This window comes from Cohnella sp. WQ 127256, from assembly GCF_024519285.1.
GTDB lineage: Bacteria > Bacillota > Bacilli > Paenibacillales > Paenibacillaceae > Cohnella.
Window position 1 is genome coordinate 1 of the sequence record NZ_JAMZCY010000001.1, and the last position, 57,671, is coordinate 57,671.

General features: G+C 44.5%; 43 protein-coding genes and 1 pseudogene (1 of these 44 running past the window's edge). 35 read left to right on the top strand and 9 right to left on the bottom strand.

Annotation, left to right across the window (positions count from 1 at the left end):
- From M1K58_RS00005 to M1K58_RS00015, 3 genes and pseudogenes are all read right to left on the bottom strand, one after another.
- Positions 1 to 188: pseudogene (locus M1K58_RS00005) on the bottom strand (DUF444 family protein); the annotation flags it as partial.
- 381 nt (positions 189 to 569) lie between these two features.
- Complete coding sequence (locus M1K58_RS00010; RefSeq protein ID WP_256756620.1) at positions 570 to 893, bottom strand: hypothetical protein; 324 nt, start codon at positions 891 to 893, stop codon at positions 570 to 572.
- A gap of 9 nt (positions 894 to 902) precedes the next feature.
- Positions 903 to 1,229: a copper amine oxidase N-terminal domain-containing protein gene (locus M1K58_RS00015; RefSeq protein ID WP_372339121.1), complete on the bottom strand. Its 327-nt coding sequence runs from the start codon at positions 1,227 to 1,229 to the stop codon at positions 903 to 905.
- 357 nt (positions 1,230 to 1,586) lie between these two features.
- Here M1K58_RS00015 and M1K58_RS00020 point away from each other — a divergent pair, with 357 nt between their 5' ends.
- The 11 genes from M1K58_RS00020 (at position 1,587) to M1K58_RS00070 (ending at position 19,445) form a co-directional block, all read left to right on the top strand.
- Positions 1,587 to 2,624, top strand: a complete 1,038-nt coding sequence (locus M1K58_RS00020) for a LacI family DNA-binding transcriptional regulator (RefSeq protein WP_256756622.1) — start codon at positions 1,587 to 1,589, stop codon at positions 2,622 to 2,624.
- 170 nt (positions 2,625 to 2,794) lie between these two features.
- Positions 2,795 to 3,607, top strand: coding sequence for a phytanoyl-CoA dioxygenase family protein (locus M1K58_RS00025; protein ID WP_256756623.1), 813 nt, complete (start codon positions 2,795 to 2,797; stop codon positions 3,605 to 3,607).
- A 122-nt stretch (positions 3,608 to 3,729) separates the two neighbouring features.
- Positions 3,730 to 5,070 carry an ABC transporter substrate-binding protein gene (locus M1K58_RS00030; RefSeq protein ID WP_256756624.1) on the top strand — a complete coding sequence of 447 codons (1,341 nt, stop codon included), beginning with the start codon at positions 3,730 to 3,732 and terminating at the stop codon, positions 5,068 to 5,070.
- Positions 5,071 to 5,140: 70 nt separating this feature from the next.
- Positions 5,141 to 6,010 carry a carbohydrate ABC transporter permease gene (locus tag M1K58_RS00035; RefSeq protein WP_256756625.1) on the top strand — a complete coding sequence of 290 codons (870 nt, stop codon included), beginning with the start codon at positions 5,141 to 5,143 and terminating at the stop codon, positions 6,008 to 6,010.
- 13 nt (positions 6,011 to 6,023) lie between these two features.
- On the top strand, positions 6,024 to 6,806 hold the full coding sequence (locus M1K58_RS00040; protein ID WP_256756626.1) for a carbohydrate ABC transporter permease: 783 nt from the start codon (positions 6,024 to 6,026) through the stop codon (positions 6,804 to 6,806).
- 40 nt (positions 6,807 to 6,846) lie between these two features.
- Positions 6,847 to 8,010 (top strand): glycoside hydrolase family 99-like domain-containing protein, encoded by a 1,164-nt coding sequence (locus tag M1K58_RS00045; protein ID WP_256756627.1) that lies wholly within the window; start codon positions 6,847 to 6,849, stop codon positions 8,008 to 8,010.
- A 27-nt stretch (positions 8,011 to 8,037) separates the two neighbouring features.
- The gene (locus M1K58_RS00050; RefSeq protein WP_256756628.1) at positions 8,038 to 8,358 is read left to right on the top strand and encodes an L-rhamnose mutarotase; all 321 of its coding nucleotides are present in this window, start codon (positions 8,038 to 8,040) and stop codon (positions 8,356 to 8,358) included.
- A gap of 16 nt (positions 8,359 to 8,374) precedes the next feature.
- Complete coding sequence (locus M1K58_RS00055; protein ID WP_256756629.1) at positions 8,375 to 10,504, top strand: alpha-L-rhamnosidase C-terminal domain-containing protein; 2,130 nt, start codon at positions 8,375 to 8,377, stop codon at positions 10,502 to 10,504.
- A 64-nt stretch (positions 10,505 to 10,568) separates the two neighbouring features.
- Positions 10,569 to 18,572, top strand: a complete 8,004-nt coding sequence (locus M1K58_RS00060; protein WP_256756630.1) for a discoidin domain-containing protein — start codon at positions 10,569 to 10,571, stop codon at positions 18,570 to 18,572.
- Positions 18,569 to 19,033, top strand: coding sequence for a hypothetical protein (locus tag M1K58_RS00065; RefSeq protein WP_256756631.1), 465 nt, complete (start codon positions 18,569 to 18,571; stop codon positions 19,031 to 19,033). Before M1K58_RS00060 ends, M1K58_RS00065 begins: the two co-directional genes overlap by 4 nt.
- Positions 19,002 to 19,445: a hypothetical protein gene (locus tag M1K58_RS00070; RefSeq protein WP_256756632.1), complete on the top strand. Its 444-nt coding sequence runs from the start codon at positions 19,002 to 19,004 to the stop codon at positions 19,443 to 19,445. The genes M1K58_RS00065 and M1K58_RS00070 overlap by 32 nt, the downstream gene beginning before the upstream one ends.
- Before the next feature lie 422 nt (positions 19,446 to 19,867).
- On the opposite strand, the gene M1K58_RS00075 is transcribed toward M1K58_RS00070, so the two are convergent.
- Together M1K58_RS00075 and yhbH are read right to left on the bottom strand one after the other, a co-directional pair.
- Entirely contained in the window at positions 19,868 to 20,038 is a 171-nt protein-coding gene (locus tag M1K58_RS00075) for a hypothetical protein (protein ID WP_256756633.1), read from the bottom strand.
- 84 nt (positions 20,039 to 20,122) lie between these two features.
- Positions 20,123 to 21,271, bottom strand: a complete 1,149-nt coding sequence (gene yhbH / locus M1K58_RS00080; RefSeq protein ID WP_256756634.1) for a sporulation protein YhbH — start codon at positions 21,269 to 21,271, stop codon at positions 20,123 to 20,125.
- Positions 21,272 to 21,410: 139 nt separating this feature from the next.
- Between yhbH and M1K58_RS00085 the strand changes: the two genes are divergently transcribed.
- From M1K58_RS00085 to M1K58_RS00140, 12 genes are all read left to right on the top strand, one after another.
- Positions 21,411 to 21,677, top strand: coding sequence for a hypothetical protein (locus M1K58_RS00085; RefSeq protein ID WP_256756635.1), 267 nt, complete (start codon positions 21,411 to 21,413; stop codon positions 21,675 to 21,677).
- 33 nt (positions 21,678 to 21,710) lie between these two features.
- Positions 21,711 to 22,877 carry an exonuclease SbcCD subunit D gene (locus M1K58_RS00090; RefSeq protein WP_256756636.1) on the top strand — a complete coding sequence of 389 codons (1,167 nt, stop codon included), beginning with the start codon at positions 21,711 to 21,713 and terminating at the stop codon, positions 22,875 to 22,877.
- The gene (locus M1K58_RS00095; RefSeq protein ID WP_256756637.1) at positions 22,874 to 25,966 is read left to right on the top strand and encodes an AAA family ATPase; all 3,093 of its coding nucleotides are present in this window, start codon (positions 22,874 to 22,876) and stop codon (positions 25,964 to 25,966) included. Before M1K58_RS00090 ends, M1K58_RS00095 begins: the two co-directional genes overlap by 4 nt.
- Positions 25,967 to 26,740: 774 nt before the next feature.
- On the top strand, positions 26,741 to 28,462 hold the full coding sequence (locus M1K58_RS00100) for a permease (protein WP_256756639.1): 1,722 nt from the start codon (positions 26,741 to 26,743) through the stop codon (positions 28,460 to 28,462).
- 167 nt (positions 28,463 to 28,629) lie between these two features.
- Complete coding sequence (locus M1K58_RS00105) at positions 28,630 to 30,252, top strand: response regulator (RefSeq protein ID WP_256756640.1); 1,623 nt, start codon at positions 28,630 to 28,632, stop codon at positions 30,250 to 30,252.
- Position 30,253: 1 nt separating this feature from the next.
- Positions 30,254 to 32,044, top strand: coding sequence for a cache domain-containing sensor histidine kinase (locus tag M1K58_RS00110; protein WP_256756641.1), 1,791 nt, complete (start codon positions 30,254 to 30,256; stop codon positions 32,042 to 32,044).
- Positions 32,045 to 32,057: 13 nt separating this feature from the next.
- Positions 32,058 to 33,041 (top strand): substrate-binding domain-containing protein, encoded by a 984-nt coding sequence (locus M1K58_RS00115; protein WP_256756642.1) that lies wholly within the window; start codon positions 32,058 to 32,060, stop codon positions 33,039 to 33,041.
- 27 nt (positions 33,042 to 33,068) lie between these two features.
- On the top strand, positions 33,069 to 34,346 hold the full coding sequence (locus M1K58_RS00120; protein ID WP_256756643.1) for an extracellular solute-binding protein: 1,278 nt from the start codon (positions 33,069 to 33,071) through the stop codon (positions 34,344 to 34,346).
- Positions 34,347 to 34,500: 154 nt separating this feature from the next.
- Positions 34,501 to 35,886 (top strand): ABC transporter substrate-binding protein, encoded by a 1,386-nt coding sequence (locus tag M1K58_RS00125; protein ID WP_256756644.1) that lies wholly within the window; start codon positions 34,501 to 34,503, stop codon positions 35,884 to 35,886.
- 89 nt (positions 35,887 to 35,975) lie between these two features.
- Positions 35,976 to 36,878 (top strand): carbohydrate ABC transporter permease, encoded by a 903-nt coding sequence (locus M1K58_RS00130; protein WP_256756645.1) that lies wholly within the window; start codon positions 35,976 to 35,978, stop codon positions 36,876 to 36,878.
- A gap of 13 nt (positions 36,879 to 36,891) precedes the next feature.
- Complete coding sequence (locus M1K58_RS00135; protein WP_256756646.1) at positions 36,892 to 37,737, top strand: carbohydrate ABC transporter permease; 846 nt, start codon at positions 36,892 to 36,894, stop codon at positions 37,735 to 37,737.
- Between the two features lie 46 nt (positions 37,738 to 37,783).
- The gene (locus M1K58_RS00140; RefSeq protein ID WP_256756647.1) at positions 37,784 to 39,016 is read left to right on the top strand and encodes an MFS transporter; all 1,233 of its coding nucleotides are present in this window, start codon (positions 37,784 to 37,786) and stop codon (positions 39,014 to 39,016) included.
- 32 nt (positions 39,017 to 39,048) lie between these two features.
- On the opposite strand, the gene M1K58_RS00145 is transcribed toward M1K58_RS00140, so the two are convergent.
- On the bottom strand, positions 39,049 to 39,498 hold the full coding sequence (locus tag M1K58_RS00145; RefSeq protein WP_256756648.1) for a hypothetical protein: 450 nt from the start codon (positions 39,496 to 39,498) through the stop codon (positions 39,049 to 39,051).
- 105 nt (positions 39,499 to 39,603) lie between these two features.
- On the opposite strand from M1K58_RS00145, the gene M1K58_RS00150 reads away from it, so the two are divergent.
- The 5 genes from M1K58_RS00150 to nrdF all read left to right on the top strand — a co-directional run bounded on the left by M1K58_RS00150 (position 39,604) and on the right by nrdF (position 45,686).
- Entirely contained in the window at positions 39,604 to 39,939 is a 336-nt protein-coding gene (locus tag M1K58_RS00150; protein WP_256758174.1) for a DUF423 domain-containing protein, read from the top strand.
- A 123-nt stretch (positions 39,940 to 40,062) separates the two neighbouring features.
- On the top strand, positions 40,063 to 41,961 hold the full coding sequence (locus M1K58_RS00155) for a putative bifunctional diguanylate cyclase/phosphodiesterase (RefSeq protein WP_256756649.1): 1,899 nt from the start codon (positions 40,063 to 40,065) through the stop codon (positions 41,959 to 41,961).
- A 282-nt stretch (positions 41,962 to 42,243) separates the two neighbouring features.
- Positions 42,244 to 42,603, top strand: coding sequence for a class Ib ribonucleoside-diphosphate reductase assembly flavoprotein NrdI (nrdI, locus tag M1K58_RS00160; protein WP_256756650.1), 360 nt, complete (start codon positions 42,244 to 42,246; stop codon positions 42,601 to 42,603).
- Complete coding sequence (gene nrdE / locus M1K58_RS00165; RefSeq protein ID WP_256756651.1) at positions 42,590 to 44,674, top strand: class 1b ribonucleoside-diphosphate reductase subunit alpha; 2,085 nt, start codon at positions 42,590 to 42,592, stop codon at positions 44,672 to 44,674. Before nrdI ends, nrdE begins: the two co-directional genes overlap by 14 nt.
- 46 nt (positions 44,675 to 44,720) lie before the next feature.
- Positions 44,721 to 45,686: a class 1b ribonucleoside-diphosphate reductase subunit beta gene (gene nrdF / locus M1K58_RS00170; RefSeq protein ID WP_256756652.1), complete on the top strand. Its 966-nt coding sequence runs from the start codon at positions 44,721 to 44,723 to the stop codon at positions 45,684 to 45,686.
- Positions 45,687 to 45,868: 182 nt separating this feature from the next.
- Here nrdF and M1K58_RS00175 read toward each other — a convergent pair whose 3' ends face one another.
- Positions 45,869 to 46,303: a hypothetical protein gene (locus tag M1K58_RS00175; protein WP_256756653.1), complete on the bottom strand. Its 435-nt coding sequence runs from the start codon at positions 46,301 to 46,303 to the stop codon at positions 45,869 to 45,871.
- Between the two features lie 178 nt (positions 46,304 to 46,481).
- Here M1K58_RS00175 and M1K58_RS00180 point away from each other — a divergent pair, with 178 nt between their 5' ends.
- Entirely contained in the window at positions 46,482 to 46,796 is a 315-nt protein-coding gene (locus M1K58_RS00180) for a YunC family protein (RefSeq protein WP_256756654.1), read from the top strand.
- A gap of 23 nt (positions 46,797 to 46,819) precedes the next feature.
- Here M1K58_RS00180 and mtnA read toward each other — a convergent pair whose 3' ends face one another.
- The gene (mtnA, locus tag M1K58_RS00185; RefSeq protein WP_372339122.1) at positions 46,820 to 47,893 is read right to left on the bottom strand and encodes an S-methyl-5-thioribose-1-phosphate isomerase; all 1,074 of its coding nucleotides are present in this window, start codon (positions 47,891 to 47,893) and stop codon (positions 46,820 to 46,822) included.
- 49 nt (positions 47,894 to 47,942) lie between these two features.
- Complete coding sequence (gene mtnK / locus M1K58_RS00190) at positions 47,943 to 49,145, bottom strand: S-methyl-5-thioribose kinase (protein WP_256756656.1); 1,203 nt, start codon at positions 49,143 to 49,145, stop codon at positions 47,943 to 47,945.
- 237 nt (positions 49,146 to 49,382) lie between these two features.
- Here mtnK and M1K58_RS00195 point away from each other — a divergent pair, with 237 nt between their 5' ends.
- The 6 genes from M1K58_RS00195 to M1K58_RS00220 form a co-directional block, all read left to right on the top strand.
- Entirely contained in the window at positions 49,383 to 51,233 is a 1,851-nt protein-coding gene (locus M1K58_RS00195; protein WP_256756657.1) for a cache domain-containing sensor histidine kinase, read from the top strand.
- On the top strand, positions 51,208 to 52,776 hold the full coding sequence (locus M1K58_RS00200) for a response regulator (protein WP_256756658.1): 1,569 nt from the start codon (positions 51,208 to 51,210) through the stop codon (positions 52,774 to 52,776). Before M1K58_RS00195 ends, M1K58_RS00200 begins: the two co-directional genes overlap by 26 nt.
- Before the next feature lie 122 nt (positions 52,777 to 52,898).
- Positions 52,899 to 54,320 carry an ABC transporter substrate-binding protein gene (locus M1K58_RS00205; protein ID WP_256756659.1) on the top strand — a complete coding sequence of 474 codons (1,422 nt, stop codon included), beginning with the start codon at positions 52,899 to 52,901 and terminating at the stop codon, positions 54,318 to 54,320.
- Positions 54,321 to 54,428: 108 nt separating this feature from the next.
- Positions 54,429 to 55,331 (top strand): carbohydrate ABC transporter permease, encoded by a 903-nt coding sequence (locus M1K58_RS00210; protein WP_256756660.1) that lies wholly within the window; start codon positions 54,429 to 54,431, stop codon positions 55,329 to 55,331.
- Positions 55,331 to 56,230 carry a carbohydrate ABC transporter permease gene (locus tag M1K58_RS00215; RefSeq protein ID WP_256756661.1) on the top strand — a complete coding sequence of 300 codons (900 nt, stop codon included), beginning with the start codon at positions 55,331 to 55,333 and terminating at the stop codon, positions 56,228 to 56,230. Before M1K58_RS00210 ends, M1K58_RS00215 begins: the two co-directional genes overlap by 1 nt.
- Before the next feature lie 129 nt (positions 56,231 to 56,359).
- A protein-coding gene (locus tag M1K58_RS00220) for a CBM35 domain-containing protein (RefSeq protein ID WP_256756662.1) crosses the window boundary here: on the top strand, positions 56,360 to 57,671 show its 5' portion. It continues 1,052 nt past the right edge of the window; 1,312 of the gene's 2,364 nt are visible here — the first part of the coding sequence; the start codon lies at positions 56,360 to 56,362; the stop codon falls past the right edge of the window.

Sequence of the window (57,671 nt, forward strand, 5' to 3'; positions counted from 1 at the left end):
GAGCAGATTGTACCTCCGCTTTCCCCTCGGGTAAAAAATTCCTCTTCCGTTACCTCTTTAGCTTCGGTATGATGGGCAATGAACACGATATCCACTTTCTCATACTGGTGTCTTAAGAAGCGATTCATCCAGAAGAAGAAGGAACGTGCACAATATTTTTCAAAGCTTCCCATCGAGCTGGGTGTGTCATAATTAACTATAAGAAAACACCAACTTAAAATCAAGTCGAGAACAATCTAAACGGAATTGGAAAGTCATTGTACCAGGGTTTTGTGTTTGTAACAGATTACATCCTAAGGTGGTTTGTTCCCGCATACGGGGCATGTGGAGTGCTGTGTGTTGCTGGTAAGGGAGTAATATAAGGAGCCACATTTACTAGCTCCAAATACACGAAGATCTCATGTTAAGCTAAGCAGGCTGAGATCTTCGTTTTTTTATCTAACATTTATATTGGTCGTCTTCGGTGCCGGCGTTGTTGCTGGCAATGGTATGCGGGCAAGTTGCTAGTTAAGCGTCTAAAGAGAACGACGCTGCTTTATCCGATTGCTTAGGAGGTGTGTTACATCCTGTTACATCCTTCTTCTTACGATCGGTACAGCCTTACGAGGCAGACTGATTGCTATTTCTTGGTTGCAAGAAGCAGACGAAAGCAGAGGAAGGAACCTCGAAACCAGCCACAGTCCGGCAGGTGGGGCAGATAATTGCTGAATAGCATCGCGCGCCTTGCTTTCGGGTATCAACAAACCGTCTCGACGCATCCATTCCTTGTGTGTGGGTTCAATGTTCGTTGAATTGTATTGTCTTTTGGTGTAGGTGAAGTCTGTGAATCTTCTTGCGATGATCTGTTGCTTTCGCAACCCGTAAGCACCAGCATCCCAACTAGAATGATGCACATCCACTCCTTACTCTTCTAATTGCTCCTTGGCATCGGTAATGACAATCTCCCCGTTATCGAAAAATACTTTCATGTTCAGGTTTTCGTTGACAAAACGAACCGGCACAAGCGTGATGGCGTTACGGATGATGGTCTGTGAATCCATTGACGTACGACGGCAGTTCACTATCGCTTCTTTTTGGTCGATGACAAGCTCGATCCGATTGTCATCTTTTACGATCGTTACGGATCTCTTCTTGCCATCCCATGTGACTTCGGCGCCCAGCGCTTCGCTGACGAATCGGATGGGGACCATCGTTTCGTTTTCTTGGAGCAGGCGGCGCGCCTTTTTGATTTAGGTGGTTTACTTAAAATCGAGAAGGTTTAAACCGGTCTCCGTCTTGAACTTGGCGGTTAACGATGAGACGCTCATCCAGCAAGTGCGAGTAAGATGCGCGAGGGATAGCTCGCGGTCGCAGTTTACTCCACGAAGTGGCGGATGGAAACGATCCAATCGTCTTTCATAAGATTTTACTGCCGGAGCCCGAAATTACGGTTTCCTCGTGGAATCGGCTTAAAGGTGATTATGTGCAAGGGACTATGCTTCCGGAAATTGCGTAGTGAGCTACCCAGCAGTATTTTGTTCTTGACATGTTTTGAAATAGGTAATATATTTCAAATATGAAATGAATCGTTTTCCGGAGGTGTAGAGGTGGTACAATTAAAAGATGTGGCCCGGTTTGCGGGGGTATCCAATGGTTCCGTATCCAAAGTGCTTAACGGAAGCCCAGGTGTATCTCCTAGAATGAAAAGATTAGTTGAAAAAGCGATTGACGAACTAAATTATAATCCTAATATGGTAGCCCGCAGCCTCCGTACTAAGATGACTAACCAGATCGCAGTTATGGTACCGTTTACAAATGACCCTTATTTCGTTGAATTTTTTCGCGGTGTATCCATTGAATTGCGCAACTTCGGTTTTGTACCGATTCTTTATTCTACAGAACCGCAATTTTCGGTTCAAGAAATCCGTGAATTGGTCATGCGCGGCATTGACGGGCTTATCGTCTCGACCTATGGCTGGGATGATGAAGTTCTTGAAGAACTATACCTAATCGCGAAGAAAGTGCCTGTCGTTTCTTTTAAGAGGTGTTTCCCGGGAACGGCTATTCATTCAGTTAATGTAGACGATAAGCACGGGATGTACCAAGCTGTTTCCCATTTAACATCGATTGGGCACCGGAGGATTGGATATATCACTGCAGGGATGAATTTGGAAACAGGTCAGCAGCGCCTGGCAGGGTATCAACTAGCATTAGAAGAGGCAGGTATTGAATATGATCCTAATCTCGTAGTACCCAGTGAAGACTTTCAAATCGCGGATGGATTTCACAGTGTACAGCATTTGTTGAAGCGATTTCCATTGCCGACGGCTATCGTCGGTGCCAACGATTCTTTGTCAATCGGTGTGTTGAAATATCTGGAAGGCCGCAACGTAAAAATACCGGAAGATATCGCGGTAATGGGTTATGATGATGTACCGTTGTCGACGATGGTCACGCCTAGCTTGTCTTCGGTAAGAGTCCCTGTATATGAAATGACGGCAAAAGCGGTTCGGATCATCGACGCCATCATAAAACAGGAGTGCAAGGATGTTGTGAATGAGAAATTCCCTACTTCTCTAGTGATTCGACATTCCACAGACTTCAGCGCCAAGGATGAATTTGAATTCAATCGGTTTTCTAAATAGTAAATCTTTTTTTTGAAAAAATGAATCGTTTTCCAAAAGACAACTTAATGTCATCTTGGTATTGAAGCTGCGTATGATGTGTTCTTGATCTTTGGGGAACGATGCATTACGAGGTAGAAGTGGAAATCGGTGATAACGTCTTTTGAACACGATAAAAGGAGCGGAATAGCGTGACGAAAATATCGGCGTATGAATTGGTTACTAAAGAGCAAATCGAATTTTATCGGGAATACGGCTTTGTGCAGATTGACAATGTTCTTACATCCGATGAGTTGTCAGAACTGCGCATTTATCTCGAGGAGGTAATGACGCAGACAAACGGACATGGTATTCATACCGACAAGGAAGGAGGATCCTATTACAAGGTACTAAATCAGAAGGTAGATGTTTGGCGAGATCATGCAGGAATGGCCAAATACAGTCTATCCGAGAACTTTGCGCAGATGGCGCAATTGCTAACCGGGGTACCTTCGATCCGACTATATCACGATCACGCGCTCTACAAAATGCCAGGAGATTCCAAAGAAACGCCGTGGCATCAGGATTTTCCGTTTTGGCCTATGAAGGAGTCCGGTGCACTTTCTATGTGGCTCGCTTTAGATGATGTGAATGAAAACAACGGCTGCATGGTATTCATGCCTAGATCGCACAAGCTCGGAAAGGTCGCCTCCATCGATTTTCTCGAACCGATAGACATATTCGAGCTCTCTAAGGGTACGCATATCGACGACGAAAAACCGGTTATCGTTCGAATGAAGGCAGGAAGCTGTACGTTCCATGATGGGTTGACTTTCCATTTTGCTCATGCTAACCGTACCTCCAACCCACGTCGAGTGCTTGCAGTTATTTACATGCCGGATGGTACAAAGTTTGACGGCAAATCCACGCATGTAACCGATTCTTACGGGCTTCAGATCGGCGATTCGATCTGCGGCCCGCGTAACCCGGTTCTGGCCAAACTAAGTGTTAAATCCGTTTTTTAGTCATTTAAATATGAATCGTTTTCGAGTCTATGGAAGAGGTGAGTAAAATGTAAATTTGGAATAGTGTTTATCATTTATTTTCAAGGGGATTCACTAAAAAAACTTAGAGAGGTAGTGTTGATATGAACATCAAAAAAATAGCTCTATTAGTTACGGTTACGATTCTATGGGCTTCCCTAATGGTTGCCTGTGGTAAAGGCAATACGACTGAATCATCACAGTCACCTTCAAACACTCCATCTACAACAGACATAAAAAAAGAACAGGTCACCCTTAATTTTGAAACTTGGGCAGACAAGACCATTACGGATAAGATGATCGTAGAGTTTGAAAAAACACATACGGAAATTACCGTTATTGCCAATTACCATACGAATTTCCCTGAATTTATGACATCATTGAAGACAGCAATTGCAACAGGTGATGCACCCGATATAATCCCATTCGATTCTCCAACTTCAATGGGAGCTTTAGAAAGTAACTTGGAACCTTTAGATCAATATTTTGAGAAGGATTATAACAATGACTGGAAAGGGAAGTTCCTTGCAGGACCAGTGTCTGATGTGTCTATTAACGGTAAAATCGTTGGTTTTCCTGGCTTTAGTAGCCCAGGCGGCCTAATTTGGTACAACAAAAACTTATTGGATAAATACGGGATAAAAGTGCCGGAAACATACGATGAGTTGAAGGCTGCATCAGATATGTTACGTAAGAATGGTCTGCAACCTTTACTTCTTGGTGCGAAGGATTCTTGGATTGTTCTCGATACATTCCAAGAAATACTTAATGACGTTGCCCCTGGGAAGCAATACGATGCCTTTGCTAAGAAAATTCCTTTTAACGACCCAGAAATTGTAAAGGCATTTGATACTTGGAAAAAATTATTTGATGACAAGATATTCCAAGATGATACGTTCAGCATGACTCAATATATGGATGTGTATAATTCATTTGTTGATAAGCAAGTTGGTGCTTTCCAAAGTAACGGTGCGTGGAATCAAGATATATTTAGTAACAACGATTTAAAGGCAAAAGTTGATGCAGTGGAATGGGGAGTAATGTCGTTCCCTGATCTCAATGGCGATGGCAAACGTGCACCGCTCCTAAATACTGTAGGTGGAATAGGCATTTACAAGAAAAGTAAGAACAAAGATGCCGCATGGGAATTCATTAAGTTCATGAATACAGGAATAGGCGCGCAATTGCAAATTGATCGGGCTCTCGTCACACCTCCCTTTACAGATCCTGCTATGGGACCAAGTATTCAGCTGACACCGAACCAGAAGCAGGTTAACGAAACGATTAATCAAATTGTGAAGGACAATGGAACATTACCAAGAGGAGTTGCCGATCCTAAAGTAACCGAGAAGTTATACGATGTTCTCACTAAGGTTGCCTATGGGAATTTGTCTTCCGCTAATGCTGCTAAGCAGGTTCAAGACGTGATTGATTCAAGTAAGTAAGTTGGATGAACCTTGTGAAAGGGAGGTGTCCTCCCTTTCCTGTTTCTTTCTATAGGGAGTTGATGTTATTTTGCATAAGAATCGATACACAGCATTTGTCTTTGTGGCACCGATATTAATATTCTTTTTTGTATTCCTATTATACCCACTACTTTACACATTCCATATCAGCTTCTATGAATGGAATGGGATTGATCCAATAAAAAAGTTTATTGGTTTCGACAATTACAAGAGCATGTTTTATGACCCTCTGTTTTATCAATCACTCAGAAATTTTCTTGTATTATGTGTACTCGTTATAACTATTCAGATGCTTCTTGGTTTCTTATTAGCTTATATTATGCGACGAAATTCTAAGCTTTTCACGGTTTTCAAAACAATTATCTTTATACCAGTCATTTTGACTGCTATTGTAGTTTCCAATATTTTTAACAATATTTTGGCTTTTAACGACGGTTTAATCAACACCATTCTTAGAAATATTGGTCTAGACCAATTGGCCATGAGCTGGACAGCAAACCCAAATATCGCTTTATTTTCGGTAATCGCTGTCGTGATTTGGATGGGAACAGGATTTAGTATGTCCGTCTACGTATCTGCCATGACTTCGCTTTCTCTTGAAGTCATAGAGGCATCACGCATAGATGGTGCTAACAGAGTTCAAACCATTACCAGAGTTGTCTGGCCTATGCTAAGAGACACCCATTTCTCGCTGACCATTATTAGTGTCATCAGTGCTTTGAAAATTTTTGATATCGTGTACTTATTAACCCGTGGTGGTCCTATGCATTCTACGGAAATGTTGTCTACTTACATGTTTACTCGCACTTTCGATAGTTATGAACAGGGATTTGGCTCAGCAATTGGCAGTTTTCTTATTGTATTGGCTGTTGTCATAACAATCATCCAAATGCGATTGTCAAGAAATATTCAAAATTAGGGAGGGGGATAGCATGAAGAATCGTGGTATAGAGGTGCTCCGTAATTCACTCCTATTAGTAACAGTAGGTTTATTTTCTTTGCCGCTCTATTATTTGCTTCAAACCTCGTTACAGAATAAAGGATTCGGAAATTATTATAATGCGTTGACGAAAATCAATTTAGGTCAGAACATGATAAATAGTGGAATCGTGACTGTATCAACAGTTCTCTTAGTTATTGCCGTTGCATTACCTGCTGCATTTGCTTTCTCTAAGATTACATTTTCAGGTAAAAATATTCTTTTTTTGATTCTTCTTATGTCTTTAGCTATTCCGGGAATATCCATTGCGGTTCCGGTCGTCCAGATCGTCAAAGGTCTAGGTTGGACTAACAATTATTTAGCATTAATTTTCCCATATACGGCTCTCTTATCGCCCTTCGCTCTAGTCTTAATGAGGGGGTTTATGGATCAGCTGCCGAAAGAGTTGCTTGAATCTGCGCTGGTGGACGGATGCAATGTATATCAAGCTTTTTTTCGAATTTATGCACCATTAGCCAAACCAGTAGTTATGATCGTAACTGTGTTTACATTTCTGGGAAGTTGGAACGAGTTTCTATTCGCCAAGCTGTTTATGCGTAAAGAGAGCATGCAGATGGTAACGACAATTCCAATTAAATTTCAAGTAAATTTCTACACAGATATACCAGGATTGTTTGCTGCGCTGGTTCTTATTCAACTGCCTCTGCTTATCATTTATATCTTGTTTCAACGTGTGTTTAAGGAGGGCCTTACAGCCGGGGCCGTAAAGTCTTAGAGATATAGCAATCACAAAACATAATCCGGGAGAGAATACTATGACTTTTAAAAAATTTGATGTAGCCGCAATATATTTCCCTAGCTGGCATGCAGAAGTTAAGAATGATAAAATTCACGGACAAAATTGGACGGAATGGGAGCTTGTGAAGAATGCAAAGCCTCTCTACGAAGGACACTATCAACCACGTATACCCAGTTGGGGATATTTTGACGAAGCTAGCTTGGAATACGCAGAGAAACAAATCGATTTAGCTGCTGACCATGGAGTAACTGTATTTCATGTAGATTGGTATTGGTATGAAAATGCACCCTTCTTGAATCGTCCTTTAGATGAAGCGCTATTAAAGGCATCAAATAACAAGAGAATTAAATTTGGGATAATGTGGGCCAATCATGATTGGAAGCATATATTCCCAATGCCCCGAACGAAAGAATCATCCCTACTATTTCCGAGTGTCTATGACACTGTGAGTATGGATAATGTAATTGAAGAATGGATTGGCAAATATTTTAGTCATCCACAAATATGGACAATTGATGGTAAGCCCGTAGTAACGATTTACAATTTGGATCATATGGTTGCGAGCATTGGCGGGGAAGGCGCTAAACGACTTATTGACCGGATGGGCGAGAGACTCATTCATCTTGGATTGCCCAGTATTCATTGGAATGCGATGGGTGATTACCGCACTGTGCAGAATCAACTCAAGGAGCTAGGGATCTTGAGCGCATCTAACTACCAGACGATTTGGGACCCAACTTATGCTACAGATATCTGTGACCCGCAAAGTGTCTTCGACCTACGCTCACCCAAACGACAAGATTACCTTAAGAGCTTGGATCTTGGAGAAGCCCATTGGAACAAAATGGCGAAAGATCTTTCCATACCTTACTATCCAATACTGACGCAAGGTTGGGATTCTTCCCCCCGCGGTGAGCAATTCGAAGGCCATGGTGAGATCATGCAAGGCTATCCCTGGTATCCAATTGTCGAGAACAATACGCCGGAAAACTTCGAGAAAGCAGCCATTCGGGCACGCGATTTCGCATTGCGTCAGCCAGCAGAACATAAAGTGGTGTACATTAACGCTTGGAACGAATGGACGGAAGGCAGTTATTTATTACCTGATGAAAGGTATGGAATCGAGTATCTACAAGCATTAAAACGGGTCTTTACAGGAATAACAGTCTCGAAGAAATAGGAACAGATATTGAAGGAGAGTGACATCATGCTTCGGAGATATGGTTTCCGACTACGCGTTAAGTCAGGCCACGAACAAGATTATATATATCATCATGAACACGTAATACCTGAGCTGATTCAAGCTCTGAAGGAAGCAGGTATTCAAAATTATTCGATTTTTATGGACGGCACAGATTTATTTGCTTATCTGGAATGCGAAGATATAGAGAATGCCTGGAGTTATGTTAGAAACAATGATGCAAGTGAAGCATGGGATATCATTATGACACCACACATGGACTTAGTAGACCCGCAGGATGATAAACCGAATATGAAGCCGCTTAGAGAAGTATTTCATCTGGATTAGGTAGGAGGAAGGGTCTATGAAAGAAAATCGTGAAGATTTCTTTGATCTCCCGCAATGGATATGGCATCAGGACAGAATCAATAAAAAAGAAATTATTTTAAGCAAAAGCTTTACTCTTGCTCATGATGTTCAGGAAGTGGAGCTGCACGTTGCATTAACAGGTAGTTTGTTGGTAGAGCTTGATGGGGAAGAGATCGGCAGAATGAGCGAAAAAACGCAAAATATATGTTCATTTACCAGAATAGATGGTTTTCCCAATCAGTTAAAGTCCGGGCAACACGAGATATTGTTTCGAATCCAATGTCTTGAATCCATGCCGATTGAACCTGCAAGCATACATTTAGGAGAACGACTTGTTGGTTGTATTGGTTTTCTCCAAGGCAAACAATTTTGGTTGCCCACCGATGAATCCTGGGTATCGGATCAGTCCAATGCCGTTATGGTTTGCTTACTTGGAGAAGAACCTTATGGCGATCTGGAGAATAGCCCGGACTGGTTTGTTGCCGGCGGGTTTAGAGATGTTAGAACAAGTCCGATTTCGGACTTTCGGGTTATTTCGCTTTCAGCTCTGCAAACGGTAAGGGAGGAACAAGGTTTTCATGTATCGGGGAGTCTTGGGATACATACATTGACTAGCGAATTACGGATACCGGAAAGAACAACGAAAGACATATTCTACCACGTGCGCAAGCAGAGGGAATGGCAAAAAACACGTTCATTGCAGAAGGATATAGATCTCTTTGGGGCTCCGCAAATGACGATCGATTTGTTAAGAGAATATAATGTTCGTTTCCGAACCTATAATCGGACGGATGCTGCCATACTGGTCTTATGGAATGGAGCGGAATCATTAGTTGAACTTGAACACTATAATGGTGCTATTTCGGAAGTATTTGAGGTTCAAGCCGGTTCTTCTTTTACTACCTTGTCTCAAGGTATGCGATATGTCAGGCTTTTTATCATGGGTGAAGTGGGTGAACAGATAGATTTAGAGATACAATTTGAATCCGTCGGAGTGGCTATGAACCAGGTGGGATTTGTGCAAAGCGATCTAACTTTGATGGATCAAATCTACGAAGTTTCCAAGCATACCAATGAAATTTGCCATCAAATCGGCTTATGGGATGGTATAAAGAGGGACCGGTTAAACTGGGCTTACGATTTCTATATGGCAGCAAAAGCGGATTATGTGCTTTGGGATGATTTTTCCGTGCTAAAGCGATCCATAGTTGAGTTGGGACATACCCCTTACGGACATTGGATGAACGGCACGGTCACTTACACTTTGTGGTGGATCAATACGATATGGGAATACTATTTGCATACCGCTGACCAGGCATTTGTTCTGCAAATAAAAGACGATATTATTAAACAGGTTCAATGGATTGAAGACAGTTTGGATAAAGAAACAGGATTCTTTAAAGAAAGAACCTTGATTTTTTCCGATTGGGCACCTATTGAAGAAGCAGATGAGTGGATCATGCTGCATGCTGTTTTGGCTATAACAATATCCAAGTTAAACCTGATTAATAAACATATCCCTGAGCTGGAGTTGTTAATAGATTGGAAGGTTCCGTCTATAAATGAAAGCAGATTCATCACATCTGATTCTTTAATTACCGCGTTGTTTGGAATTGTAGGAGGTTATGTTGGGGAGAGAGAAGCAAAGAACTTTTTACTCCATTATTCAATAACGGATCCTATCACACCTATGTCGGCGTATTGGTTCGCGGAATGCTGCGCTCGGTTTGATTTGTTCGATAAAGCATGGGAAGCCATTTCCTTGGTATGGGGTCGAATGCTAGAGGAGGATGCTACGACATTCTGGGAAGGTGTAACGCTAGAACCTTCATCCGATTTTCACCATTCGTTAACAACTTATATTAATTACAGCTCATACCGTATGAGTCTTTGCCACAGTTGGTCCAGCACTCCAATACAATGGGTAAGTAGGTATGTGCTGGGTGTGATTCCCTTAGAGCCGGGTTATACAGCAATAAAATTTATTCCTCATTCTATAGGGTTAATGACTGAATGCAAAGGTACCGTTAATACGCCACAAGGCGCTATTTATGTCGACTGGAAATTAAATCAGGACGGTCGAATGGATGCCCATATTCAATTGCCGCAAGGAGTTCACTTGTAGTTCTATACAAGCTACTTAGGGCATGAGACGTTTAGTGAAAATTACGACAATGGAGGAATCTTAAATGAAGAGTATACGAAAAATACTAGCATTTGGAATATCTTTTTGCTTGCTTGCTTCAGTTGCTATTGTGGGAGTACCTTCAGTGAAGGTGCATGCAGCATCGACGATCAACAACGACATTACCAATAAGGTTGTCACAATGAGCGGTACAGGCTATGAAATGAAATTTAATTACAACAACAAGGCAATTATTACTTCATACAAACAGAGCAATATTGAAATGCTTGGAGTTGATGGGATTTTTTCTGCTGTAAACAATAATGGCACGTGGGTGACATCAGAAAGCTTGACGAACCCTCCAAATGTAAGCGTTTCCTCAAATGTCATAACGGCAACATTTACTACTCCGGTTGCCGATGAAACATGGACATTTACCGTAAATGATGACAGCGTCATTTACAAGTTAAGCCGTACGTATAATGGGAGCTATGCGGTTACCCAACAGGGTACACCTATGGTTCATTTTGGACAGGACATCGTGGACAACATTCGTTGGAATGAATCGGGAGGAAACTATCCTATAACTGGCCCAACGGTGTCTAATTGGTTGTCGATGGGAAGTTCCAATAGAACAAGCATGAGACTCGGTATGGAACAGATAAGCTACTCCATACTTAATACGTCAAATAGTATTGCACTTAAAATTGATGGCACCAGTAGTTTTTCAGACACTGAAAGAGGAGAAAACACGCTGTTGCAGAGGTTGCCGAATGGTCAAATGCGATTTTACACTGTTATTGCTTCAGGCGGGGTAGCATATGCAAATGGCCAACCGAAAGGATACTTTAGACAGGACCCAAGTTTCAACGCAATCGGAGGTACGGCAGGGCATGGTAGTACGGATGGGACATGGCTTTACAACCCTGTCAGCGTAACGGACGGAATTAATGTATGGTCCGAATTAACGTTTACCCCCGATAATTATGATACTTACTATGACTTGGGAACCATTGAAGGTTTTTCAGAAACTGCCCTGTCCAAGTTCATTAATGATTATGGAAGATGGATAATGAATGACAGGAATCACGGGGGATATACGGAAGGGAAAAACACCAGATTTGAATCAATACCCGCAGAGGAGCATTATTTAACCCAGCAGGTGGACACATTTCAGCTTAATAAGGACAAGGCAATCAATGCTTTTAAAGCAGGTTTGACTGATATGCGCACAGGTCAGCAGCATGCTGATGGCCATCTCTTGAACGGTTCGCCTGGCGCACCTGGCTTTCCAAATGAAAATACTTGGGGCAGTAATAATTCCGATAATGAGACAGGCTATGTCCTAAGTGTAATCAATGCGTATTATTTATCAGGTGATACCGCATGGTTGAATGATTTTAAAACTTCAGTTGAGAAAGCTTTGGATTACGAGCTTGCAACTTACAGCAATCCAACAACAAAACTTGTGAATGTAGCTTATTCTTCTCATGCAGGCATTCTACATTCCAATGAATATTGGGAGATCGCTTATTGGCATGGACAGAACGACAATTCCGCTATCGGACAACCCAACGGCTACACATCAGCAATGTTGTATGATGCCCTTCGCAAATGGGCTGTTCTGGAGAGAAATGTATTTAGTGACACAGCTAAGGCAGACAGCTATGATGCGATTGCAGACACACTACAGACTAGTTTCAATTTAGATAAGGCTGATGGAGGAGCTTGGCTGCCTACTGCGAAAACCGTCATATTAAGCACGACGACTGCAGAAACACATTACCTGCCGGCTATGGGCGCAGCTTTGAAGTCTAACTTGTTGAGCCTTACAAGAAGACAGGAAATGAGCAAAGGTTATTTAAAAGAATTAAAAGACAATAATGTTTCCGCTTTGGTCAATAATGTTAAGGATTTAGGGAATATAAACAATTTATCAGACTACACTCATTTAGGTACGGATGGAGGTATGTATGGAAGTTCAGCAGGGGACGGTTATGCCGTATTCGTTGCAGCAAGAGACAGAGATGCTTTATATGAATATACGAATAATTGGCTGGATAAACCATTAAGCAACTATTGGTGTTCTTCTTGGTACAATAGAGCCGGAATTGGAGCACAGGATAATTCATGTTTCCCGTCTACAGCGGGATTAGCATGGGGACTCTATCACTATGGCTACGGTTTTCAACCGGATTATGATAGATTGACTATTGCTCCTTTCATCTCAAATGATATGGTTGGCTCTAAAGTAAAATATAATTTCCGTGGAGTAGATATTCAGGTAGAGTACCTTGGACTTAACAAGTACACCGTAACCATTCCTTCGATGCCAGCCAATACTTCATATATCGTTGTCAAATGGCTGAACCAGACACCAAACGGAAGTGAATATAATGTAAATCTGAACGTAGTGGATTTTGCTAAGACCGCCGACGCTGATGGAAGCATTGAAATGGGTATTGGCAGCAGTGGGACGTATACTGTGGAGCTTACAAACCCAGATGTGGAGATAACACAGGAGTCATTACAATGGTCTCGCGTGGATGATCAAGATGGTGGGATCAGCTATTCCGGTTGGGATATTGGATCCGATGGCGGTTATCATAACGGAACGTTGCATTATTCTAATGTCAATGGTGCAGATGCACAATACACATTCACAGGTATAGGCATCCGATGGATAGGATCCAAGAATGCAGACCGTGGAAAAGCCGATATTTATATTGATAATGTATATCAGACAACAGTGGACACCTATGCAGCAACTCCGAAATATCAGCAGGTTCTGTATGAAAACAGACGGTTGGTCAACGGCGAGCATACCATAAAGGTTGTTGTGACTGATACTAAGAATGCTAGTTCTGTCGGGTATTATCAAGACGTAGATGCTTTTGAATATAAACAAGCGATAAAAGTAGAGGATGTGACGCTGGATAACCAGACATTAACCTTTACACTAGGCGGAGAACCACAAGCCTTATCAGCAATGGTGTATCCAACTAACGCAACAGACAGATCGGTTACATGGAGTTCAAGCAATACAGCAGTTGCAACTGTTGACAGCTACGGTATAGTTACCGCAGTTGCAGTAGGAACAACAACCATTACTGTAACGACGACGGACGGGGCAAAATTAGCAACAAGCACAGTAACCGTGAATGCACCATGGTTTCGTGTGGATGATGGAGATAGTAGGATCAGCTATTCCGGTTGGGATATAGCAACCGATGGCGGTTATCATAACGGAACGTTGCATTATTCCAATATAAATGGTGCATATGCAGAATATACGTTCACAGGAACGGGCATCCGGTGGATAGGGTCTAAAAATGCAGACCGTGGAAAAGCCGATGTTTTTATTGATGATGTATACCAGACAACAGTAGACACCTACTCAGCAAATCAGCAACTACAGCAGATTCTATATGAAAACAACATGTTGGACGATGATGAGCATACGATTAAGATTGTTGTGACTGCTACTAAGAATGCTAATTCTCTTGGATATTATCAAGATTTAGATGCTTTTGAAACACCACAAGAAAACACGGGTCCGAAGATTTTACAATGGTCTCGTGTGGATGATGGAGATAGTGGGATCAACTATTCCGGTTGGATTAACACAATGATAGACGGTTATTATACAGGCACAACCCATTATTCCAATGCAAATAATGCAACTGCTGAATATTCCTTCACAGGAACGGGAATCCGGTGGATAGGATCCCAAAATGCAGACCATGGAATAGCCAAAGTATATATTGATGATGAATACCGGGCAACAGTGGACACCTACGCAACAAGTCAGCAATTGCAGCAGGTTCTGTATGAAAATAAACGGTTGATCAATGGTGAGCATACCATTAAGATTGTTGTGACTTCTGATAAGAATGCTAGTTCTTTGGATTATTATCAAGATATAGACGCTTTTGAAGTAACAGCACCAACGTATGCAGTAACATTTGACCTGAATGGTAAACCAGGAACAGCACCAACTGATGCTATGCTTTATGTAGCGGGAGCAACAGTAGCAACACCAACGCCACCAACAGCAGCAGGATTGACATTTGTGGGTTGGAATACAAGTGCTGCGGCAACTACAGCAGGCGCATTAAAGATGGGTAGCGGGGCTACAACATTCTATGCGATCTGGACAGCAGTAGCAGCAACACCCTCAGTAACAAGTGTAAGCATAAGTCCAATGTCAGCGAGTGTGGTGCAAGGAGCAACTCAGCAGCTAACGCTTACTGTAGTCGTGGTGGGAGGAGCAGCACAAACTGTAACTTGGACCAGTAATGACAGCAATTCTAAAGTAACGGTAAATGCAAGTGGATTAGTATCGGTAGCGGCCGATGCAGTACCAGGTGCATATACGATAACAGCAACATCAACCGTTGACTCAGGTAAAACAGGAACAGCAACAATTACAGTATTTTCTGCTGCTCCAAGCGGTGGGGAGAATCTGGCGCTGAATAAGCCAGCATTCTCTTCTGGCGCCGAGGTTTATTATGTCGATGCACCAATGGCCAATGATGGCAATACCGGAACGTTTTGGTCTTCCGATTATTTGGATAACACTCAGAATCCAGACCAAGCATGGTGGTACGTCGATCTGAAGAGCATGCAGTCGATTCAAAGCGTTGTCATCAAATGGAGGGACGCGTACGCCAAGAAATATCAGATTCTTGTCTCGATCGATGGTACAGAGTGGAGCAACGTAAAGGGACAAAATGAAACTCTGTTGGGCAATAAAGGAAGCGATGTTGTTAACTTCGATCCAATTAGCGCTAGATTCATTAAATTCCAGGGTGTGGAGCGCACAACTATTGATGGAAATCGCTTCGGATATGCCATTCAAGAATTTGAAGTCTATATTGAGCAACAAAACCCTCCGGTAAATAATAACTTAGCGCTGAATAAGCCAGCATTCTCTTCTGGCGCCGAGGTTTATTATGTCGATGCACCAATGGCCAATGATGGCAATATCGGAACGTTTTGGTCTTCCGATTATTTGGATAACACTCAGAATCCAGACCAAGCTTGGTGGTACGTCGATCTGGAGAGCGTGCAGTCGATTCAAAGCATTGTCATCAAATGGAGGGACGCGTACGCGAAGCGTTATCAGTTGCTCGTTTCCAAGGACGCTGTCACCTGGACGAATGTCAACGGAGCCGATGTGGTCATTACAGGTCGAGGCGCAGAAGAAATGATCAATTTCAGCGCTGTTGAAGCCAGATACGTCAAATTTCAGGGGGTGGAGAGAGCACCTGTAAACGGTAATCTTTTCGGATATGCGATAAAAGAATTTGAAGTTTACCGATTGCCAATTGAAAAAAATCAGGTTCAGCAAATCGCAGATCAAATTACTTCAGTACCTCCGATTAATGCCGGTCAATCAAAAATCATTCTTCCGGATGTGCCAGACGGCTTCAAGATTGTCTTGTACGGCAGCGATAGGCTTCCGGTAATCGATATTGAAGGTAACATTCATCGTCCTCTGGTAGATGCGAAAGTCAATCTTCTATTTGAGGTCGTGGATATAGTGACTCAGAAGAAAGGTGTGTCCGGCAATGTTCTTGTCACCGTTCCAGGTCAATATATTCAGTCAGCCACTTTAAACAAAGAACCGAGCGTCATCCCGTCTCTCAGGGAGTGGTACGGACGAACAGGGGATTTTGTCCTGACTAAGGATTCGCGAATCGTTGTTAATCCAGTGGATAAGGATGTCCTGCGCCAAATAGCGACGGAAACGAAAGCGGATTTGCGCGCGATCAGTCCGTATGATCTTGACATTGTGTACGACGTTCCACGTACTGGCGATCTTTACTTAAGCTTGGTCGACTCAGTAGCTCACTTGGGTAAGGAAGGCTACGTGCTTGATGTGTCCGATTTTGTTTCTATTCATTCATCGGATTCAATTGGCGTCTTATACGGGACTAGAAGCGTACTGCAGATTTTGAAACAGGATGGAACGCATAAGCACATTCTTCCGAAAGGCATCTCGCACGATTATCCGAAGTATCAGATTCGCGGATTCATGATTGACGTAGCCCGCAAATTTTATACGATCGAATTTTTGAGAGATTATGTAAAGCAACTGGCGTGGTACAAAATGAATACGTTCCAAATTCATTTGAACGACGATAATTGGGGAGGAGACTTCGCAAATGGCAAAAGTTCGGCATTTCGATTGGAAAGTGAGAAGTTTCCCGGTCTAGCAAGCGAAAACGGCTCGTATTCCAAAAGCGAGTTCAGAGACCTTCAATTGCTTGGCCAAGCCTATGGCGTCAATATTATTCCGGAAATCGATACACCGGGACATTCACGCGTCTTCAACACTTACAATCCGAACTTGGGCAGTGAAAGCGAACTCGATATTACCAAACAGTCGACAGTGGACTTCGTATTAAGCCTGTTCGATGAATATTTGGATGGCAGCAATCCGACGTTCATCGGACCTGATGTGCACATTGGAACAGATGAATACCACGTTAAGACGCAAGCGGACATTGAAATCTTCAGGGCGTATATGAACACTTTGATCGGACATATCAATAGCAAAGGAAAGAAGTCGCATTTCTGGGGAGGTCTGGATTTATACAACGGACAGACGCCGGTCAGAAAAGATGTCATCATGGACGTATGGCATGAACCGGCGCAGGATCCCCGAAGCGCGATCAATCAAGGCTACGATATTGTCAATGTACAGGACGACTATCTGTACCTCATACCGACAGCAAGAGATTACCTGGATTCGGGATATCTCTATTGGTTTTGGGAACCGACTAGATGGATTAGTTCCACGCTCCCATATGGACATCCTAAATTGCTCGGTAGCAAGTTCGCACTGTGGAACGATGTTTCGGACTCGAAGTGGTTATCGATGGAAGATTCCCATGTTCGGATATTACCAGCCGTTCAAGTGCTGTCAGAGAAAATGTGGACAGGTGTGCGCGAGGACGCTAATTATGACGCCTTTAAATCTAGAGCTGCTGCAATTGGCGAGGCGCCTCAGACAAATTGGAGCCATACTGTCAATGTCGGCAATAGCGATGGCAAAGTGATCGAGTACTTGTTCGACGGAAGCTTGAAAGATACATCCGGCGAAGGACGTGACGGAACGGGAACGAACGTCTCGCTTGTCAAGGGCAAAGTTGAGCAAGGTGTACGCTTCAATGGCGGAACAAGCTATATCGAAACGCCTGTCGAGGCGGTTGGCTTCGGTTGGACGTTGTCCTTGTGGATCAAGCCGGATGCTAATAATCCTAACGATGCGGTCATCCTGGAGTCGCCTCAAGGCGCATTGAAGCTGAAGCAGGGTAATACCGGCAAGCTTGGATTCTCCAAAGAGCACTATCATAGCGTCTTTAACTATCAGGTTCCAGACAACAAGTGGACGCATTTGCTAATCACCGGAAGTAGTTCTACGACAACGTTGTATGTGAACGGCAATGAATTCATACAAACTCTGTCTGGATTGCCATTCCAATCTTTTGTGCTACCTACTCAGACGATTGGCAGTAAATCAAATTCGTTCATCGGAGTTCTAGACAATGTGATCGCATGGAATAAATCTTTTGTTCCTGAATTCCAAGGCGATTTGGCGTTGGGCAAATCCGTGAGTTCTTCTGGAGCGGAAGTGGACAGTGCTAGCGCAGAAAAGGCGGTTGACGGTCTTGATGGGACGTTCTGGTCCTCCGATTACTTCCTTCCAAATCCGGATTCAGCCTGGTTGGCCGTGGATCTTGGTAAGCAAAGGGAAATTAATAAAGTCATGATTCAATGGAGAGATGCCTACGCCGAGCAATATCAAATACTCGTATCTGCAGATAACGTGAACTGGATAAACGTTAATGGACAAAACGCGATTCTCACTAGTACGGGCGGAACGAGCACAATTAATTTTGAAACATTGACCGCCCGCTATGTCAAGTTTCAAGGCGTCAAGAGAACTAAGGTTTTGGGCAATTATTTCGGATATGCCATTACTAAATTTGAGGTTTACAATAACGTGTCAACGGAAGATCGGTTTGTGGATACAATGAGCTTGTTGAAAGCGCCGTGAATTTGCTTGATACCGGAAAAGGAAATCAAGATCATAGAACAACGCTGATTCAGTGGCTGAAGGATTATCCGAAGCAAGTTTTAGACTCGTTCGCCAGCATTCAATCAACGATTGCCGCTCTGCAGGAATCCATAGATAATGAAGAAACCACACCAACCGTACCAACAACACCGACTGCAGCAGATGTAACGATCACCCAACCAACTATAGATGCAGCAGTAGATCAAACAATGATTACGATTGGCACTGCCTTAGAGTTCAGAATCCTTAGCGGGTCTAATGCAGAAAAGCAAGTATGGACCTCGGGAACAGGGGCAGCGCAAAAGACATCGGCATCTCCGGCGCTCGTTGCAGGGGATAAGATCGAAGTTCGAGTGAAAGAAACCAATACAACCCCGGCTAGTGGGATATACACTCAAAACGTTGTAGTTGGAAACATGGGTCAGGGCAACAGTAACTAACCCGCCGGTAACACCGCCAAACACTTCAGTACCAGATACAGTCAAGGAAGATAGGGACATCACCCTTGCACTTGGACAAGCGGGATCGGTTAGCTTGGATAAAACAAACAATGGACTTCACTTGACCATTAACAAAGTGACAGACACAAGCACCCTTGTTAGTGATCAAGAAACATTGCTAAGTTCCGTCTACGAGGTATCGAGCAACCTAACGGGAGAAGTCGATAAACCAGCTACGGTTACTTTATCCTTTGATCCAAGCAAGCTTGGAAAGGATCGTAAAGCTTCCATATTCGCCTATGACGAATCTAAGAAACAATGGATTGAAATCGGAGGCGTGGTCGACGGCAATAAAATTACAGTTGAAGTCGATCACTTTACGAAATTAGCGGTATTCGCCGTCTCGGACTGATTTCCGGAAGAGGCAATAACAAGATCGTTCCTGAAGGAACATCAAGCCGAGCTGAGGCAGTTACTCTACTGCTCAGAGTGCTGGAATTGGTAAAGTAAGCGGTGTATAATACTGAACGCCAAGCATAGGGGATATTCCATCAGGTCGAAGGACCTTGGAATATCCCCTGTTTTGCGTGGCCGAAGCAATGGGATGGGGGCTAATGAAAAAGGCCAGGTTTATTGCCAATAAAGCAGCAAAAAACGGTGAATATGATTATATTGAAGAAAGTATATCTTCGCTGTCATCATCATTATGTTCAGCTTTAGTAGCTTGTAGTAATGTTCCACAGAATAGCCATGTTGAATGTGTAGTGTCAACATATAGAAAAGACCTTTGATAGAAGACGATTAGGAATATCAATTGCTAAAGTGATGAAATTGTTATATATTAGTTAATTTTCTAATGAGCGTCACAACAGGTGTTGCATCGATTTCCGTTAATCCATTTATGTCGGACAAAAAGTAAATAAACAAAAACGGCAATAGACCAATCGCGAGAAGAGATATGATCAAGCCGACAGTGAAGTTTCGAGCTACCTTACTTAAAGTCATCGACGTCATCTCCGCAACTTATTTTCAAGGAATGAAAGAAAGGAAGAAGCGATCGTTTCCATTATGGGGACGATCGAATTCATTTTACCCCATGACCGGGTCGCGCTTCTTAAAGAAAGTCTTCAAAGCTTGATAAATCTCGGCTTTTTCCTTAATGACATGGTACAGAAACTGTGAATGCTCCAGATGCTTATAGGCCGACATTAACGTACTGCTTCTATTATATTGGTTAACTTCTCCGTAGCCGAAAATATTCGAGCGCTCCAATAATTCCTTAATCAATCTCACGCAACGCTCATTGTCGCTCGTCAGGTTGTCCCCGTCCGAGAAGTGAAATGGATAAATGTTGTATAGCGATGGCGGATACCGCGAATCGATGATTTCCAAAGCTTTCACATAGGCGGACGAGCAGATTGTACCTCCGCTTTCCCCTCGGGTAAAAAATTCCTCTTCCGTTACCTCTTTAGCTTCGGTATGATGGGCAATGAACACGATATCCACTTTCTCATACTGGTGTCTTAAGAAGCGATTCATCCAGAAGAAGAAGGAACGTGCACAATATTTTTCAAAGCTTCCCATCGATCCGGATGTATCCATCATCGCCAATATAACCGCGTTGTTCTGCGGCTTTACAATTTCCTCCCAAGTTTTGAAACGAAGGTCGTCAGGTGAAATGCCCCCAATTTCGGACTTTCCATCCCGCGAGTTACGTCGTAGATTTTCGAGAATCGTTCGTTTCTTGTCGATGTTAGACATAATGCCTTTACGCCGTACATCGGTGAAGCGAACGTCCTTCACTTCGATCTGTTCCTTTTCTTTCTTCTTTAAGTAGGGTAGCTCAAGCTCCTCGAACAGCATGGTCTCCAGTTCGGCAATGGAAATCTCCGCTTCGACCACGTCGTCTCCTGGCTCTGATCCCGCACCGTCACCTTTGCCGCCAGCAGGCTTAGGGTCGACTCCGATCACGTCTCCAACCTGACTGTCACCGTTGCCTTGGCCGACATGCTTTTTCTTATTTGTGTTATACACGAAGTGATATTCATCGAGACTGCGAATCGGTATCTTTATAATTTGGCGCCCATCGGACATGACAATGTTTTCTTCGGAGATGAGGTCGGGCAGGTTTTGCTTAATCGCGTCGCGGACTTTCTGCTGATGGCGTGCTTGATCCTGATAGCCTTTACGATGAAGTGACCAATCTTCTCTGGACAAAATAAACGAGGGATGATTCATGGGCAACCCCCAATCGCTTCAATTTTGATAAGATACGTATTAATCAATATATTCAAGTTCTGCTAAACGATGTGTGTGTAAATCGCGGACAATCTTATGCTATGATTAAGCAAATTAAGAATAAGGGGTTCGAACAAGCATGACGAATAAAGATAAGAAAGCTGAGCAATGGAAAGAAGCAAAAGTACTGTGTAAGCTAAATGACGAAGATATCCGTATCGCTAAGGAAATGGGACTTAATCCGCTTAGCCTTATTAAAAATATTCCGGCGAAAGATCAGCTATGGAAAGCACCCGTTAAAAAGTGGCTACGTGCTATGTACGAAGAGCGTCAAGGGAAGAGCGAAAACAATACTGAGATCAAAAGTAAAGTGAAGCTGACCATCGGAATCAAATCTTCGGACTAAAATCGGAATAAAAATAGAGAGGAATTGGGCCTCATGAAATTTATACATACCGCTGATTGGCATCTAGGAAAACTGGTGCAAGGCGTATATATGACGGAGGACCAGCGCTATGTGCTCCAGCAATTGATAGAGACAGTGGAGAGGGAACGTCCTGATGCGGTTGTCATCGCTGGTGATCTCTATGATCGCGCGATTCCACCGACAGAGGCAGTAGAATTGCTGGATGAGATGTTCGAGAAAATCGTGATGAAGCTGAATACACCTCTATTAGCGATTTCAGGCAATCACGACAGTCCGGATCGGCTTAATTTCGGTACTTCTATTATGGAAGCAAGAGGGCTGCATTTGGTTGGCCAATTGAAGAAGACGCACAAGCCAGTTGTGCTTAGCGACGAATATGGTGAAGTTCATTTCCATCTTGTGCCGTATGCAGATCCTGCTCAAGTTCGATTTGTTTTCGAGAATGAGGAGATTCGCTCCCACGACGATGCGATGAGGGCAATTGTGGAACGGATTGAGGCGGATAAGAACCCAGCAGCACGACATGTCTTTATTGGACATGCATTCGTGACACCAGGAGCGAGACCCGAAGAAAATACGAGTCAATCTGAACGTCCTTTATCCATTGGTGGGGCGGAATATGTCCACTCGGAATACTTCAAAGCTTTTCATTATACCGCGCTTGGTCATCTACATCAGGCTCATCATGTCTCTGACGAGACCATTCGTTATGCAGGATCTCTACTGAAGTATTCGATATCTGAGGAAACTCATAATAAGGGTTTTCTCGTCGTGGATATAGATGGATTAGGTAACGTGACTGTGGACAAGAAAGAGCTAAAGCCGCTTCGTGACATGAGACGTATTGTTGCTCCAATCGAGGAAATTGAGAAGCACGCGATAAGTGAAGATTATGTATTCGTAACGCTAGTAAACGATAACCCTATTTTATTTCCGATGGAGAAGGTACGTGCGGTGTACCCGAATGCCTTGCATGTCGAACGTAAGGTAACGCCTACGATTTCTTCGGATGCAGATGGAGCAACGGGGGGAATTGTGAAGAGGCGCGAAGCTGATCCAGTTGCACTATTTGCCGCTTTCTACCAGGAAGTGAAGGGTATTCCCCTCACCGAACATAAGCAGCAGCTGTTCGCGGAAACTTACGCGGCTGTGCTACGCGAGGAAGGGGAAGCCAAATGAAACCTATTCGATTGAGCATGACCGCTTTCGGTCCATATCGCGATACGGAAACGATCGATTTCAGCTTGCTGGAGGATCGGCGCTTATTTGTTATTTCCGGAAACACAGGAGCGGGTAAAACGACGATATTTGATGCGATTTGTTTTGCCTTATACGGCAGCGCCAGTGGAGAAGATCGGGCTGAGCCAAGAATGCTTAGGAGCCACTTTGCCGAGGATGAAGTACACACCGCTGTGGATTATCATTTCTCTGTCGGTTCGCGAACTTATCGTGTCTATCGCCAGATGGCGCACCGTAGAGGGTCCAATAAGAATGAAACAGGCGGCAAGGCGGAGTTATATGAGACGACCACTGGCACAGAGGTGCCCTGTATAGATCGGTTTACGGTGTCGGATGTGAATGCGAGAATGGAAGCGGTCATCGGTTTGACGAGGGAGCAATTCAGTCAGATTGTTATGCTGCCGCAAGGAGAATTCCGTAAGCTTCTAACGTCCGACACCGAAAATAAAGAGGAAATCCTCCGTCGGATTTTCCGTACAGGCTTGTATCAGCAGCTTGAGGATCGGTTTCAGCGTCAGCATCGCGAGCTGCAGGATTCGCTTAAACAAGCAAAGGGATTGCAGGATGTGTATGCGCAACAAGCTCGGGAATCCTTGCCGCAGCGTGAGGAAAGCTTGTTGACGATGACTTTGCAGCAGGAATATAGCAGTATGTCACAGGTGACAGAAGGGTTAGCTCATGAGATTGCTTACTATGAGGGGCAGGCTTCAGAAATTACTCTTAACAAAGTAGGTTTAGCCGAGCGTTTACGCATTCAAGAGGTGGCGCTTCACGAGGCACTTGCACTGGAAGGTAGGTTTGCGCAGCTCGAGGAGAAGCGGGCACAGCTGGAGCAGCTGGAGGCGCGGAAGGTTGAGATCACCGAGAGTGAGCGGATTGTCCGACTGGCGGAACAAGCAGCCAGGATCGAGCCTTACGAGGAGCAAGCGTTAGCGGCTTCGCGACAGCTGGTGCTGAAGCAGAGTCAACACGAGCGTAAGCTTCAGGATGTGGCGGAAGCGGAGCGCGGACATGTTGTCGCCGAGGAGCGGTTCCGAGTCGAGGAGTCACGCGACGCGGAGCGGAAGGAAGCCGATCGTGAGCTGGCTCGGCTGGCCGAGCTTAAGCCGATCGTGCAGACGCTCGAAGAGCGTAAGGTTGCGGTCGAGCAGCTTGCGGCGGAGGAGCGACTGATATCAGCTAGGCGCGAGGCAATCGAGCAGCAGCTAGGTGTATTGCGTGAGGAGAAGCGTAGCAAGGCTGAGCAGTTGAAGCTGGCGGAGGCGGAAGTGGGGAAGCTTCCGGATAAGCTGCAGCAGTATGAACAGATGAAGAACAAATATAAGCTGCTTAAGGAATTAGCGGATTTGGATAAGCGTTTGGCTGAATTCTCTAAGCATGAGGCAGAACAAGCACGGATCACTCAGCGATTACGAGCAGAGCATGATCAGCTAGAGTCTCTATGGTTGGAAGGGCAAGCCGGTTTGTTGGCGGCTCATCTTCATGATGGTAAGCCATGTCCGGTGTGCGGTAGCGAAGAGCATCCGGATAAGGCGATAGCGGTAGCGAACGTTCCCTCCAGAGAAGGCCTGCAAGCTGCGAAGGATACACTCCGGCAAGCGGATCAGGAGCTTAATGAAGCGAAGGCGCAAGCCGCTGCGGCTAGTAATGGAAGGGATGAGAGAGAAGATCTGATTGCCGAGTACGGAATTAACGGCGATCCTTTCGCGGAGCAGCTGGCACGTTCTGAATCGGAAGGCAAGCTGCTGCGAATAGAGACTGATCGATTGAAGCAGCAAGTGGATAGCGTACAATCCTATCGGATTGAAGGCGAGAAGCTTGAGCTCCAATTGGACAAGCTCCAAGCCGAACGGGAACAACTGCTTGCACAACAGCACCAGCTTTCATTAGACAGAAGCACTAAGCAGTCTGTGCTTGATAATGAGCTTAGTAGAATTCCGGAAGAATTAAGGCAGCCCAATCAGCTTGCGTCGCGAATTAGCGAACAGACAGCATATATGAACAAGCTGAATACAGCTTGGCAGGAAGCTCAACAGCAGCTGCAACACCTGCAAGCTCGTCTTATCGAAGAGAAGACAAATGCTGTGCAAGCATCAAGCCAGCTAGAAGAGGCTACGAAGCTGAATGAACAAGTCCAACGTCGATTTGTTGATGAATTGGCTAGATCCGGCATCGCAACAACGGAAGCTTATCAGTCCGCTAAGCTTCCTGAAGTCGATAGGAACAATCGAAGTCGACTTATCGAGGAATTTAAGTCAAAGCTAGCCTCACTTCTTCATCAGATCACTGAGCTGGAACGGGAATTAATCGGTCAATCACGACCGATTCCGGTAACTATTCAGGAAGCTATTACGGAATTGAAGGGACAGCTTGAACGTATTACCACTGAGCTTCACGCTGTAAATAACTACAAGCAGGAAGCCCAACGTCTATTGGCCGCGATTGAGAAGGCGGCTGAGCAATTCCGTGAATTAGAGCTGAAGCAGCAACAGGTGGCCGACATCTATCAAATGCTGAAAGGTGACAATGCGCTAAAAATCTCATTCGAGCGCTACATCCTAATTGAGTTTTTGGAGCAAATTCTCCATGCGGCGAATGCAAGACTTAACGATCTTTCCAACGGACAATTCAAGCTGGAGCGTAGCGATCGTCTGGAGACGAGAGGCAAGCAAAGTGGTCTCGGGCTGGATGTATACGACGCCTATACTGGTCAGAATCGTGATGTGAAGTCGATGTCTGGTGGGGAGAAATTTAATGCTTCCCTATGCCTCGCGCTCGGCATGACCGATGTTATCCAAGCTCATCAGGGTGGCATCTCCATTGAGATGATGTTCATCGATGAGGGATTTGGTTCATTGGACGAGGATTCATTGAACAAAGCGATCGCAACGTTGATCGATCTTCAGAGAGCTGGACGAATGATTGGCGTAATCTCACACGTTCAGGAGCTGAAGATGGCGTTTCCTGCAGTGCTTGAAGTGAGCAAAACGAAAGAAGGCCACAGCCGCACGACATTTGTAGTGAAGTAATATATAGTTAGCCGCCCACATTGTCGCAAGGGGACAATGTGGGCGGCTTTTTTAACCTATCAGAAAGTATATAATTCTCTTTACTACTTAGGTGCCCCCTAACATGCTTGCAACTCGCACTTGCAAAAAACTGTCTTGGCAGAGCAATGATGTTGAGTATGATGTGAAGGCCAAAAAAACTGCCTTGGCAGAGCGAGAATTTGAGTTTGGCGGGTACGAAGGCCAAAAAACTGCCTTGGCAGAGTGAGAATTTGAGTTTGGCGGGTGCGAAGGCCAAAAAACTGCCTTCGTTTTCCCTACAACAGGGAACGTAAGTAGTAACTAATTCTCTATACTTTTCTGATAGGTCTCCGACATAAGCGTTGAACGCCGTGAAAGGACGGCGCCAGCCGTTTATGCCAACTATATTCTTCACCATATGTAGATTAATTATGGATAACGCTGAGGATAAGGGGTTTTTCACCCGTAGAGTAATTTGTTCTTTTGCGACTGAGAGAAGGTGAGCCAACAGGCCAAATCGCGAGCTTTAGTTCGGTGCCACCGAACTGTAGGAGCAGAATGGTTACTTTTGCGGGCTGAAGTTCGGTGCCACTGAACCGAGCAGACAAGCGATTTTAAGTCATTAAAGTGTTATGTAAGTCACCTCAGTATGTAGATGGTAAATAGCACGCCAACTATAATTTATGAGGGTGACTATAGGAAGAAGGAAGTCTAAAGTCTATTTGCGCTACATTATTATAAGCCTACGAACATTAGGGAGGAGTAATATACCTTATGAAATCGAGCTATAACAACTTTAAGCTTGCACTCTACTGCCCTGCACCGGATCTATTTTCAATCTCGAACACAAAGCTGGAGCAGGATCTGAATTTCATGGAAAAGCATCTTAATCTATCCAAAGTGTATATCGAGAATCATCGGGGTGACATCAGTTTATCCAAGGAACGCCTTATAGAGTTGAAAGGCTTCTTCGAGGGACGAGGCATTCAAGTGTCTGGTGGAATAACGCCAACGCTTCCTGCTTCATACCGTCCAGGGTATTCTCGTCTTTTTGGATCTATTTGCTACACGGATCCTGAATCACGTCGTAAGTTTCAACAGCAAGTAGAGACGGCTGCTTCTGTATTCGATGAAATCATATTTGATGATTTCTTCTTCACGAATTGTGCATGTGATTATTGTTTGGAGCTTAAGGGCGAGCGTACATGGGAGCAATTCCGATTAGAGCTAATGACCGAAGTTGCAGAGACTCTGATTCGTATACCTGCAAAAGCAATCAATCCTTCGGTAAAGCTGGTCATTAAATATCCAAACTGGATCGAGTCGTACCAAGCGACAGGTTACAACACCGAGACTCAGCCCGCGATTTTTGATGGGATATATATAGGCACGGAAACCCGTAATCCTGCGAATAGTCAGCAACGGATTCCTCGTTATGCATCGTACTCACTGCTTCGTTGGATGGAGCAATTGAAGCCGGGCGGCAATGGAGGCGGTTGGTTTGATAGCTTGGATTGTACGTTCATCGATTACTATTTGGAGCAGGCGAACTTGACTGTGTTTGGCAAAGCCAAGGAGCTTACGTTGTTCTGCTACGGTCTGCTTAAGGACTCTGTATATGTACCAGCACTAGGCTTCCAACTTAATAAATTGGATGCTGTTGCCGCGGAGCTTGGGAATCCGAAAGGGCTTAAAGTGTATGACCCCCACCATGCGAGAGGAGAGGATCACCTCGTTAACTATTTAGGAATGCTAGGAATTCCTATGGAGCCCTCGCCACATTTTCCAAAGCCGGGTGAAGAAGCTATGGTGCTAGTTACAGCGGCTTCAGCTTTAGATGGGGAGGTATTTGGTAAAATAAAAAGGTTCGTTCAGCTTGGAGGACATGTTGTTATGACTTCGGGCTTTGTCGAAGCGATGCAAGGGAGAGGCATCGAACATCTGACCACACTTCGACCTAATGGCAAGAAGATAAGAATTGGTCGTTTCGGCGTGGCGACGGATTCCTGCACCTTCAGGAATTTTACGGAGGGTGAACCCCTAAGCTATCCGGTGTTCGACTACTCTACGAATGGGACTTGGCAGCGTATTGTCGGATTTAATGGCGACAATAACATCCCAATCGTGATGTACGATCACTATGGGAAAGGTACGCTTTATACTCTCGTGCTCCCTGATAATTTTGCGGATTTAACGAAGTTGCCTGTCGCGATATTGGATGAGATTCGTTGCCTTCTGACCAACCCGCTATGGTGTCGGCTTGAAGGTAAGGCATCAGCAAGCCTGTTCCTCTACGACAATCATACGATAATTGTTCAATCCTTCCGTACCGATCCCGAGACATGGACAATTAACGCGCCTGCGGGTAGCACGTTGATTCCGTTAGCTGGAGCAAGTCCTGTGCAGTCTCATCGTAAGCATGAGGAGGCAGGAAGGGTGATGGTTGAAATTCGCTTAAACCCAGGAGCTTATGCAACCTATCAGATCGTTAATTAATTTAGAAAGCAATAGATAGAAGAGAAATCACTCCTAGAGTGGTTTTTCTTTTTGTCGTTTTTTGCCCCCTCACTATATAATTAAGTCTTTGTCAGATGAGGAATTATAAGGCATAATTAAAATCATTATAGCGCTTACACTTCTGGATATCGATTGGAGGGCCTCTGATGTACAAGGTTATCATCGTAGACGACGAGGCGGTTGTCCGGGTCGGATTGAAAAATACGATCAATTGGAACGAGCATGGCTTTGATTTAATTGGTGATTATGCCAATGGCCGGGAAGCTTGGGAAGCTGTTGAACTGCATAGACCGGAGCTGGTTATATCGGATATTAGCATGCCCTTCATGGATGGTTTAGAGCTGGCGGGGTTAATTTCAGCGCAGTATCCTTATATTAAAATGATTATATTAACAGGATTCGATGAGTTCGAATACGCGCAACAAGCGATTCGGCTGAAAGTGTCTGACTTTATTCTGAAGCCGATCACCGCGAAAGAAATTAGGACACTGTTAGATCGAGTCAAGACGGAGATGGATGAAGAAACGAAACGCCGAGAGGATCTTGGAAGACTCAATAACCAGCTTAGTCAAAGCCTCCCTCTGCTTAAGGAACGCTTCCTCGAACGGCTTGTTGCTGTAGGACTGGGTAAAGCTGAAATCGCAGAACGGTTCGCTTATTTCGGACTTAAGTTGGCAGCCCCTCTGTATTTGGTTATGGTCGTAGATGTTGATGATTTCGGGGATCGAGAGCTCCATTCTTATGAGCACGATGTCGAGTTTTTGCTATTTGCTGCTTTTGATATTTTCAAGGAAACACTAGATAGAGAGAATGTTCTGCTATTCCGCACGAGAGAAGAGCGGATGGTTGCGATTATTTCCGGACAAGAGAACGAGAGCTTGTTATATGAGCAGGTGTTCTCGTTAGCAGAGCAAGTCCGCTATCATATTGAGAAATACTTAAAGTTTACAGTGACGATCGGGATCGGGAGATCCTCTGTCTCTATCGAGCAGCTGCCGCTTTCTTACAAGAGTGCCCTCTCCGTTCTGGATTATCGTTTTTTACTCGGTAAAAATCGGGTGCTTAGTATTCTTGATATGGAGGGTAAACCCACCATATCCTTGCCGCCCAATTTGGATTGGGATCGCAAGCTAGTGTCTGCAGTAAAGACAGGCTCCTTACAGGATGCATTTGACCTGATCGAGAATGGAGTGGTTGAACTCAAATCTTCGCTAGCCCCGATTGAGGGGTGTTTTCTGCAAATGCAGAAGGTTGTTCTGTCCTTAATGAATCCGATACAGGAGCTCGTCCATGATCTAGAGGTTTCCTTAGATTGGCAGATGAGGTTATTGGACGTGTACAAATTTAAGACGTTGGACGAAATCCAGATTTGGCTAAAAGATTTGGTGCGATCCGTCATCTCCGCCATTGCAGACAACCGAAGTCACTTAACGAATATGCAAATTCATCGTGCAGTGGAGTATATCGATACTCACTATGCAAACGAAAAAATGTCGTTACAGGACTTATGCCGCCATGTTCTGATGAGTTCAAGCTATTTCAGTCTCGTATTCAAGCAGCACACTGGGGAGACGTTTATTGAATATTTGACTGGAGTACGTATTACGAAGGCGAAAGAGCTATTACATAACACAACGCTGAAATTTTATGAGATCGCCGAGCAGGTTGGGTACAAGGATCCGAATTATTTTAGTATTTTATTCAAAAAGCAGACGGGGACAACGCCCAAAGATTATCGAGAAAAGCAGGTAAAGGAGAGCGGAGCCTAAGATGCCCAAAGATCGTGGTTTCCGCATTCCTTTGTTCCCTCTTAAGAGCATTCAGTCGAATATTTCCCTTGCCTTCTCTTTGTTGATTCTTGCGGCAATTGTATTAACGAGTCTCGTAAGCTATCAGGTTTCCGTCGATGCAGTTGAGAGGAATTCCAAAGGCTATATCGAGGAAGTTATTAAGCAGGTCAATATGAATATCCAATCCTATGTCGACAACATGGAAAATATCTCGTTGCTTGCTTTAACGAATAAAGATGTGAAGTACTATATTTCGGACAACAGCTTTATTAGCTCAGAGGATCGTCGTACGTATGAGAAACGTATTTCGGACCTCTTTCAGTCGATCTTATATACCCGTAAGGACATCGCTTCGATTATGGTATTCGGTTATAACGGACGTTTTGTATCCGATCGGCGAATTACGAGCTTGAATCCTAACGCTAAGCTACAGGAGCAAACCTGGTACAAGATGGCTAAGAGTGAGGGTGGTAAATCCGTTATCTCCGCACCTCACGTGCAAAATATTATTGAAAATGAATACCGTTGGGTTGTGTCCTTAAGCCGGGAGCTTAAGAGCACGGACGGGATTACGGCAGAAGGTGTCTTTCTTGTCGACTTGAACTTAAGTGTCATTAACGACATTTGCAGTAACATCAATTTGGGTAAAAAGGGCTACCTGTTTATCGTAGATAATAACGGGAATATCGTCTATCACCCGCAGCAGCAGCTCATAGATAGCCAGCTTCGGACAGATCGGATCTCGGATGTCATCGAGGCGACGAGCGGAAGCTCTTTCGTTGCTAATGATGGGGATGGTAAACGGATTTATTCTGTCCAGGATACGAATTTCGGTTGGAAAATCGCTGGAGTTGCTTATACGGACGATCTAATTGCAAGCAAGGATGATTTGCGGAACTCCATTGTTCTCTATTCGCTTTGCGGCTTGGCGATTTCGCTGCTTATCTCGATATGGCTATCGCATCGCTTATCGAAGCCGATTAAGGACTTGCAATCGGATATGAAGCAAGTCGAGAAAGGTAACTTCAATATTCAGACGGAGATCGGACAGATGAACGAAATCGGACAATTGGGCCGGTCGTTTAACGTTATGGTTAGCCGAACCAAGTTTCTCATGGAGGAAACGATCAATAATCAAGAAAGTAAGCGCAAAAGCGAGCTACTACTTCTCCAATCGCAGATTAATCCTCATTTCTTATACAATACGCTTGATTCGATCGTTTGGATGGCGGAGCAACGTCAGCACGAAGAGGTCGTTCTCATGACTTCCGCTCTAGCCAAGCTGTTCCGTGCAAGCATCACGAAGGATCAGGAGCTTGTACCTATTCGAGTAGAGATCGATCATATTACCAATTACTTACTTATTCAGAAGATGCGCTATAATGACGAACTTGATTACGTTATTGACATCGATGAGTCTATCCTCGAGTACAAAACACTTAAAATATTGCTACAGCCTTTCGTTGAGAATGCGATTTATCATGGTATTCGCAATATGTACGGTATTGAAGATGGGTTAATTACGATCCGTGGTAGAGAAGTCAATGATCAAATCGTGTTTGAGGTTGTGGATAACGGACTTGGAATGACACCGGAGCAGCTAGGGAAAATCCTTCTCAGTAAGGAGGAGAGTAATCGCAATCAAGGCATTGGAATCCGCAACGTTAACGAGCGGATCAAGCTCTATTTCGGGCATGAATACGGTATCCAAATCCGCAGTGAGATAGAAGAAGGTACCTGCGTTACGATTACGATACCTAAACTCGAATAAAGGGAGCATGATCATGCGGAAGCAGCGATTTACCTTATGGTTGATCATAGCGATCTTTGTTGTTGCGATCTATTCCATTTTTTATTTTAAGTTGTTTTTCGTTGCAACCAAACAAGAGCAAAGCGTGACGGTCATTCTCAAATCGATGAACGTCCGGATGGATTTCTGGCAAGCGGTAAGCAGGGGAGCAGAGGCAGCAGCGAAAGAAATGGGGCTGGAATTAGATGTACAGGGTCCTCTGCAGGAAAACGATGCTGATGATCAGCTTCGTATCTTGGAAGAGGCGATTGAACGGGAGCCAGAAGCGATTGTCATAGCCCCTATCGTTGATGAACGGATGCCTAAAGCGCTCGCCAAAGTTCGTTCCTCAGGTATTCGGTTAGTTGTAATCAATACGTTGATTGATATGACTCCAACTCCTGTTATTGTTTCGAACGATCACTTAGAGGCAGGTAGGCTTGCAGGTGAAGCCGCGTTGATCGCAACACAGGGCATTCCTAGCGTCGCAATCTTAAGCGATTATGAGAATTCGAAGATGTCTGATGAAAGGCTAACTGGCTTACAGGATACTCTAAAGAACTATAAAGACAGCGTTCAGGGTGTTTATTATGTGAATGATTCTGAAGAGAAGGCATATAGGATTGCTGAGAAATTGCTTGCCAGCGATAAAGCGTTTAATACATTTATCACCTTGAATGAGTCGGCGACACTGGGTGTTGCCAAAGTGCTGCAGGAGCAGAAGAAAGCGGGCCAAATTAACTTAATTGGATTCGACAGCACCGTGGATGAGATTCAACTCCTAGAATCAGGAACACTGAAAGCTGCTGTCATTCAGAAGCCGTTTAACATGGGGTATCTCGGAGTCAAAACAGCGTTGAAGCTAATTGATGGCAAAAAAACGGATCCAATTACTTATATCGAATCTAACGTGATTACGAAAGAAAATATGTATACTGCAGAAAATCAGAAGCTTCTGTTTCCATTTATCAATAAATAATTCGTGTTGGAAGGAAGCGATAAGCGTATGCGAGATTTAACCCGTCAAGTGCGGCGTGCTGTTGTCGTTATCATCGTATTGCTTATGCCCTTTGTCCTCATCTCCTGCATGCAATCAAACTCTAAGCCTTCCGCCGCACCGAAGGAGGAACGAGCTTTAATTCGGTTTGTAGCATCCGAGTATAGTACGGAAACAAAGCCGATTTTGGAGAAGCTGGTCAAGGAGTTTGAGTTGAAAAACCCGTTGATTGATATTGAGCTTCAGGTCGCAAACTGGGATATTCTCGATGGGATTTATACAACAATGATTAGCAAAAACCAACCACCGGATCTGCTGAATACGAACGTTTACGCTCATTTTGCTCAGGACGGTCTACTTAATAATTTTAGTGATATTATTTCTCCAGAATTAGCGAATAAGCTGTATCCCAATTTGCAAGAAATGGATCAGATGAATGGAATACAATATGCGATTCCCTACGTGGCCACAATACGGCAATTGTATTACAACATTGAGTTGTTCCAGAAAGCGAATATTACCACACCTCCGAAAACCTGGTCAGAGCTGAGGGAAGCGGCACGCAAAATTAAAGATACTGGAGAGGCATCTGGATTTGGAGTTGATCTAACGGATAACGAGACGCATGCGAATCTGTCTTATGTTTTCTATGGCTCAGGGGGATCTTGGATCAAGGATGGAAAGTGGGCAATAAATTCTCCGGCTAATGTCGAGGGCTTGACCTTTCTTAAAGAGTTGTTCGACCAGGGGTTAACGGATCCCGAGCCTACCGTTACAACGCGCGACGAGAAGCAACGGATATTAGGCAACGGAGAGCTTGGGATGATGATCTCAGGTAACTATTTCAGCACGGTTGTCCCAAAGGAATTTCCTAATCTGAACTGGGGTATTGGTCCGATTCCTGTAAAGGACGGAACTCCTCCGATCACTTTTGGTGTGCACGATGTGCTCGTCTCCTTCAAGACAGATCATACGAACAAGGAGGCATTATCTAAGTTTCTAGATTATTTGTATGATGATGCAGCTTATCAAGAGATGATCAAGCGCGAAGGGTTCCTTCCAGTCACGACGACGGTAGGCACTAGGCTGTCTGACCAAGACGGGATTATGAAAAGTAATTTGGATGCGCTGAGCAAAGCGAAGTTTTATCCTGTTCAAGAGCCTTCATGGCAGGCCGTGCTGGATTATGCCCGTAAGATGGGGGATGCCGTTCTTTACGAGCATACGACTCCTCAGGAAGCCTTAGACCAGCTTCAGCATTTCGCCGAATCGAAGAGTGGACGTTGAGATTTGACGAAATGGAAGATAATAAAGAATATGTGGAAGATATTCGATAGAGACTTAAGCCCTCCCAATCTATGATGAAATTAAGCGCTAGAGTTCATACGTGAGCTCATAAAGACAAGCGTTAAAAACATCATTAGTGGGAGGGTTTGCTTTAATGATTATGAAGAAAAAGTTTGCAGCGCTCGGTATCGCCACGATTCTGGCAGCCGTATCGCTAACAGGATGCGGTTCGAACAAGAATGAAGAAGCTTCCAAATCACCTTCAGCTTCGCCTTCAGCATCTACACCGGCGGCAACTGAATCGGCAAGTGCACCTGCTTCCGAATCACCTGACAACACAGTAAAACTATCAGGCGACTTTGAAATTCAATACTTCGTTGGTGGTTACGGCGACAAATGGTGGAAAAAGGTTATTGCTGATTTCCAAGCAGCTAACCCTGATCTGAATGTTAAAGAATCTGGCGGACCAAAAATCAACGATCAAATGAAACCCCGTTGGATCGGTGGCAATCCACCTGATTTCGTATACATCGATGGAGCTGGTCTGAACGATCGTCAAATGGTTGAAGATGGCCAACTTGAAGATTTAACAGAATGGTTGAAGGATGCTAAGAATGTTGATGGCGAACTGATCACGGACATTTTGGCGCAACCTGCACAACAATTCGATGGCAAAGTGTACAACATCCCACTCGTGTTGAATTCATGGGGTATTTTCTGGAACAAAGGTCTCTTCGCAGAGAAGGGTTGGGCTGAACCAACTGACTTCCAATCGTTCCTTGATGTAAGCGACAAGATCAAAGCAGCGGGTACTACTCCTTTCATCCACACAGGTAAATATCCTTACTATATCAATGGATCGATTCTGTATCCTGCAATCGTATCGGCAAATAACAATGACTTCACTGTTCTTCAAGATATGGCTGCTAACAAAGAAGAAGCTTTCAGAAGCCCTGCTGTATTGGCAGCGTTGAACAAAATCGTAGCTCTTCGAGATAAAGGCTTTATTGACAAAGCATCAATTCAAATCAACCATACCGATTCGCAAATGTTGTTCTTGCAAAACAAAGACGCATTTATCCCGAACGGACTTTGGATGCCTAACGAAATGAGCAAAGACGTTCCAGAAGGATTTAACTTCGGTTTCATTCCATCTGTAACTCAAGATGCTGGCGGTAAAGTTGTAGCGAATACTTCCACTGCAACTGTTGCAATTGCCAAGAACGGTAAGAACAAAGAAGCTGCAAAAGCATTCCTGCAATTCGTCTTCTCTAAAGCACAAGCTTCCCAATGGGCTGAGCTTAGTGGCGCGCCTTCGAACATCAAGGGCGACATCAGCAGCTCCAACGCTCCAAGCTTCGTTAAAGACGCTGCTAAATTCTTAACAGATCCGAACACAGTCGTTATCCCAACTATCACTTACAATGCTGACGTTGATAAAGCGATGATGGATGCTACTGATGCTCTGACTATTAGCAAGATTACCCCTGAAGAGTGGGTAGAACGTGTCGTAGCTGTTGCTAAAAAAGTAGCGAAATAATCTCGACTAACAAAATTAAAGCGGAGGGTGCTCGGGGCTAACGCCTCGATCATCCTCTGTGAATTTACTTGGAGGGACGGTAGGGAAGCATGAACTCAGGGACGGCAAAGTGGCAGCGGAACATATTTATCGCATCATTCATCATCCCTACGCTTATATTCTTTTGTATATTTACGATTTATCCGGTTGCCCAAGGTTTATATTATTCTTTCTTCGATTGGTCAGGAATGTCGGATACGAAAACTTTTATAGGCTTTGATAATTTCAAAGAGATGTATCATGATCCCATTGTTTGGAGAGCGATCGGTAACGATTATTTTCTCGTTGCGGGCAAAGTCGTTGGTATTATGGTTCTTGCAACCTTTTTCGCGGTAGCACTCACGCGCTTCGGCTTTAAGATGGCTGGGTTTTTTCGTTCGATCTTCTTCATTCCGAATGTTATTTCCGTCGTCGTTATCGGCGTGCTGTGGAATTTCATATATAACCCACAAATCGGTTTCTTAAATGCTTTCCTATCTTTATTCACGAAAGAACAAGTCACGATCACATGGCTTGGATTTACCGATCATACGATTTGGATGTTACTCCCACCAGCAATCTGGGCAGGTATCGGATTTTATATGATCCTCCTTATTGCGGCGATTCAGAGTATTCCAGCGTCCTATTACGAAGCGGCTAGCATTGAAGGCGCTAATCAATGGACACAATTCCATAGGATCACCATTCCACTCGTATGGGAGCAGATTAAAGTATCTGTCTTGAACATCATGATGACTACGCTTAACGGATCCTTCGTTATCGTCTGGATTATGACCGAGGGTGGACCGGATAATAGTACGCAGGTCATGGGCTCGTATTTGTATCAGATGGCATTCCGGCAATACCATTTCGGTTACGGAGCTTCGATTGGCTTTGTCATCTTGATCCTGTCGCTAATTACGACGATCGTACTTCAACGGTTAATGCGTCATGAAACCGTCGAGATGAGCTAAGGGGGACTACGAGATGAATTTAGAGATTAAGAATCCAGTCGCCAAGCTATTCTTCTATGTGATTCTAATTTTGTGGGGCATTTCTGTATTGTATCCATTACTATGGACCTTACTAGATGCATTGAAGGACAACGAGCAGTTTTTCCGTAACGCACCTTGGGCATTACCTGATTTTCCACTCATCTGGGAAAACTTTTCTTACGTCTGGAACAAGTATCATTTCGATACTTATTTTATGAACTCACTCATCATTACAGCGGGTTCCACTGGATTAGGGCTGATCCTGTCAGCTATGACGGCCTATGTATTGGCAAGATATAAGTTCAGAGGAAGCGGTGCTTTGTTTCTTCTTTATATCTCTTCTATGATGATCCCATTTGTTTTAGCGTTAATTCCACTGTTCTTCTTGCTAAACTCGATGGATTTGATTAATACGAAGATTGGCCTGATTTTCGTATACGCCTCGAGTGTGCTAGCCTTTGGAATATTCGTACTTGTTGGATTTTTCAAGTCTTTACCGAAGGAACTAGAGGAAGCAGCGATTGTGGATGGTGCCTCTTATTATGGAACGTTTTTCCGCGTGATGTTGCCATTGTCTCAACCAGGGTTAATCACGATAGCAATCGTAAATATTTTGAACATTTGGAACGAATACATCGTAGGAACGATATTAATTAATGACCCAAGTCAGTACACACTTCCTGTTGAAATCGGCGTTATGCAAGCGGAGATGCAATACAGAACGGAGTGGGGGCCATTGTTCGCGGCACTTATGATTACGATTGTTCCTGTTCTGATTATTTATATTTTCTTCCAACGTCAAATTGCGAGTGGGATTACGGCAGGTGCGGTCAAATAAGAATTGGATGATGAGATAGCCTAGACATCTGGGGAAGGTGCATTACGTGTCTAAAGAATTGCGCAAGCTGCTGATTATGAATGCAATCAGCTCAATTATAACGATCTACATCGCCATTTTTGTTAATTTATACATTTGGGAGTACAACCATTCAATTGCTGAAGTGTCGTTGTACAACATTTCGATGTTTATTTGCTGGGGAATCTCCTTCGTTGCCGCAGCTAAGCTACTGTCCCGTTTCTCTATACGTTTGCCATTAGCGGTTTCCGCGCTTTGCGGAGCCGCTGCTTTTACGTATTTAGTATACGTTCAATTCGAAATTCGATATTTGTGGATCATTCTGCTCGGTATTCCTGTTGGTGCAATGTTCGGCTTCTCTGCAGCATCTCAGAGCTTGAGCTTAGCCTTGAAGGGCAAGGGGAGAGAATTCGCACCCTATTTTGCTGCGACTGTTATTATTACTCAGGTATTATCTATGGCCGTCCCATTAGCATCTGCGAAGGTGATTGAGGGTTTCGGCTATGCAGGTTCATTTGGTCTTATGCTCGTATTTGTCACATTAATGCTTGTATTCTCGATTTATATGCCACGGATTACTTTGGCTGAATCTCAGATTCAAAAGCGAGACACTCCACAGGATTCGATTAGAAAATATAGCTTTCGCATGGCCTTTAGCATGCCAGGCTCCAAGTGGATTTTGTTTTCATTGCTGGCGACGGGGATATTTATGCAGTTTCAAAATCTATTTACTTTACTTTTTACATTTTCAGTTACCCAAGATAAGCTGCAAATCGCTCTATTAAATATGCTATATACTTGCTGTTCTCTTCTCGGACTATGGCTTTATAAAAAAGTAAAGCTCATAGAGATGCGTTGGCTATGGATGGGAACCATCTTGATTGCGATCGGATTTCTGATCGTGCTTATCCGTCAGCCTTGGGCCTTGATCACGTCTAACATCATGACCTCGTTTGGAATGTTCTACTTTCTGACGGTGTGGAGTGCGCAGCAGTTTCGCTTTATTCAGCATTCAGGTCCGGCGCAGCAAACGTCTTTTCTCATCTGGAGAGAGTGTATTCTGATCTTTACTCGGTGTCTGCTGCTGGGGCTCACCTTACCCTTGAAAGATATGGGGGGGATGGGGTTTGCGCTCATTATCGGAATAACCGTTATATGCTTACTCTCGATTCCAGCATTCCAGCAGAGAGCGATACGAGAATCAACTTTCGCGGACAAGAAAAGGGTGGAGCAGCCCGTAATGCGACCTCGGAGTCCCTAGAAAACTGTTACTGCTGGGGTTTCTTAGCTTGTCTAGATCGTGACAAAACCGATAATCATAAGGAGTAAGACGAGTAGCAGAGGTAACCCGTTCAGAATAATACCTAGAACCGCAAATACCTTCTTGTAGCCTGGCTTTGTAAGGGCAACGATACCTAAGATGAGACCTATGAGTACGAGGCCGAGGAGCAGGGGGAACAGGATCAGATAACCGATGTAAGGCTGAATTTTGTTTACGAACTCTTCTTCGGCCATTAATCGCTTCCCGTTTTCATCGACGATGGCCGACCAATCAAAAAATTGATTTACTAAAGCTGTAATCACGAAGGTCAGAATAAGGAAAGAAATGATGCTGACCATGGATATTACAAAGGACGCGATGCCAAAACGACTGTGCCTTAACGGCTGCTCAGTTGAATTGTGAATCGGGAAAAAGGCCTTCTTGTTTACAAATTGTTCATGATTTTCATGCTGCTCGTTCATGACTTTACACCCCAATAGCGGTATGATAGTTAAAGTTTCGATATTCATGACTCAAGGAGGATTAGCTACGTGAATAAGTATGTCAAAATTGGAGCACTAATTGCAATGTTATCTGTTGTATTAGGCGCATTTGGCGCTCATATGCTAGAAGACCGTTTAACCGCTGATGCTATAGATGTATATGAGACAGGTGTTCAGTACCATATGTTTCATGCTGTCGGGATATTGCTAATTGCCATACTCATCGAGCGGTTGCCCTCTAAGAAGTTGGCGATCTGGGCAGCAAGGTTGATGATCATTGGTATTGTGCTGTTTTCTGGAAGTCTATATGCGTTGGCATTGAGCGGAGTTAAGGTTCTTGGAGCAATTACACCGATCGGTGGAGTCGCTTTTATCGCAGGTTGGATTTGCATGGCTTTAGCCGCTCGTCAATCGAAGTAGGAATCCAACTTGCTCAACTATATTAGCTACTGAACGACGATTTCCTCTCCATTCCTCCATAATCCATCTAAATTTGCGCAAAAAGATGGAAAAAAGCTATACAACATCGAAGATTGTTCTATAATGGAAGAAGTTAACAACTTAGAACTAATTTCCATAGCGGAGGAAGGACGTAGCCTAGTGATCGGATGGTCCGTTAATGGACTTTGGCTTACAGCATTTACTGTAGGCACAGTTTTGGCCGCGAGTGCCGCTTCATCGGGCTGGGTGTTAGCCCGTAAGAGTAACAGGATTCTTACCTCTGGTCCGTCCTATCAATTGGAGTTGTTAGATTCTTTATATAATAACAGTCCGATTGCTTTTGCAGTTATTGATCGGCAGGGTCGGTTTATTGATATTAACCGAGATCCATCCGATATCGTTGGTTATAGTAAGGAAGAGATGAACGGTAGCCCCTTTGCAATGATGGTGGATGCGGATTCCCAGGACATAACGAGGCAGATTTTTCAGCGGACGCTTAAAGGGGAAAAATGCTCTCAGGAAATTAAAATCTTGCATAAACAAGGTCATACGATCGATTTAAACATACACACCTCTCAATTAGTAAGAAGAAACAAGACGATAGGTATTCTTGTATTCATAGAAGATATTAGTGATCGCAAACGTTCGGTGGAACGAATCCGTTATATGGCCTATTACGATGATATGACTGGTTTACCTAACCGTCGTTTTTTTATGAATAGGCTAGAAAAGAAATTACAGTATTCCATCGAGAACAGAACGCGACTTGCTGTATGTTATTTGGACGTAGATAGATTTAAGTTGGTTAATGCTTCATTTGGTAGAGATTTCGGTGATATGCTACTCCTCCAGATTGCTGAGAGAATGAGCAGAATATTATCTGAGCCTGGTGATCTAGCCCGTATGGAAGGCGATGAATTCGCTGCGTGCTTCGATCATCTAAGGGATGATGAGGATGTATCAAGTCGCTTGGATGAAATCATGTCCGTATTAGAGGAACCGTTTGAAATGAACGGTGTACCTGTATATATTACAGTTAGTATTGGCGTTTCCCTTTGCGATAATGGTTCTGAGAATGCAGAAACATTACTGAAAAGAGCGGATACAGCTCTTCATCGTGCAAAGGAAAATGGTAAAAACGATTATTTGCTCCATTCAGGAGATATGGATCCTGTTGCATTGCACAAGCTGACAATTCAACATGAAATGCGTAGAGCTTTGATGAACAAGGAGTTTATTCTCTATTATCAGCCTCAATATGATCTGGCTTCGGGTCAGATCGTCGGATTAGAGGCATTAATTCGCTGGGTGCATCCGGACCGCGGACTTATTTCTCCTGGAGATTTCATTCCTGCGGCTGAAGAGAGTGGAATCATTGTCGCTCTTGGTGACTGGGTCATTGAGGAAGCTTGTCGACAAAATAAGGCTTGGCAGGACGCTGGAATGCCTCGTATCCCCGTATCCGTGAACTTATCTATCAGACAATTTACCCAAAGAAACTTAACGGATAAAGTAGCAGAGGTATTACAACAAACGGGGCTTCAAGCACGTTATTTGGAGCTTGAGATCACAGAGAGCATGACAATGGATATTGAGCGTGCTTCCCAATGCTTGAAGGAATTAACGGATCTTGGCGTTAATATTAGCATCGATGATTTCGGAACCGGCTATAGCTCGTTTCATTATTTGAAAAATTTACCGATTGCACGGCTTAAAATTGACCGTTCCTTTGTTAGAGATCTTGAGCAAGACCCTAATGATGCAGCCATTGTTGCTGCAATCATTGCTATGGCCCACAACCTACAGCTACAAGTCATTGCTGAGGGGGTTGAAACGAAGGACCAGGTACATTTCCTACGTTCCCATCGGTGCGATGAAATGCAAGGGTATTTTGGCAGCCCGCCGCTACCAAGTGTTGGGATACTAGAGCTGTTGCAGGATAAGCTTAATCGTTCAGCTCTACCAGACTTTTATGATCATAATTTGGGATTCAGTATATAAGTAGAGTTGTATGGTACTCACAAATATGCGGTGGGGCATTCTCTTGGAGAATTGCTCTTTTTTTTTATTTTGAAATTCAAATTTTTGGAAGAATGCTCTATCGATAGAGCCGCATTCTAGCGCGGTTTTGCTGCTGAAATAGCCCCTTGGTAGAGAATTAAGAAATATAACAAGCACTATGAATAGTTCAACTTTCTCATTGACTTACACAATATATTGATATAAATTGAAACGAGTCGCTATACATATTGTGTCTAAGGCATTGAGAGGAGAATGGATAGGATGTTGATTGCATATGATTCCAAGACAGGAAATGTACGGAGGTTTATAGATAAGCTCAAGCTACCTTCTATACAAATCGAGGAGTCGCTAGATATCGATCAGTCTTTCATTCTAGTTACATATACGACGGGCTTTGGACAAGTCCCGGATAAAGTAACGTCTTTCTTGAGACGCAATCATAGCAAAATGCGCGGTGTATCCGCGAGTGGTAATCGGAATTGGGGAGATGGCTTTGCCCTTAGCGCAGACCACATCGCAGCCATGTATGGGGTGCCGATTATTAGCAAATTTGAATTGTCGGGCACAAAACGGGATGTAGAACAATTTGTACAGGAGGTGCATGCAGTTGCGTCATATTGAGTTAAATAACTTATTAATGCAAAAAGATCCAGAAGGTTTCTTTCAACTAGACAAAGACCGTGAAGCTGTAGAAGAATTTATGGCTGACGTTAAGCGCAATAGCATTCAATTCTCATCAACGAATGACAAAGTCCGTTATATGGTGGACAACAATTTCTATGAGGATGTTTACAAACAATTTACTGAGCGTGAGGTTGAAGACATATACGATCTTACTCACAGCTACGGGTTCCAATTTAAGTCTTACATGGCAGCATCGAAATTTTACACAGACTATGCCGTTAAGACTAACGATAAATCACTGTATTTAGAACAATATGCAGATCGGGTAGCTATTGTGGCACTTCATCTGTCTAGAGGAAATCATGGGGTTGCCCTAGCATTGGCCTCCGCCATGATGGAGCAACGTGTACAGCCTGCGACTCCGACTTTCCTTAATGCAGGGAAAAGCAGACGTGGTGAAATGGTATCCTGTTTCCTATTAGAAATGGATGATTCTCTTAATTCGATCAATTACGGAATTGGGACATGCATGCAGCTGTCGAAAATAGGCGGAGGCGTAGCCGTGAACCTGTCGAAGATTCGCGGACGGGGTGAGTCGATCAAAGGGGTGGAAGGCGCTGCTAAAGGCATTATGCCGGTCCTTAAGCTCATGGAGGATGCTTTCTCCTATGCGGATCAGATGGGGCAGCGTAAGGGCTCTGGAGCGGGTTATTACAACATCTTTGGTTGGGACGTTATGGAGTTCCTTGATAGCAAGAAGATCAACGCAGACGAGAAGACCCGTCTGAAAACATTGTCAATCGGGTTGATCGTGCCTGATAAATTTTATCAACTAGCGGAAAAAGATCAGCCTCTTCATGTATTCGCACCTTATACGGTATTCCAGGCTTATGGTGTACACCTGGATGATCTAGATATCGATAGCATGTACGATGAGCTCATGGCAGATGATCGCGTGAAGAAGAAAGTTATCATGAGCGCACGGGATATGCTTAGTAAGATCGCAACAACGCAATTGGAATCGGGCTACCCTTACATCATGAACAAGTCTAACGCTAACCGCGCACACGCGCTTAAAGATATCGGCAATATTAAGATGTCGAACTTATGTACGGAAATATTCCAGCTCCAAGAAACATCAGAAATTGGTGACTACTTCGAGCCAGATACTATCCGTAGAGATATTAGCTGTAACCTTGCTTCGCTCAACATCGCTAATGTCATGGATTTGCGTAAAATCAAAGAATCGGTACATGAAGGTATAATCGCGTTAACGGCAGTTAGTAATATGACAACAGTAGCTAACGCTCCAGGAGTGGCTAAAGCGAATGCAGAGCTGCATTCCGTTGGACTTGGCGCCATGAACCTACACGGCTACTTAGCTAAGAACAAGATCGCCTATGAAAGCGCAGAAGCACGCGACTTCGTCCGTACGTTCTTCATGATGATGAACTTTTATTCTTTGGAGAAAAGCATGGAGATTGCTCGCGATACTGAGACTTCGTTCCAAGGCTTTGAACGTTCAGAATATGCAAAAGGGACTTACTTTGAGCGTTATCTAGAGACGGACTATCGTCCTGCGACGGATAAAGTCAAGCAGTTGTTCGAAGGGATAGCTATCCCTTCACCTGAGGATTGGCTGAAGCTGAAAGCGGATGTCGCGAATAATGGACTGTATCATGCTTATCGGTTAGCGATTGCGCCAACACAGAGCATTTCCTATATTCAGAATGCAACTTCAAGCGTTATGCCAATCGTAGAGCCGATTGAAACACGTACTTATGCCAATTCGACAACTTATTATCCGATGCCATTCCTTAGCCGAGATAATTTCTTTTTCTATAAATCTGCTTACCAGATGGATCAATTCAAAGTTATTGATCTTATTGCCGAAATTCAGCCTCATGTGGATCAAGGGATCTCTGCCGTTCTCCACGTGAACAGTGATGCAACGACAAGACAGCTTTCCCGTTACTATGTTTACGCAGCTAAGAAGGGCCTTAAATCGCTCTATTACACGCGTACGAACCGGTTATCCGTAGAAGAATGCATTACTTGCTCCGTATAAGAGAGTTCGAACCTGTAACATAAGCAATTAGGAGGTCAAAATATTAATGTGTGCGCATAAAGCCGTCAACTGGAACCGTCCCGACGATGATTTTACGATTACGTTCTGGAATCAGAACATCATGCAATTCTGGACGGACGAGGAAATTCCATTGTCCGACGATAAGATGTCCTGGATGATGTTAAGTGAGCAGGAACGTGAGCTCTATATGAAGGTTCTGGGGGGCTTGACGCTTCTAGATACCGTACAGGGCGGAGTTGGCATGCCGAGGATTCTGGAGCATGTAGAGGGGCTTCAGCGTAAGGCTGTGCTTGGGTTCATGGGGATGATGGAGCAGATCCATGCTAAGTCCTATAGCAGCATATTCACGACACTAGCAACGACCGAAGAAATCGATCAAGTATTCCGCTGGGTGGAGAACAATTCGTTCCTCCAAACGAAAGCGGACACGATCGTCCAATATTATAACAACATCGAAACTCCTAAGGGATTATTCCTGGCAATGGCGGCATCTGTACTACTAGAAAGCTATTTGTTCTATAGCGGATTTTTCTATCCGTTGTACTTGGCGGGTCAAGGTAAGATGACGAGCAGCGGCGAAGTCATTGATCTCATTCTGCGCGATGAGAGCATCCATGGGTTATACGTTGGCGTTCTCGCCCAAGAAGTATATGCCAAGCTAGATGAGGACGAGCAGAACGAAGCCTACGAGGTTCTACACGGACTGCTGATGTATCTCCATCAGAACGAGGAAAAATATACGGACGAGCTATATACGTCAGTTGGATTAGCGGAGGAAGTAAAGACATTCATTCGCTACAATGCTAACAAAGCGTTCATGAACATGGGATTTGATCCTGTATTTCCTGAAGAAGACGTGAATCCAATTGTTTTCAACGGGATTAGCACACGAACGAAGCAGCATGACTTTTTCTCGAAAAAAGGGAACGGGTACGTTCGGACCATCCATGTTGAAGCGATGACGGATGATGACTTCAAATTTGATTTCTAATCCAGTTACCAAATCAGTAGTAAATAGCCTCCAACACCACTGAGAAAGTGGGGTTGGAGGCTATTTGTATACATGGAATCCTGACAATATTGCGGGCTGTGAAGGGGGAGAGCACAAAAAACTGGGGTTATCTCGAAAGTCTGAATGGACCCTCGGAGATAACCCCGGTTTAATAAGTGCGATTAGTCTATAAAATCGTCTATTTCGTTTAATCCAACGGAATAGACTTGTTTTTCGTCTACATGATATACAGTTAGCAGTTGGGTATCTGCGTCAAAATTAATGACGCGGCAAGGGATACTCATAGTCACCCCAAGACCTTTATTAATATTTAGTCTAAGAAGTTTGTTGCTCTCTATATATTGACGAATACGAAGTTCGAATGGATCAGGCTGAGTAGGTGCTTTAACAGCGATTTTCTTGGGCGGAGCGGGTGTCGGAACGACCACGTCCTTAGTGCTAGGCTTTTTGTCTGATTCAATTCGGTAATCAGAGAAGTTAGAATCAGCTAAAGCATGCAGCAATTGTTCTAATGCCGCACCTCTGCTGGTAGCAGAAATATTAAATTCCACATTAAATATATAGGAGCCATCGGGTGTTTTGTTCGTTATGTTCATACAAAATGCCTCCATCATAGTGCGTAGTTCATTGAAACCATGCCTTTATCCCTAATATATCATGTTTTTATCGCCCGAAATAGCATAATGGGTCTAAATGCCCTGAAAATTGAATCGAATGGCGCATATTCTATATCGCAAGAACCTATGCCGAATGACAGGCAGGGAGGTGATAGGCATGGTTAGAGTTGTTCCGCTTCAAATCGATGATTGTACAGCAATCGGTGTTGAGGTGTTGTTGCCCAAAACAACGCTATTAGCGATTACAGCTGGGAATGGTTATATTATGTGTGGTGCTTTAGATGTACAATTGCTTAACGAGAAACTGAAGCATCGCGAAATCATCGCGGGTCGCGCCGTAGGCGTGCGGACTTTAGAGGAGTTACTCAATGCCCCACTCGAATCGGTAACGGATGCCGCAAGAGATATAGGGATTACAGTTGGGATGAGTGGTCAGGAAGCAATTCGCATATTGGCGAAGGCTGCTTCCTAACAAAAATCTTCATTCCATAAAGATTATTTGAGAAATAGCTGCTGCAAATGCTCGGAATAAGGCGCTGTCAGGATGCCTTTCTCCGTAATGATCGCTGTAACAAGCTCATTTGGAGTAATGTCGAAAGCTGGATTGTAGACTGCAACGCCTTGGGGAGCGGTGCGCTTACCGAAGCTAAGAGCTACTTCATCAGAATGACGTTCTTCGATCGGAATGTCGGCGCCAGTAGGCGTCGACAAATCAATAGTGGAAAGCGGACAAGCTACATAGAATGGGATATTATGGGCCTTAGCTAGAACAGCTACGCTATAAGTACCAATCTTGTTGGCGACATCTCCATTAGCGGCAACGCGATCGGTTCCGACAATAACGGCTTGAATCCAGCCTTTAGACATCACATGACCGGCCATGTTATCACATATTAATGTGACATCTACACCTGCTTGATGAAGCTCATATGCGGTCAAACGCGCGCCTTGTAGCACAGGGCGTGTTTCGTCTGCAAATACCTTCAGATGAATGCCTTGCTCAAGAGCTAAGTAGAAGGGGGCAAGGGCGGTACCATATTTCGCGGTTGCTAGTCCACCAGCATTGCAGTGTGTAAGAACGCCCATGCCATCCTTGAACAAAGTAAGGGCGTGTTCTCCAATGAGGCGGTTCGTAGCCTCATCTTCAGCTTGGATTAGCTGTGCTTCAGCAAGTAGAGCCTGCTTCGCATTTGTTGTGGTCGTTCCTGACTGTGCCAAGTGTCCGGCATGTGTCTTCATTCGATCAAGCGCCCAGAACAAATTAACGGCAGTCGGCCTAGATGTAGATAAATACTCAGCATGCCGGTTAACTTCAGTTACCAGGTCCTCTACGGTGCCTGTGAAGTTTGCAACACCAAGGTAAACTCCATAAGCGGCGGCGATACCGATCGCAGGTGCTCCTCTTACCTTGAGCTCACGAATGGCTTCCCAAACATCTTGTGGCGTTGTGAGATTTAAGTAGATCGTTTCTTCAGGAAGCAGTCTCTGATCCAATAAGGATAAAGCGTCCTGTTCCCAACGTAATGAATGTAATACCTCTGATTTACGACTCTGTTGCTCCTGGCTCATCATGTTAACCCCTCTCGATTCATAGCCCTAAAAACGATATTCATCATCTTTAAGAAGCGGAACCGGCAATATCGATTAGTTCCTCAATAGATGCAATTGTACGGTTGTTTTTGATCAAGCTTTTACCGATTTCAAGTGCTAATCTTTGCGCTTTCCCACGTACGGCTTGATCGGGAATGCGATCGATATCTGCAACATGTGCCAGCCCTACAATGCGACGAACCATTTTAGCCCCTGCGAAACCGACTGAGTCCTGAAGTAGCCTCTGCATATAGTTGTCTTGATAACCGTCTGCCTTCGCTACACGATCCACGCCATGTTCATTCCATAAAGCGCGGAATTTCTGCTCGAAGGCTGTCCAGATATCGCGGACGGTTTGAATAAGATAATGCCTGCGCTCCTGACGAGCGGTCTCATCGGTAGACCAATGTTCTTGGGAGGCATAATGGAGTAAGAGATTAGCAAGAACCGCACCGATGTCAAATCCCATAGGACCGAAATATGCGAATTCAGGATCGATCACCTTGGTCGATTCCGGGGTTATGAATATACTGCCGGTGTGAAGATCCCCATGAAGTAATGCTTGTGCATGAGTCAGAAACTTTTCTCGAAGAAGTGCGACCTCTAGATGTAACGCGGAGTCTGCCCATATTTCGTCAACTTCCCCCTGTAGATGAGGGTCAAAGCTGTTCGTATCTGCATCCGTGTAAGGATGATCGAAGATCAGATCCTCTGTTATTTTGCAAAGCTCAGGGTTGGCGAAGGAACGGACAAGCAGCTTCTTCTCCTGTTGATTCATCCCTAGATCTGAAGTGAAGAATAACGTTTGAGCAAGGAAATCGGAAATATCTTCGGCAAATTTTGGATAAACTCCTCCATCCATTAGGCCTTGGCGCATAATAACGTGGCTGCTTAAGTCTTCCATAATCGTAAGAGCAAGCACTTCGTCTGTATGGTAAACCTGCGGAACAAGTCCTGGGGCTAACCGCTCTTCAATTCTTAACGCTTCACTTTCAATACGGGCTCGATCCAATGTGAGCGGCCAGGATTCTCCAACGACCTTGGCGTAAGGCAAAGCTTGCTTAACGATTAAGCTTTGACCGGATGATGGCTGACTGACATGAAAGACAAGATTAAGATTTCCATCGCCGATCTCTCTGCAGATTAGTTCGCCCTGTGAATCGAAAATACTAGTATTTGTTCGAGCGATTAGGATCGCTTCTTCTTCATTTAAAGGATGATATTGACTCAAAAAATTCGCCTCCACAGGGTTAACCGATAGGTTCAGTTGAATAATAGGTAGAATGCTATAGATGTTAGTATAAAGCACTTTACCTGTGGTTTAAAGTAGGGGGTCTATGCCGATTAAAAAGTCAGTTTTATCTACCTAATGTTGGGTTTTGGAGGACTGACCTTACAGGCTCGCCCATGTTAATTTGTATGTACTAGGCAGATTAATTATCGATTGGCGAGCAAGGGGGGCTTGGATATGGGCAAGTATTGGCCTAAGGGATTGAAAATCCGAACGATCCGCGGCAAATTTCTTGTGTTGACCCTGCTGCTTACCGTAGTGCCGATGGTTGCTTTAAGCTTTACCTTCTATCGAATAGCGGTGCAATCACTCGGTAATAAGGCGGAGGAGCATGCCTACCAGTCGAGGCTCATGAGTGCAAACTTCCTGAACGGTACGATTACCGACTTGAACGATCTCACTAACGCGATTCTCGGTAATCCAGAGGTGCAATCGATCCTACGACAGCCTTCTTCTGACGATTATGAGTTTCTAAGGAACGTAGAGCGTTTGAACAAAATTATCCGCGCACAAACACAAACGAAGCCTTACATTATATCCACTCTTATTTACGCCGCCAATGGTGGACCGAACCGTTCCTTATACCAAGGCAATGACTCGATCCGCTTTGGCGGTCTTCCCACGATAGAGGAAGCCATTCGCTACTTCGAAAGTCTACGAGAGGATAATCGGCTGACATGGCATAATGGTTCACCATTCGTACGAGAGGATAACACGATTCCTGACGATCATCTTTATGTGGGCAAGCTGCTCAGGAGAACCGAGGGTAACTATGAGGAATTGGGCTTTCTGATGCTAGAGATTGAAAAGTCGAGTTTTTTTCATGGCTTATCGTTTTTGAAGCCTGACACCAATTCACAGTTCTGGATTCTGGACAGTGCGGGTATCCCCATTTATCGCTTGCCAGAGGACGACAAAGCGGATTTCATAGCGCTGCGATACATCGCAAATGAGACGGAAAAACAGCCTGAGCAAAAAAAGGAATGGTTGGATTGGCACGGGGAGCGCTCAATGGTTTCCTATGCCCCTCTTGTTCTTAATGGTTGGACGCTACTACACCGAGTAGATAGCGTAGCGCTGTTCGAGGATGCTAACCGCATCGGGAGGCTAACGATTCAAATCTTCCTCGTCGTCCTGCTAGTGGGCTGGATACTGGCGTATCGTTTTAGCGACACCATTCGGCTTCCGCTTCGAAAGCTTAGGGGATTAATGAACATAGCAGGCGGAGCAAACGCAACTGCCGTTGTATTTGATACTAAGGATGAAGTCGGACAGATAGGAGATCGGTTGCAGCGTATGATGCGTGAAAATCAACAGCTCAACGATCGAGTATACGAAGCCATGCTCTCTTGGAAGGAAGCAGAGTTCCGAACACTACAGGCGCAGATCAATCCCCATTTTCTATATAACACGCTCGAATCGTTGAACGGCTTAGCATTGGCGAACGGACAACGAGAAATGTCTGAAATGATTGGAGCACTCGGTAAGTTTTTCCGTATTGCATTAAGCCAAGGGAGTGAAATGATTCGAATTAGTGAAGAGGTGGAGCATGTGAATGCTTACGTCCACGTTCAGCAGTTTCGCTTTCGCGATAAATTTGAATGGATCTCTGAGGTAGACGAGGAAGTCCTAAATGGCTATGTGCCTAAATTATTGTTACAGCCTCTCGTCGAAAATTCGATTTATCATGGCTTGAAGAAAAGGCAGGGAGTCGCTTACTTGATGCTTAGTGGTCGTAAGGAGGAAGGTGCTGTTAAATTCTCAGTTAGCGATGATGGGAATGGGATCGAACCTGAACGACTTGAACAAATCCGCCAAGCGTTAGAAGTGGAGAGTGATGAGGTTAAGGATGAGGTCGGCTTCGGATTAAGAAATGTACATGCAAGATTACGTTATTACGGTCCGCAATATGGGGTGCAAATATCTAGCGAGTTAGGTTTATATACAACGGTGACCTTGACCGTTCCTTGGTGGATGAACCGACCAGAAGGGGGAAAGAAGCATGTTCCGACTGTTGATCGTGGATGACGAATTCCACATTCGAGAAGGCCTGAAGCATCATGTATTGCAGACAGGTCTACCTATAGAAATTATCGCAGCGGCAGAGGATGGCGAAACGGCATTGCGTTTATTTGAGGAGCAAAGGCCGGACATTGTGATTCTAGACATTAATCTACCCGATATTAGCGGACTAGAAGTTGCAAGGCGAATTCGTGAGAAGGACGAAGCTACGCCCTTACTCTTCCTGACAGGCTATGAATCGCTTACTTATATTCGGGAAGCCATTGGGCTGCAGACTGTTGATTATTTGCTGAAGCCGATTACGAAGGATGAACTAACAACGGGTTTACAGAAAGCTCAGGATTGCGTTGTGAGGCAAAGAAAGACGGCGAAGGGATTAGAGCAAAAGCGATCTGTTGCGTTGGAATACGCTTTGCTTGATTTGTTGCTTCAGAGGAGGTCCGTTGACGATACGATCGAGGAGTTGCTGAGCGAGAACAATTCTCCGCTAAGCTCCGGAGCGCCTTATGTCGTCCTATGCTGTGATTTAGATGTCATTCCTTTCCGTGTAGCAGAAGGAGATGAAAGACAACTGTACGGCTATGCATTCAGTAGATTGGCGATTGAAGCAGCTTCATCCGTGTCAGGAACTCTTGGTGCGGCAATTGCTCCGGATCGAGTCATTCTTGTGTTGCCTGTTGCAGGTAGGAAAATAGTAGAGGCTGCTATCAAGCAGGTTCGAACAACTCTAGAAGAGTATATGGGAATTTCCACGACAATTGGGATAAGCAGAACCGTGCTAAATTTAAATCGTTTGCCGGAAGCCTACCGTGAAGCTGTACATGCAGCTGAACATAAGGGGTGGGTTGGAAACGGTCAAGTTATTCCCTTCGAAAGTGTGCAGATTGTGGAGACGACTCGGCAAGACTTGCTCGACAAGGAGTTCATTCTGATATCGGAAATTAGAGCAGGCAATAATGGAGCTGTCTTATCGATATTACAGGATTGGTCAACGCAGCTTGGAGAATTGCCTTCGCGACAAGTAAAAATGATGGCCACGCAGCTCGTTCTATTCGTTATGAGAGTTGTTCAGAGTCAGAGCCTCATCCATCTTACTCAACAAAATAGTGATCTGAACGACCCGTTATTGGTGCTATCCCAAATGAGCAACGGTAACGAAATTATCCAATATGTGAAAAATTATTTTGTTCAAGTCGGTCGACTGATTCAACAGTCAAAGGAAGCTGTTGTACCTAGAATGTTCGAGCAGGCGAAGACTTGGATTCGAGAAAATCTCCACGAGGATGCGAGCTTAAACGGCTTAGCCCAGCATTTACACCTAAGTCCGAAGTATTTAAGCTCTCGGTTCAAGCAGGTAACAGGTGAATGCTTCCTGGACTTTTTAACACGCGTGCGCTTTGAGAGGGCCCGTGAACTTCTGTTGGACTCGCAGCGAAAGGTGTGCGAGGTTGCTGAGGCGGTAGGTTTCGGGGATACGAATTATTTCAGTATCGCATTCAAGAAGAACACAGGATTCACACCAACCGAGTTTCGTAAGCGTTATTTATAAAATACATCAAAAAATCGAACCAAAACAAAGAGGGCATGGAATCGTTGTATGGTTCGTCTTACCGGTACAATCGATAATCAAGTTGAGTAACCCAATAGACTGAATCGAGAGGGGACAAAAGTATGCTCAACTTGCACAAACAAAGATGGCTAGCCGTTCTAATGGTATTTGTTCTAGTGGGAATCACCGCCTGTAGCTCGGGAAATAAGGGCGGAAACGAGGCGAGCTCTAGCAAACCTCCTAGTGAAGCAAGTGGAAGCAAGCTCGTAGAGGAATCAGCAGCACCAGCGGAGCATGTCAATCTGACCTTCATGTATTGGGGCAGCAATGATGAGAAAAAAGCGATGGAAAAAATGATCGATTCCTTCAATGAAAGTCATCCGAACATCACGGTGAAGGGTGAGCACGTACCAGGAGATTACAATACAAAAATGAACACGCTTATGGCTGCCAACCAATTGCCGGACGTTGCTTATTTAGGAGACGCTCTGACGAATAAGTGGGGTAGCGAAGGTAAGCTGCTCGACTTCAGCCAATATTATGGAGATTACCCAGAGCTACAAAATAAACTTAAAGCCTCTTACTTGTACACGGAGCCTGGCAAAGCAGTAGCAAACTTCACCGCGCTCGAAGTCATGGTGCTGTATTACAACAAGGAAATTTTCGAGGAAGCGGGAGTTCCTCTCCCTCCGTCTGACCCGACGAAAGCTTGGAATTGGGACGAATTCGTTACAGTTGCTAAGCAATTAACTAAAGATAAGAACGGCAAGCATCCAGGAGAAGAGGGCTTCCAGGAGAAAAGCATCGACCAGTACGGCTTCTCTTTCGGAAGTGATCGAGGAACTTACGGACCGCTGCTTGAAAGTAACGGTGCGGGTATCCTTGATGAATCCGGCACGAAATATGCGCTTAATTCACCTGAAAGCGTCGAGGTTTTCCAGAAGCTGCAGGATTTGATTTATACGCATCACGTATCTCCGGATTTGATCCAGCAGCAGAACATGCCGGACAATCACGTTAGGCTGCAAACACGTAAGGTAGCGATGGTGCTTGACGGTACTTGGGCGTTGCTTGACTTAACAAATAACAAAAAGCTGAAGTGGGGAATTGGTGTCCTACCTAAGCTCAAAGAGCCTAAGACGGTTATTCTTGCTGGGACGACCGTTGTGTTCAACAGCACGAAGCATCCGAAGGAGGCGCTAGAATTTTACCTCTATCATAATAATCCCGAGCAGGTCGATCTCTATAAAACGGGCTTATGGATGCCGACGGAAGACAAATATTATTCCGAAGAGGAAGCGATCAAATCTTGGACAGATAACGAGGCTCATCCAGCGGAATTCCGTCAAGCGGGTATTGACTATACGAAAGGATACGCGGTGAAGTCCCCATCGACTGCGATCAAGAATTGGCCTGAAATCAACAGCAAGCTTGCACCAGGACTCGATTTGATCTGGACGAACAAGAAGTCGGCACAAGAGGCGCTTGATGAACTGGAATCACAAATTCAGCCTCTCGTTCAAGGGGTGTACCCGAACGAATAAAGACTGACTGCATGGGGAGGGACGTGACGACGAGAGCAGTGTTGTTCCCGTCGTTACGTTCAATCGCCACCTAGGTATGACAAAACTTCCGTAAAGGGATGAACGCGGATGAGACGAAATAAATCGGGGATTCTGCGTATGGAGCGCAAGTGGGGAATCCTTCTAGCACTGCCAGCCATGATCGGGTTGGTGATGTTCACAGTCGTACCGGTTATAGCTTCGTTTTTTTTCAGTATTACCGATTGGAGAATAGGCAACGAAATGACGGTTATCGGATTCGATAACTATAAAACCATATTGACCAATGATCCGACCTTCACCAAATCGCTGTACGTAACGACATATTACTCGTTGTTTAGTGTGCCTATCTGTCTCGCAATCGCATTTATGATCGCCTTTTTGTTGAATCAGAAGGTGAGAGGTTTATCGGTGTTCCGCACGATCTTCTATTTACCGACTATCGTTCCAAGTATCGCAAGCACGATGCTGTGGCTATGGCTGTTCAATCCTGATTTTGGATTGTTAAATTCCATACTGGAAAGCTTGGGACTTCCCGAGAGTCGTTGGATTTACGATGAAGCGACCGCGATTCCGTCGATCGTACTCATGAGTACCTGGTCCGTAGGGAATACAGTCATTATTTTCCTAGCGGGATTGCAAGCGGTCCCAGCCCATCTCTACGAGGCGGTCGAAGTTGATGGCGGAAGTGCTTGGCGGAAGTTTTACCACATCACGATCCCTTCCATGACTCCGACAATATTTTTTAACCTTGTTATGATGATCATTGGATCCTTCCAGGCCTTTAACCAAGCCTATGTCATGACGCAAGGTGGACCCAATAATTCGACACTGTTCTACGTGTACTATTTATTCCGAACGGCTTTCACTGAGACGAAGATCGGCTATGCCTCTGCATTGGCATGGATATTGTTCGTTATCGTCATGACACTCACCTTCATTATTTTCCAAACATCCAAAAAATGGGTGCATTACGAAGGGAGCAATAAATAATGTCTGATGTATCGGTCATTGTTCGCTCTAAAAGGCAGGTCACCGCTCTCGGCTTTATTAAGAAGCCTGCAAGGCTGGTCACCTATTTCATTCTTATTATTGGAAGCCTCTTGATGATCATGCCGCTCGTGTGGCTCTTGCGTAGCTCCTTAATGGATAACGCCCAAATCTTCATTTTTCCACCACAATGGATTCCTGATCCCTTTCAGTGGAGCAATTACCCAGAAGCATTAACGACAGTCCCGTTCGGAACCTATTTCTTAAACACGATGACGATTGAAGTATTCGTGCTGGCAGGTGTTCTGGTAACAAGTGTGATTACGGCGTATAGCTTAGCACGATTGCGCTGGGCGGGGAGAAATGTCGTCTTTGCAGGTGTCCTCGGTTCGATGATGCTTCCTAGCGCGGTTACGATCATTCCACTGTTCATCCTTTGGAGAGAGCTCAATGCGTTGGATTCGCTATTGCCTCTCATCGTGCCGGCATGGTTCGGAGGAGGGGCATATATCGGCCAAGGTGCATTTCAGATTTTCCTCCTGCGTCAATTTTTCATGTCGATCCCGAAGGAGCTGGACGAGGCGGCATACATGGACGGGGGGACCCCCTTAACTGTGTTATGGCGGGTCGTCATTCCTCTCTCGACGCCAGCATTGATCGTCGTCGGTATCTTCACCTTCATCGATGTGTGGAATAACTTTTTGGAGCCTGTTCTCTATTTGAACAGTGAGGAAAATTTCACTCTAGCACTGGGTCTAGCAACCTTTAAAGGGCTATACAACGCGCAATGGGGGTATTTGATGGCCGCCTCAATGGCTATGGTTGCTCCTATCATTTTATTGTTCTTTATCGGACAGCGTTATTTCATTGAAGGGATAACGTTGACGGGAATTAAAGGTTAGTAAAAATCACATCAAAGTTGGGGTACCATTCATTACCCCTAAGCCGAGCCATCCTAGACAAAGTTGTCGAGACGGTATTCGGCTTTTTTTCCGTAACGAAAATAAAAATACGAATGGAGGGTATTGACGATGAAAAAGGTCATATCATTTGTACTGAGCTTGGCGATGGTCGTTAGCTTGTTTTGCTTCGGGTCGATACGGCAGGCAAATGCGGCTACAAGTTATGCGGAAGTCGTGGATAATTTCGGGAGGACCATTAACGATTATGGAATTGATCTACTAGATTGGCAAGGCTATCTCGCGAACCCTCATGTGAAGCTTACTGTAAAACCCCCATCGAGTGCTGTCTTTCCAGTTACGATTACTCTTAAGGCTCAAGGAACCTCCAGATTGATGATGGATAGTCCGAGCACACTGTCTGCAACCGGAGCAACGAAAGTATTAACATTCGCCAATACGACCGAGCAGAAGTCCTTTTATTTAGAAATCCATCCAGACCGCATCGGTGGGCCAAACGAAATCGAGAATTATACTTTGTCTCTAAGCGTGGCTCAGAATAACGGTACGCAATCTACACAAACCATTCCGATAAGGGTATTGGACCAAGATGATAATGCGGAACCTACGATGCCGTTACTATTCGACTACCGTTTCGATACGATAAAAAATTATTTCAGCGATCCAGCCACGAAAGCAGCGGCAGAGCAAGCGGTGAAGGATTGGTTTTACTTTTTCGATATGGCTTCCTTTGATACGGTTCCAGCCAATGCAGAGAGCATCTCCATTCCCGGAGATAATTGGCTTAATCCGATTACCGTGACGAATAATACGGCATACAACGGAATGTGGATCGTCTTCAGGGGGCTTAACGATCCCTACTCTACAGGCTGGCCAGCTGCTAATGGCAATTATCACAAACGCGCAGGTGTGCAGGTTGCGGGTCCTATTCACCGATCCTTGGGGACCGTGTTGGATTTTTACCCGAACTTCACAGGCTTTACTTCCTTGAACGATGAAGATTGGTATTTATCGCAGATGCCGGGTGCAATCTGTACGTCTAACTGCCAGACGGATGTATTGGGACTTATTATGCATGAATTCGGCCATGCCGTGGCCTTCCATAGTGATTGGGCTGGAATGGCCGCATACTACAATTCTGCAGGGAACGATCCAGAGGTCGTGGCCTATATGGGGCACACTGTTCCGCTGGACAACAGCTACCATATTCCAGATACGGATCCTGCGAATTTTGACCGACTAAGTGGGATGGGGAGCGGTAGGAACAATATGTTCCATCCTACGAGGTGGATGCATACGAAGCTGTCACTCCTGATCGCGGAAAATGCGGGCTGGAAGCTCAATAAGAACCTGACGCCGTTCCTAGCTCCATCGATTGTTACAGCCTCACTACCTGCGGGAACGAAGGGGCAAGCCTATAGTC

Coding starts and splice junctions, on each gene's coding strand:
- M1K58_RS00030 (WP_256756624.1), top strand. CDS start 3,730: ATGAACATCAAAAAAATAGCTCTATTAGTTACGGTTACGATTCTATGG.
- M1K58_RS00040 (WP_256756626.1), top strand. CDS start 6,024: ATGAAGAATCGTGGTATAGAGGTGCTCCGTAATTCACTCCTATTAGTA.
- M1K58_RS00045 (WP_256756627.1), top strand. CDS start 6,847: ATGACTTTTAAAAAATTTGATGTAGCCGCAATATATTTCCCTAGCTGG.
- M1K58_RS00050 (WP_256756628.1), top strand. CDS start 8,038: ATGCTTCGGAGATATGGTTTCCGACTACGCGTTAAGTCAGGCCACGAA.
- M1K58_RS00055 (WP_256756629.1), top strand. CDS start 8,375: ATGAAAGAAAATCGTGAAGATTTCTTTGATCTCCCGCAATGGATATGG.
- M1K58_RS00060 (WP_256756630.1), top strand. CDS start 10,569: ATGAAGAGTATACGAAAAATACTAGCATTTGGAATATCTTTTTGCTTG.
- M1K58_RS00075 (WP_256756633.1), bottom strand. CDS start 20,038: ATGACTTTAAGTAAGGTAGCTCGAAACTTCACTGTCGGCTTGATCATA.
- yhbH (WP_256756634.1), bottom strand. CDS start 21,271: ATGAATCATCCCTCGTTTATTTTGTCCAGAGAAGATTGGTCACTTCAT.
- M1K58_RS00085 (WP_256756635.1), top strand. CDS start 21,411: ATGACGAATAAAGATAAGAAAGCTGAGCAATGGAAAGAAGCAAAAGTA.
- M1K58_RS00090 (WP_256756636.1), top strand. CDS start 21,711: ATGAAATTTATACATACCGCTGATTGGCATCTAGGAAAACTGGTGCAA.
- M1K58_RS00095 (WP_256756637.1), top strand. CDS start 22,874: ATGAAACCTATTCGATTGAGCATGACCGCTTTCGGTCCATATCGCGAT.
- M1K58_RS00100 (WP_256756639.1), top strand. CDS start 26,741: ATGAAATCGAGCTATAACAACTTTAAGCTTGCACTCTACTGCCCTGCA.
- M1K58_RS00105 (WP_256756640.1), top strand. CDS start 28,630: ATGTACAAGGTTATCATCGTAGACGACGAGGCGGTTGTCCGGGTCGGA.
- M1K58_RS00110 (WP_256756641.1), top strand. CDS start 30,254: ATGCCCAAAGATCGTGGTTTCCGCATTCCTTTGTTCCCTCTTAAGAGC.
- M1K58_RS00115 (WP_256756642.1), top strand. CDS start 32,058: ATGCGGAAGCAGCGATTTACCTTATGGTTGATCATAGCGATCTTTGTT.
- M1K58_RS00120 (WP_256756643.1), top strand. CDS start 33,069: ATGCGAGATTTAACCCGTCAAGTGCGGCGTGCTGTTGTCGTTATCATC.
- M1K58_RS00125 (WP_256756644.1), top strand. CDS start 34,501: ATGATTATGAAGAAAAAGTTTGCAGCGCTCGGTATCGCCACGATTCTG.
- M1K58_RS00130 (WP_256756645.1), top strand. CDS start 35,976: ATGAACTCAGGGACGGCAAAGTGGCAGCGGAACATATTTATCGCATCA.
- M1K58_RS00135 (WP_256756646.1), top strand. CDS start 36,892: ATGAATTTAGAGATTAAGAATCCAGTCGCCAAGCTATTCTTCTATGTG.
- M1K58_RS00145 (WP_256756648.1), bottom strand. CDS start 39,498: ATGAACGAGCAGCATGAAAATCATGAACAATTTGTAAACAAGAAGGCC.
- M1K58_RS00150 (WP_256758174.1), top strand. CDS start 39,604: ATGTTATCTGTTGTATTAGGCGCATTTGGCGCTCATATGCTAGAAGAC.
- M1K58_RS00155 (WP_256756649.1), top strand. CDS start 40,063: ATGGAAGAAGTTAACAACTTAGAACTAATTTCCATAGCGGAGGAAGGA.
- nrdI (WP_256756650.1), top strand. CDS start 42,244: ATGTTGATTGCATATGATTCCAAGACAGGAAATGTACGGAGGTTTATA.
- nrdF (WP_256756652.1), top strand. CDS start 44,721: ATGTGTGCGCATAAAGCCGTCAACTGGAACCGTCCCGACGATGATTTT.
- M1K58_RS00175 (WP_256756653.1), bottom strand. CDS start 46,303: ATGAACATAACGAACAAAACACCCGATGGCTCCTATATATTTAATGTG.
- M1K58_RS00180 (WP_256756654.1), top strand. CDS start 46,482: ATGGTTAGAGTTGTTCCGCTTCAAATCGATGATTGTACAGCAATCGGT.
- mtnA (WP_372339122.1), bottom strand. CDS start 47,893: ATGAGCCAGGAGCAACAGAGTCGTAAATCAGAGGTATTACATTCATTA.
- M1K58_RS00195 (WP_256756657.1), top strand. CDS start 49,383: ATGGGCAAGTATTGGCCTAAGGGATTGAAAATCCGAACGATCCGCGGC.
- M1K58_RS00200 (WP_256756658.1), top strand. CDS start 51,208: ATGTTCCGACTGTTGATCGTGGATGACGAATTCCACATTCGAGAAGGC.
- M1K58_RS00205 (WP_256756659.1), top strand. CDS start 52,899: ATGCTCAACTTGCACAAACAAAGATGGCTAGCCGTTCTAATGGTATTT.
- M1K58_RS00210 (WP_256756660.1), top strand. CDS start 54,429: ATGAGACGAAATAAATCGGGGATTCTGCGTATGGAGCGCAAGTGGGGA.
- M1K58_RS00215 (WP_256756661.1), top strand. CDS start 55,331: ATGTCTGATGTATCGGTCATTGTTCGCTCTAAAAGGCAGGTCACCGCT.